Origin of the sequence: Paracoccus simplex (genome assembly GCF_042648325.1) — a bacterium.
Classification (GTDB): Bacteria; Pseudomonadota; Alphaproteobacteria; order Rhodobacterales; family Rhodobacteraceae; genus Paracoccus; species Paracoccus simplex.
In genome coordinates this window covers 44596-99178 of sequence record NZ_JBHRXE010000033.1, presented here as the reverse complement: position 1 = coordinate 99178, position 54583 = coordinate 44596, and the positions used below count along the sequence as shown (strand labels likewise).

Annotated in this window: 54 protein-coding genes (1 of these 54 cut by a window edge); 26 read left to right on the top strand and 28 right to left on the bottom strand. The window is 69.7% G+C overall.

The features are described 5' to 3' along the window. The 6 genes from ACFOMP_RS11985 to ACFOMP_RS11960 form a co-directional block, all read right to left on the bottom strand. Nucleotides 1-317: the 5' portion of an ABC transporter ATP-binding protein gene (locus ACFOMP_RS11985; RefSeq protein ID WP_379030815.1), read on the bottom strand. Its footprint begins 634 nt before the window's first position; the window shows 317 of its 951 coding nt (coding positions 1-317); it begins with the start codon at nt 315-317; its stop codon lies beyond the left edge, outside the window. Then, the gene (locus ACFOMP_RS11980; protein ID WP_379030812.1) at nt 314-1306 is read right to left on the bottom strand and encodes an ABC transporter ATP-binding protein; all 993 of its coding nucleotides are present in this window, start codon (nt 1304-1306) and stop codon (nt 314-316) included. Before ACFOMP_RS11980 ends, ACFOMP_RS11985 begins: the two co-directional genes overlap by 4 nt. Before the next feature lie 3 nt (nt 1307-1309). Beyond that, nucleotides 1310-2143: an ABC transporter permease gene (locus ACFOMP_RS11975; protein ID WP_289896921.1), complete on the bottom strand. Its 834-nt coding sequence runs from the start codon at nt 2141-2143 to the stop codon at nt 1310-1312. A gap of 48 nt (nt 2144-2191) precedes the next feature. After that, on the bottom strand, nt 2192-3163 hold the full coding sequence (locus ACFOMP_RS11970; RefSeq protein WP_379030809.1) for an ABC transporter permease: 972 nt from the start codon (nt 3161-3163) through the stop codon (nt 2192-2194). Nucleotides 3164-3181: 18 nt separating this feature from the next. Further along, the gene (locus ACFOMP_RS11965; RefSeq protein ID WP_379030806.1) at nt 3182-4774 is read right to left on the bottom strand and encodes an ABC transporter substrate-binding protein; all 1593 of its coding nucleotides are present in this window, start codon (nt 4772-4774) and stop codon (nt 3182-3184) included. A 107-nt stretch (nt 4775-4881) separates the two neighbouring features. After that, nucleotides 4882-5826 (bottom strand): LysR family transcriptional regulator, encoded by a 945-nt coding sequence (locus ACFOMP_RS11960; RefSeq protein ID WP_289896796.1) that lies wholly within the window; start codon nt 5824-5826, stop codon nt 4882-4884. Between the two features lie 105 nt (nt 5827-5931). Here ACFOMP_RS11960 and ACFOMP_RS11955 point away from each other — a divergent pair, with 105 nt between their 5' ends. Together ACFOMP_RS11955 and ACFOMP_RS11950 are read left to right on the top strand one after the other, a co-directional pair. Beyond that, the gene (locus ACFOMP_RS11955; protein ID WP_379030803.1) at nt 5932-7566 is read left to right on the top strand and encodes an amidohydrolase; all 1635 of its coding nucleotides are present in this window, start codon (nt 5932-5934) and stop codon (nt 7564-7566) included. Between the two features lie 2 nt (nt 7567-7568). After that, the gene (locus ACFOMP_RS11950) at nt 7569-8489 is read left to right on the top strand and encodes a CobW family GTP-binding protein (protein WP_379030800.1); all 921 of its coding nucleotides are present in this window, start codon (nt 7569-7571) and stop codon (nt 8487-8489) included. Between the two features lie 40 nt (nt 8490-8529). On the opposite strand, the gene ACFOMP_RS11945 is transcribed toward ACFOMP_RS11950, so the two are convergent. From ACFOMP_RS11945 to ACFOMP_RS11935, 3 genes are read right to left on the bottom strand one after another with little or no spacing between them, the layout of a single operon-like run. Beyond that, on the bottom strand, nt 8530-8925 hold the full coding sequence (locus ACFOMP_RS11945) for a (R)-mandelonitrile lyase (RefSeq protein WP_379030797.1): 396 nt from the start codon (nt 8923-8925) through the stop codon (nt 8530-8532). 12 nt (nt 8926-8937) lie between these two features. Continuing rightward, nucleotides 8938-9987 (bottom strand): NAD(P)-dependent alcohol dehydrogenase, encoded by a 1050-nt coding sequence (locus ACFOMP_RS11940; protein ID WP_379030794.1) that lies wholly within the window; start codon nt 9985-9987, stop codon nt 8938-8940. 44 nt (nt 9988-10031) lie between these two features. Continuing rightward, complete coding sequence (locus ACFOMP_RS11935; protein WP_379030907.1) at nt 10032-10229, bottom strand: cyclophilin-like fold protein; 198 nt, start codon at nt 10227-10229, stop codon at nt 10032-10034. Between the two features lie 501 nt (nt 10230-10730). On the opposite strand from ACFOMP_RS11935, the gene ACFOMP_RS11930 reads away from it, so the two are divergent. The 3 genes from ACFOMP_RS11930 to ku (ACFOMP_RS11920) all read left to right on the top strand — a co-directional run bounded on the left by ACFOMP_RS11930 (nt 10731) and on the right by ku (ACFOMP_RS11920) (nt 13185). Beyond that, a complete protein-coding gene (locus ACFOMP_RS11930; RefSeq protein ID WP_379030791.1) occupies nt 10731-10889 on the top strand; it encodes a hypothetical protein in 159 nt (52 codons plus the stop codon). Nucleotides 10890-11374: 485 nt separating this feature from the next. Beyond that, complete coding sequence (gene ku / locus ACFOMP_RS11925) at nt 11375-12205, top strand: non-homologous end joining protein Ku (RefSeq protein WP_379030788.1); 831 nt, start codon at nt 11375-11377, stop codon at nt 12203-12205. A 173-nt stretch (nt 12206-12378) separates the two neighbouring features. Continuing rightward, nucleotides 12379-13185: a non-homologous end joining protein Ku gene (gene ku, locus ACFOMP_RS11920; RefSeq protein ID WP_379030785.1), complete on the top strand. Its 807-nt coding sequence runs from the start codon at nt 12379-12381 to the stop codon at nt 13183-13185. Here the strand turns inward: ku (ACFOMP_RS11920) and ligD are convergent. Continuing rightward, nucleotides 13182-15734, bottom strand: a complete 2553-nt coding sequence (ligD, locus tag ACFOMP_RS11915) for a DNA ligase D (protein WP_379030782.1) — start codon at nt 15732-15734, stop codon at nt 13182-13184. The two genes, ku (ACFOMP_RS11920) and ligD, sit on opposite strands and share 4 nt — an antisense overlap. 466 nt (nt 15735-16200) lie before the next feature. Here ligD and ACFOMP_RS11910 point away from each other — a divergent pair, with 466 nt between their 5' ends. Next, on the top strand, nt 16201-18072 hold the full coding sequence (locus tag ACFOMP_RS11910; RefSeq protein WP_379030904.1) for a heavy metal translocating P-type ATPase: 1872 nt from the start codon (nt 16201-16203) through the stop codon (nt 18070-18072). Nucleotides 18073-18099: 27 nt separating this feature from the next. On the opposite strand, the gene ACFOMP_RS11905 is transcribed toward ACFOMP_RS11910, so the two are convergent. Further along, on the bottom strand, nt 18100-19422 hold the full coding sequence (locus ACFOMP_RS11905; protein ID WP_289896806.1) for an ATP-binding protein: 1323 nt from the start codon (nt 19420-19422) through the stop codon (nt 18100-18102). Further along, nucleotides 19419-20090 (bottom strand): response regulator, encoded by a 672-nt coding sequence (locus ACFOMP_RS11900; RefSeq protein ID WP_379030779.1) that lies wholly within the window; start codon nt 20088-20090, stop codon nt 19419-19421. The genes ACFOMP_RS11905 and ACFOMP_RS11900 overlap by 4 nt, the downstream gene beginning before the upstream one ends. A gap of 131 nt (nt 20091-20221) precedes the next feature. On the opposite strand from ACFOMP_RS11900, the gene ACFOMP_RS11895 reads away from it, so the two are divergent. Genes ACFOMP_RS11895 through ACFOMP_RS11880 form a run of 4 tightly spaced genes read left to right on the top strand, consistent with a single transcriptional unit; the run spans nt 20222 to nt 24223 of the window. Then, nucleotides 20222-20629 carry a PepSY domain-containing protein gene (locus ACFOMP_RS11895; protein ID WP_354670387.1) on the top strand — a complete coding sequence of 136 codons (408 nt, stop codon included), beginning with the start codon at nt 20222-20224 and terminating at the stop codon, nt 20627-20629. A 21-nt stretch (nt 20630-20650) separates the two neighbouring features. Next, nucleotides 20651-21118, top strand: coding sequence for a DUF2271 domain-containing protein (locus ACFOMP_RS11890; RefSeq protein WP_289896808.1), 468 nt, complete (start codon nt 20651-20653; stop codon nt 21116-21118). An 8-nt stretch (nt 21119-21126) separates the two neighbouring features. Next, the gene (locus ACFOMP_RS11885) at nt 21127-23292 is read left to right on the top strand and encodes a PepSY domain-containing protein (protein ID WP_379030775.1); all 2166 of its coding nucleotides are present in this window, start codon (nt 21127-21129) and stop codon (nt 23290-23292) included. Beyond that, nucleotides 23282-24223, top strand: coding sequence for an FAD:protein FMN transferase (locus ACFOMP_RS11880; protein ID WP_379030772.1), 942 nt, complete (start codon nt 23282-23284; stop codon nt 24221-24223). The genes ACFOMP_RS11885 and ACFOMP_RS11880 overlap by 11 nt, the downstream gene beginning before the upstream one ends. Nucleotides 24224-24313: 90 nt before the next feature. On the opposite strand, the gene ACFOMP_RS11875 is transcribed toward ACFOMP_RS11880, so the two are convergent. Then, complete coding sequence (locus tag ACFOMP_RS11875; protein ID WP_379030769.1) at nt 24314-25273, bottom strand: aldo/keto reductase; 960 nt, start codon at nt 25271-25273, stop codon at nt 24314-24316. Nucleotides 25274-25362: 89 nt separating this feature from the next. Continuing rightward, a complete protein-coding gene (locus ACFOMP_RS11870) occupies nt 25363-26280 on the bottom strand; it encodes a DMT family transporter (protein WP_289896812.1) in 918 nt (305 codons plus the stop codon). 233 nt (nt 26281-26513) lie between these two features. Here ACFOMP_RS11870 and ACFOMP_RS11865 point away from each other — a divergent pair, with 233 nt between their 5' ends. Continuing rightward, nucleotides 26514-26915, top strand: a complete 402-nt coding sequence (locus ACFOMP_RS11865; RefSeq protein ID WP_379030765.1) for a hypothetical protein — start codon at nt 26514-26516, stop codon at nt 26913-26915. A gap of 15 nt (nt 26916-26930) precedes the next feature. Here the strand turns inward: ACFOMP_RS11865 and ACFOMP_RS11860 are convergent, their stop codons facing one another. Continuing rightward, nucleotides 26931-27848, bottom strand: coding sequence for a LysR substrate-binding domain-containing protein (locus tag ACFOMP_RS11860; RefSeq protein ID WP_289896814.1), 918 nt, complete (start codon nt 27846-27848; stop codon nt 26931-26933). A 107-nt stretch (nt 27849-27955) separates the two neighbouring features. On the opposite strand from ACFOMP_RS11860, the gene ACFOMP_RS11855 reads away from it, so the two are divergent. The 11 genes from ACFOMP_RS11855 (at nt 27956) to ACFOMP_RS11805 (ending at nt 37030) form a co-directional block, all read left to right on the top strand. Then, a complete protein-coding gene (locus ACFOMP_RS11855) occupies nt 27956-28993 on the top strand; it encodes an ABC transporter substrate-binding protein (RefSeq protein WP_289896815.1) in 1038 nt (345 codons plus the stop codon). Nucleotides 28994-29066: 73 nt separating this feature from the next. Continuing rightward, a complete protein-coding gene (locus tag ACFOMP_RS11850; protein ID WP_379030762.1) occupies nt 29067-30128 on the top strand; it encodes an ABC transporter ATP-binding protein in 1062 nt (353 codons plus the stop codon). Next, nucleotides 30125-31027: an ABC transporter permease gene (locus ACFOMP_RS11845; protein ID WP_379030759.1), complete on the top strand. Its 903-nt coding sequence runs from the start codon at nt 30125-30127 to the stop codon at nt 31025-31027. The genes ACFOMP_RS11850 and ACFOMP_RS11845 overlap by 4 nt, the downstream gene beginning before the upstream one ends. Continuing rightward, nucleotides 31024-31824, top strand: coding sequence for an ABC transporter permease (locus ACFOMP_RS11840; RefSeq protein WP_379030756.1), 801 nt, complete (start codon nt 31024-31026; stop codon nt 31822-31824). Before ACFOMP_RS11845 ends, ACFOMP_RS11840 begins: the two co-directional genes overlap by 4 nt. Then, nucleotides 31821-32948, top strand: a complete 1128-nt coding sequence (locus ACFOMP_RS11835; RefSeq protein ID WP_379030753.1) for an NAD(P)/FAD-dependent oxidoreductase — start codon at nt 31821-31823, stop codon at nt 32946-32948. Before ACFOMP_RS11840 ends, ACFOMP_RS11835 begins: the two co-directional genes overlap by 4 nt. Further along, entirely contained in the window at nt 32932-33225 is a 294-nt protein-coding gene (locus ACFOMP_RS11830; protein WP_199258065.1) for a (2Fe-2S)-binding protein, read from the top strand. Before ACFOMP_RS11835 ends, ACFOMP_RS11830 begins: the two co-directional genes overlap by 17 nt. Further along, nucleotides 33222-34616: an FAD-dependent oxidoreductase gene (locus ACFOMP_RS11825; RefSeq protein ID WP_379030750.1), complete on the top strand. Its 1395-nt coding sequence runs from the start codon at nt 33222-33224 to the stop codon at nt 34614-34616. Before ACFOMP_RS11830 ends, ACFOMP_RS11825 begins: the two co-directional genes overlap by 4 nt. Then, the gene (locus ACFOMP_RS11820) at nt 34613-35743 is read left to right on the top strand and encodes an NAD(P)/FAD-dependent oxidoreductase (RefSeq protein ID WP_379030747.1); all 1131 of its coding nucleotides are present in this window, start codon (nt 34613-34615) and stop codon (nt 35741-35743) included. Before ACFOMP_RS11825 ends, ACFOMP_RS11820 begins: the two co-directional genes overlap by 4 nt. Before the next feature lie 29 nt (nt 35744-35772). Beyond that, on the top strand, nt 35773-36117 hold the full coding sequence (locus tag ACFOMP_RS11815) for a RidA family protein (protein WP_289896821.1): 345 nt from the start codon (nt 35773-35775) through the stop codon (nt 36115-36117). Nucleotides 36118-36270: 153 nt separating this feature from the next. Further along, complete coding sequence (locus tag ACFOMP_RS11810; RefSeq protein WP_019352820.1) at nt 36271-36681, top strand: hypothetical protein; 411 nt, start codon at nt 36271-36273, stop codon at nt 36679-36681. A 151-nt stretch (nt 36682-36832) separates the two neighbouring features. Further along, on the top strand, nt 36833-37030 hold the full coding sequence (locus tag ACFOMP_RS11805; RefSeq protein WP_289896822.1) for a hypothetical protein: 198 nt from the start codon (nt 36833-36835) through the stop codon (nt 37028-37030). A gap of 9 nt (nt 37031-37039) precedes the next feature. Here ACFOMP_RS11805 and ACFOMP_RS11800 read toward each other — a convergent pair whose 3' ends face one another. The 3 genes from ACFOMP_RS11800 to ACFOMP_RS11790 are packed head-to-tail and all read right to left on the bottom strand — an operon-like array spanning nt 37040 to nt 42079. Continuing rightward, complete coding sequence (locus ACFOMP_RS11800; RefSeq protein ID WP_379030743.1) at nt 37040-37723, bottom strand: Crp/Fnr family transcriptional regulator; 684 nt, start codon at nt 37721-37723, stop codon at nt 37040-37042. Then, nucleotides 37720-40713 carry an ATP-binding protein gene (locus ACFOMP_RS11795; RefSeq protein WP_379030741.1) on the bottom strand — a complete coding sequence of 998 codons (2994 nt, stop codon included), beginning with the start codon at nt 40711-40713 and terminating at the stop codon, nt 37720-37722. Before ACFOMP_RS11795 ends, ACFOMP_RS11800 begins: the two co-directional genes overlap by 4 nt. Next, on the bottom strand, nt 40703-42079 hold the full coding sequence (locus tag ACFOMP_RS11790) for a hypothetical protein (RefSeq protein ID WP_379030738.1): 1377 nt from the start codon (nt 42077-42079) through the stop codon (nt 40703-40705). The genes ACFOMP_RS11795 and ACFOMP_RS11790 overlap by 11 nt, the downstream gene beginning before the upstream one ends. Nucleotides 42080-42403: 324 nt before the next feature. Here ACFOMP_RS11790 and ACFOMP_RS11785 point away from each other — a divergent pair, with 324 nt between their 5' ends. Next, a complete protein-coding gene (locus ACFOMP_RS11785) occupies nt 42404-43348 on the top strand; it encodes a pirin family protein (RefSeq protein ID WP_379030735.1) in 945 nt (314 codons plus the stop codon). Nucleotides 43349-43456: 108 nt separating this feature from the next. On the opposite strand, the gene ACFOMP_RS11780 is transcribed toward ACFOMP_RS11785, so the two are convergent. Further along, a complete protein-coding gene (locus ACFOMP_RS11780) occupies nt 43457-44185 on the bottom strand; it encodes a GntR family transcriptional regulator (RefSeq protein ID WP_379030732.1) in 729 nt (242 codons plus the stop codon). 132 nt (nt 44186-44317) lie between these two features. On the opposite strand from ACFOMP_RS11780, the gene ACFOMP_RS11775 reads away from it, so the two are divergent. Genes ACFOMP_RS11775 through ACFOMP_RS11765 form a run of 3 tightly spaced genes read left to right on the top strand, consistent with a single transcriptional unit; the run spans nt 44318 to nt 47180 of the window. Beyond that, nucleotides 44318-45016 (top strand): aspartate/glutamate racemase family protein, encoded by a 699-nt coding sequence (locus ACFOMP_RS11775; protein ID WP_379030729.1) that lies wholly within the window; start codon nt 44318-44320, stop codon nt 45014-45016. Nucleotides 45017-45041: 25 nt separating this feature from the next. Further along, nucleotides 45042-46400 carry an NCS1 family transporter gene (locus ACFOMP_RS11770; RefSeq protein WP_289896829.1) on the top strand — a complete coding sequence of 453 codons (1359 nt, stop codon included), beginning with the start codon at nt 45042-45044 and terminating at the stop codon, nt 46398-46400. Nucleotides 46401-46403: 3 nt separating this feature from the next. Continuing rightward, a complete protein-coding gene (locus tag ACFOMP_RS11765; protein WP_379030726.1) occupies nt 46404-47180 on the top strand; it encodes an aspartate/glutamate racemase family protein in 777 nt (258 codons plus the stop codon). Between the two features lie 82 nt (nt 47181-47262). On the opposite strand, the gene ACFOMP_RS11760 is transcribed toward ACFOMP_RS11765, so the two are convergent. The 9 genes from ACFOMP_RS11760 to ACFOMP_RS11720 form a co-directional block, all read right to left on the bottom strand. Next, a complete protein-coding gene (locus ACFOMP_RS11760; RefSeq protein WP_289896831.1) occupies nt 47263-47667 on the bottom strand; it encodes a PIN domain-containing protein in 405 nt (134 codons plus the stop codon). Beyond that, nucleotides 47664-47903 (bottom strand): type II toxin-antitoxin system PrlF family antitoxin, encoded by a 240-nt coding sequence (locus ACFOMP_RS11755; RefSeq protein ID WP_289896832.1) that lies wholly within the window; start codon nt 47901-47903, stop codon nt 47664-47666. The genes ACFOMP_RS11760 and ACFOMP_RS11755 overlap by 4 nt, the downstream gene beginning before the upstream one ends. Before the next feature lie 72 nt (nt 47904-47975). Beyond that, nucleotides 47976-49478: a UxaA family hydrolase gene (locus ACFOMP_RS11750; protein ID WP_379030721.1), complete on the bottom strand. Its 1503-nt coding sequence runs from the start codon at nt 49476-49478 to the stop codon at nt 47976-47978. Between the two features lie 22 nt (nt 49479-49500). Further along, on the bottom strand, nt 49501-50898 hold the full coding sequence (locus tag ACFOMP_RS11745) for a mannitol dehydrogenase family protein (protein ID WP_449302611.1): 1398 nt from the start codon (nt 50896-50898) through the stop codon (nt 49501-49503). A 1-nt stretch (nt 50899) separates the two neighbouring features. Beyond that, nucleotides 50900-51625 carry a 2-dehydro-3-deoxy-D-gluconate 5-dehydrogenase KduD gene (gene kduD, locus ACFOMP_RS11740; RefSeq protein ID WP_379030718.1) on the bottom strand — a complete coding sequence of 242 codons (726 nt, stop codon included), beginning with the start codon at nt 51623-51625 and terminating at the stop codon, nt 50900-50902. After that, nucleotides 51622-52446: a 5-dehydro-4-deoxy-D-glucuronate isomerase gene (gene kduI, locus ACFOMP_RS11735; protein ID WP_289896836.1), complete on the bottom strand. Its 825-nt coding sequence runs from the start codon at nt 52444-52446 to the stop codon at nt 51622-51624. The genes kduD and kduI overlap by 4 nt, the downstream gene beginning before the upstream one ends. An 11-nt stretch (nt 52447-52457) precedes the next feature. Further along, nucleotides 52458-52739, bottom strand: coding sequence for a cupin domain-containing protein (locus ACFOMP_RS11730; RefSeq protein ID WP_379030714.1), 282 nt, complete (start codon nt 52737-52739; stop codon nt 52458-52460). Then, entirely contained in the window at nt 52739-54025 is a 1287-nt protein-coding gene (locus ACFOMP_RS11725) for a TRAP transporter large permease (RefSeq protein WP_379030711.1), read from the bottom strand. Before ACFOMP_RS11725 ends, ACFOMP_RS11730 begins: the two co-directional genes overlap by 1 nt. Nucleotides 54026-54043: 18 nt before the next feature. Further along, nucleotides 54044-54583 (bottom strand): TRAP transporter small permease (locus tag ACFOMP_RS11720; protein ID WP_379030708.1); only part of this gene is annotated, 540 nt, incomplete at its 5' end.

Sequence of the window (54583 nt, the reverse complement as noted above, 5' to 3'; positions counted from 1 at the left end):
CCCACCCGTTCACGCGGGTTCAGCGACGAGAACGGGTCCTGGAACACCATCTGGAAGCGCGGCCGGGCGCGGCGCAGCTCCTCGCCCTCGATGCGGCTGATGGGCGTGCCGTCCAGGTCGATCGTGCCGCCGGTGATCGGGGCAAGGCGCATCACCGCCAGCGCCGTGGTGGTCTTGCCCGAGCCGGATTCGCCGACGATGCCCAGCGTCTGGCCGCGCTGGATGCCGAAATCGACGCCATCGACCGCATGGACGGTGCCGCCGTTCGCGGTGGGGAAATGCACCTTGAGGTCGCGGACGGAAAGAAGCTGGGTCATGCCGGGACCTCGCGGGGTTCAAGCTGGATGCAGGCGGCCGAATGCGCGCCGGACAGGGCGATATGGCGGGGCTGGGCGGCGCGGCAGGTCTCGACGGCCAGCGGGCAGCGCGGCGCGAAGGCGCAACCGCGGCCCAAATCGGTCAGCGCCGGCACGATGCCGGGGATTTCCGGCAGATCGGCATCCGGGTCGGCATCGACGCGCGGGATGCTGGCCAGCAGGCCGCGGGTATAGGGATGGCCGGGATTGTCCAGCACCGCATCGGCCGGGCCGCGTTCGATGATGCGGCCGGCATACATGACCGCCACCTTGTCGGCCATTTCCGCCACCGCGCCCATGTCATGGGTGATCAGGATGATGGCGGTGCCGGTCTTTTGCCGCAACTCGTCCAGCAGGCCGAAGATCTGCGCCTGCACGGTCACGTCCAGCGCCGTCGTCGGCTCGTCCGCGATCAACAGCTTCGGCTCGCAGGACAGCGCCATGGCGATCATCACCCGCTGGCGCATCCCGCCGGAAAGCTGGTGCGGATAGGCGCGGGCGCGCAGTTCCGGCTCGGGGATGCCGACGGCGCGCAGCATGTCGACGGCGCGGGCGAAGGCGGCCTTCGGGCTGACCTTCTGGTGCAGGCGCACCGCCTCGGCGATCTGCTCGCCGCAGGTGAAGACCGGATTGAGCGAGGTCATCGGCTCTTGGAAGATCATGGCGATGTCGCCGCCGCGGATCCTGCGCAGCTCGGACTGGCGCAGCTTGGTCAGGTCGCGGCCCTGGAACAGGATGCTGCCGCCGACCACCTTGCCCGGGGGCGAGGGGATCAGGCCCAGCACCGACAGCGCGGTCATGCTTTTGCCGCAGCCGGATTCGCCGACGATGGCCAGAAGCTCGCCCGGGGCGACGCTGAAGGACACGTCGTCCAGCACATGGGCCACGCCGCGACGGGTGGCGAAATCGACCTTGAGATTGCGGATGTCCAGAACGGGTTCGGTCACCATGGCTCAGCGCTCCCTCATCCGGGGGTTGAAGGCGTCGTTCAGCCCGTCGCCGACCAGGCTGACGCCCAGCACGGTCAGGAAGATCATCGCCCCGGGCAGCGTCACCACCCACCAGGCGTCCAGCAGGTATTCCCGGCCCGAGCCGATCATCAGCCCCCAGGACATGACGTTCGGGTCCGACAGGCCCAGGAAGCTGAGCCCGGCCTCGAACAGGATCGCCATGCCGATGGTCAGCGTGGCCGAGACGATCAGCGGCGGCAGGGCGTTGGGCAGGATGACGCGCCAGATGATGTTGCCGTCGCCGGCGCCGATGGCGCGCATGGCGCTGACATATTCCAGCGTGCGGATGCGGCGGAACTCGGACCGGGTCAGGCGCGCGGTCTGCGGCCAGCTGACGATGCCGATGGCCAGCGCCACGTTGACCAGCGTCGGCTGGAACAGCGTCACCACGACCATGGCGAACAGCAGCGGCGGCAGCACCTGGAAGAATTCGGTGACGCGCATCAGCATGTCGTCGACGATGCCGCCGTAGAAGCCGGCATAGGCGCCGATCACCACCCCGATCAGCATGGTGATCAGCGCTGCGGCGAAGCCCACGGCCAGCGTGGCGCTGCCGCCCGCGATCAGCCCGGCCAGGATGTCGCGGCCCAGGTTGTCGGTGCCCAGCGGAATGGTCGCCTCCTCGCCGGGCGGCGTCAGCGGCGCCCAGACGATCTCGAACGGATCGACCGGGTAGAGATGGGGTCCGGCGAAGGTCATTGCCATGACCAGGATCAGCAGCGCCAGGCCCAGCATGGCCGAGGGGCTGCGGCGGAAGATGTCCCAGGCTTCGGCCATGGGACCGCGGGCGGCTGGAACCGTGGTTCTGGCGGGCGCGGTCATGTCTCAGCGTCCTCCGGCAAGGCGCGGGTCCAGCAGGCGCGACACGAAGTCGGTCAGCAGGTTCGCGATGATGACGATCAGGGTGGAGAAGAACAGGATGCCCAGCACGGTCGGATAGTCGCGCGCCAGGATCGACTGGAAGGCCAGCGTGCCAAGGCCCGGCCAGCTGAACACCGTCTCGACCAGCACCGCGCCCGAGATGATGGCGCCGAACTGCATGCCCGCGACGGTCACGACGGGCAGCAGCGCGTTGCGGAAGGCGTGGCGGCCGAAGACCTGCCGCTCGCTGACGCCCTTGGCGCGGGCGGTGCGGATGTAGTCGGCGCCCAGCACCTCGAGCATCGAGGCGCGGGTCAGCCGGCTGTATTGCGCCAGATAGACCAGCCCCAGCGTCAGCGCCGGCAGCACCAGATGGTGGGCGATGTCCAGCACCCGGCTCAGGAAGCCGCCCTGTTTCACCACGTCGATCATGCCGGCGATGGGGAACAGCGGGATGGTGGCGCCGAACAGGATCACCAGCATCAGCCCGGTCCAGAACACCGGCGCCGAATAGCCGACCAGCGACAGCACCGTGACCACCGCCGAGGCGATGCCCCGCGGATTGCGCGAGGCGAGCATCCCCAGCCGCGTGCCGACGACCAGCGCGAAACCCAGCGCGGTCGCCACCAAGAGCATGGTCGGTCCCAGCCGCGACAGGATCAGATCGACCACCGGGCGGTTGTAGAAATAGGACATGCCCAGGTCGCCCTGCAGCGCGCGGCCCAGATACAGCCCCAGCTGGGTCAGCAGCGGCTTGTCGAGGCCGTATTGCTGGCGGATCGCGGCCATGACCTCGGCGCTGGCGCCGCCCATCTCGCCGGCGATGACCTCGGCCGGGTCGCCGGGGGCAAGCTGGATCAGCAGGAAGTTCAGGACAAGGACAGCGAGGATCAGGGCAGCCGCATAAAGCAGCTGCCGCAGGATACGTCGAAACATCGGGATTGCCTCCGCCGGTTACTGCTTCAGCCAGACCTCATCCATCGGCCCCATCGTGCCCCAGATCGAGACGGGCGGGTTCTGCACGGCCTGCGAATAGACCGTGTGATAGGGCACTTCGTTGATGAAATGGATCGGGATGTCGGTGGTGATCTGCTTGAAGGCCTGGGCGTAAAGCTGCTGGCGCTTGGCCAAGTCCGGCTCGACCCCGGCGGCGTTCATCAGCTTGTCCACCTCTTCGTTGCAATATTGCTGGGTGTTGGACCAGATGATCCCCTGGCGGATGTTCGAGCACAGATAGGTCCGGTTCACCCCGATCACCGGGTCGCCCCAGTTGAAGACCTGGTCCATGGTCATGTCGAAGTCATAGGACGACACGCGCTGCGACCAGGTCGGGAAGTCGGGCGCGGAGCGCACGGTGACCGCGATCCCGACCTTGGCCAGCGCCGCCTTGACATATTCGGCGACGGCGCGCTGCTGTTCCTCGATGTCGGGCATGTAGTCGATGCGCAGTTCCAGCTTTTTCCCGCCCTCGCCATAGCCCGCCTCGGCCAGCAGCGCCTTGGACTTGTCAAGATCGAAGTCGTAGCGCTCGACATCCTCGGTATAGAAAGGGCTGCCCTGCACCACCGGCTCGATCGCGGGCTTGGACAGGCCCGAATGCAGCGCCTTGGTGACGAAATCGCGGTCGATGGCATAGGCGATGGCCTGGCGGACCCGCAGGTCCGACAGCGCCGGATGCTTGGTGTTGAAGGCCAGCCAGTTCAGCGGGCCGATGCCGGCATAGCCCTTGTCGGTCACGGTCAGGTTGCCGGATTTCTCCAGCCGCCGGATCAGGCGGGTGCCGTCGAGCAGCGGGAACATCTGCGCCTCGCCCGATTCCAGCGCCAGCACGCCCGAATTGGCGTCCTGGTACTGCCGGATCACGATGCGGTCCAGATAGGGCTTTCCTTCCAGGAAGAAGCCGTCATAGCGTTCCAGGATGATGTGCTGGCCCGGTTCGAAGGCGGTCACCTTGAACGGGCCCGAGCCGATGGGCAGGTTGTTCTTGGGGTTCGACTTGATGTCCTGGCCGTCGTCGAAGACGTGCTTGGGCAGGATCGGCGTCAACGAGGCGGACAGCACCAGCAGGATCGCCGGATGCGGCTGCGTCATGCGGATGACCACGGTCTGCGGATCGGGCGCCTCGAAGGCCTCGACCGGCGCGAGCATGCTGGAGAACGGGTGGTTGTCCTTGACCACGCCCAGCGACCAGATCACGTCCTCGGCGGTGATCGGCGAGCCGTCGTGGAAGGTCGCGCCCTGGCGCAGCTTCAGGGTCAGCACCTTGCTGTCGTCGCTGAACGCCCAGCTTTCGGCCAGGTAGGGCTGCGGGGTGAAATCCTCGCCATAGCGCAGCAGCGTGGCGAAGATCTGCGCCGCCGGCACGGCGGTCGCGACCCCCGACTGCACGGCCGAGTTCAGGTGGCGCGGCTTGTGCACGGACGCCAGCACCAGTGTCCCGCCCTTTTGCGCCTCTTGGGCGGAAAGCGCGGGAGCGGTGGCCAAGGCGGTCAGCGCGACTGCACCGGCCAGCAGGAAACGACGCGAGAAGGCGGGGGGAAGGGTCATCTGGTTCTCCGTGTTGGATGCGCGACAAATTCTGGGCGTTGACGCTGCGTCCTAGAGATCGGGCATGGGGGGGCTTTTCGGCAAATGCATTTTTGCGCCAGAATTCCTCAGAAATCCTGTGGAAGATAGGGCCGCACGAAGGCGCGGTCGAATTCGCCGCGCATCGCCTGCATCTCGCAGGTGGCGATGATCGCTTCGCAAACCGGGGTCAGCTTCACGTCGCGCCGGGTCAGCACCCCGGCGCGCGGCGCGTCGTGCTCGCCGGCCAGCGGCAGTCGCACCAGATCGCCGCGGGCATAGGTCTGCTTGCTCATCGGGCGGATGTTGAAGATGCCATAGCACATGCCGGCGGCGATCAGCGCCCGCATCATGTCGGTCGAGCGCGCCGAATAGACCACGTTCGGCTTGAGCCCGCGCGTCGCGAACAGGTCCATCAGGTAGCGCCGCGACAGTTCCAGATCCAGCACCACCAGCGGCTCGGGCGCCAGCTGTTCCAGCGTGACGAAGCGGCCGCTGGCCAGCGGATGCGTCGCCGGCAGCGCGGCATGGGGATGGCCGACGAAAAGCGGCAGGAAGCGATAGACCAGCTCATTGATCAGCCCGTAGCAGAACGCGAAATCGGCATCGCCCGTATCGACGGCGCGGACCACCTCCTCCCAGTTGCCCTCCATCACCTCGATCATCAGGTTCGGATAGCGCTCGCGCACCTCGCACAGGATCGTGGGCAGCAGGATCGGCGCCAGCGGCGTGAAGCAGGCGATGCGGGCGGTGCCGTCGATGCGCTGCTCAAGATCGGCGATCTTGCCGTCGAAGCGCGCCTGCGCCGCCAGCAGCAGCCGGATCTCGTCGATGATCTTGCGCCCGAAGCTGGTGGCCGCGATGCCGCGCGACGGGACGCGGGCAAAAAGCGGCTGGCCCAACTGCGCCTCGATATGGTCGATGGCCGCGGCGATGGACGAGGGCGAGACCGCCAACCCCTCGGCCGCGGCGGTGATCGACTGGTGGCGCTCGGCCGCCTCGATATAGCGCAGGTGCTTCAGGGTGTAATGCATCCGTCCCTCAGGAAAATAGCGGAAATCCCGCGCAACTATGCATTTCACGCAGGATGTTTGTCACGGCTAATCTGCCCGCGACGCCGCATCCGACGGAGAAATTGCATGATCCCGACCGTTTTTTCAGCACGCCGCATCATCACCATGGACCCGTCGCGGCCCGAGGCGACGCATGTGATGGTGTCCCATGACGGGCGCATCCTTGCCGTCGGCGGCCCCGAGGAGATGCAGGGCCGGGGCGATCTGCATCATGACGACCGTTTCGCGGACAAAGTGCTGATGCCCGGCTTCGTCGAGGGCCACGCCCATATGATGGAGGGTTCGGTCTGGCGCTTCACCTATCTGGGCCATTACGACCGCGTGGCCCCGGACGGCCGGCTGTGGCAGGGTGTCACCAGCACCCATGCGCTGGTCGAACGCCTGCGCGACCGCGCCGCGGAACTGGGCGACGGGCCTGTCGTCGGCTGGGGTTTCGATCCGCTGTTCGTGCCGGGCGACCGGCTGTCGCGGCTGGATCTCGACCGGGTCTCGACCACCCGGCCGGTGGTGGTGCTGCATTCCAACATGCACCTGCTGACCGCCAACAGCGTGGCGCTGGACCTGGCCGGCTATGACGAGCACACCGACGTCCCCGGCGTCATCCACACCGAGGACGGCGGGCTGCATGGCGAGCTGCACGAGATGGGCGCCATGTTCCCGGTCATGCGCCGGGTCGGCGCCAGCTTCCGCGCCATGGGCGGCGATCCCGAGGCGATCTGGAACTTCGCGCGCTCGGCCTGCCGGGCGGGGGTGACGACCTCGACCGACCTGCTGAACGAGCTGGGCGACGAGGTGCTGGCCGACCTGTTCGCCACCACGGCCGAGGCCGGCTATCCGCTGCGGCTGGTGCCGATGCTCTCGGCCATGGCGCTGCCGCCCGAGGCGGTGGGCGCGCGCGCCAAGGAGCTGCGGGCGCAGTCCACCGACCGGGTGCGGCTGGGCGGGGTGAAGATCGTCACCGACGGCTCGATCCAGGGCTTCACCGCGCAGCTAAGCGCGCCGGGCTATCATCGCGGCATCGACAACGGCATCTGGAACATCGCCCCCGAGGCGCTGAACCTGCTGGTGGACGACCTGAACCGGCAGGGCATCCAGATGCATATCCATGTCAACGGCGACGGCGCCAGCCTGGCCGCCATCGAGGCGCTGGAAGCGGCGCTTGCCGGGCATTTCCGCCCCGACCATCGCCATGTCCTGCAACATTGCCAGATGGCCGACCGCGCCCAGCTGCGCCGCATCGCCGCGCTGCAATGCTGCGTGAACCTGTTCGCCAATCACCTGTATTACTTCGGCGACAAGCATTACGAGGTCACCATCGGCCCCGAGCGCGCCTGCCGCATGAACCCCTGCGCCAGCGCGCTGGAGATGGGCATTCCGCTGGCCATCCATTCCGACGCGCCGATCACGCCGCTGGCGCCGCTGGTCACCGCCTGGTGCGCGGTCAACCGGCTGACCGACAGCGGCCGGCAGCTTGGCACGTCCGAGCGCATCCCGCTGGACGCGGCGCTTTACGCCATCACCCTGGGCGCGGCCCATACGCTGAAGCTCGACGCCGAGCTGGGCTCGGTCGAGGTCGGCAAGCGCGCGGATTTCGCCGTGCTCGAGGACGATCCGCACGCCCTTGGCCCCGAGCGGCTGCGCGAGGTCCGGGTCTGGGGCACCGTCTTCGGCGGCACCCCGGTCGCGGCCGGATCGTTCTGACCATGGCCGCGCCGCTGCCGGTCAACCTGCTTTGCGGCTATCTGGGCGCGGGCAAGACCACGCTGCTGAACCGGCTGCTGGACCGGCAGGGCGAGCGCATCTTGGTCATGGTCAACGATTTCGGCGACATCGCGGTCGATGCGGCGCTGATCGCCGGCCGCTCGGCCGACACGATCCAGCTCAGCAACGGCTGCATCTGCTGCTCGATGGGCGGCGGGCTGTTCGATGCCTTCGAGCGGGCGCTGAGCCTGCGCGACCGGGTGGACCGGCTGGTCATCGAGGCCAGCGGCGTCGCCGAGCCGCGGCGGCTGGCCAGCTTCGCCCTGGCCGAGCCCGAGCTGGACTGCCGGGCGGTGGTGGCGGTGGTCGATCCGCAAAGCCTGGCCGAGCGGCTGGCCGATCCCCGGATCGGCAGGGTGGCGGAAAGCCAGATCCGCGGCGCCGATGCGGTCTTCCTGTCGCGCGCCGATATCGCCGGCCGCCCGGCCTTGCGCCACGCCGCCAGGCTGGTGGCGCGGCTCAACCCGCTGGCCAGCCAGCATCTGGCGCCGGACGACGGCTTTCTTGCGGCACTGGCGGCGCGCCATGACCGCCGCAGCCTGGCCGCTTTTGCCGGCCTTGCCGCGGATCGCGACCATGGCCGCCTGTTCACCAGCCGCACCATCGCATGTGCCCCGCCGGCTCGCGGCCAGCTTGCCACGATCATCGACCGGCACCGCCGCGCCGTCCACCGGCTCAAGGGCTATGTGCTGCTGCCCGGCTCGGACGGCCCGCACCTGCTGCAACTGGCCGGGGGCGCGCTGACGCTGGAACCGGCCGATCTGCCCGAGGGCATGGTCATGAACCGGCTGGTCGCCATCGCGCTGGATGCCGAGGCGCTGGCGCAACTGGCCGCCGACCTGGAACAGCTCTCGGCCCTGTAGCGCCGCGGTTGCCGGACCGCGTCACCGGCCCAGACACCCGTCAGCCGGCGTAATCCGCATCCGAGACCTGTTCCATCCAGGTGACGGCCGATCCGTCGATGGTTTCCTGGATGGCGATATGGCTCATCGCGGTGTCGGGCGCGGCGCCGTGCCAGTGCTTTTCGCCGGCGGGGAACCAGACCACGTCGCCCTGGCGGATCTCCTCGACAGGGCCGCCCTGGCGCTGGACGCGGCCGCGGCCGAAGGTGACGATCAGGGTCTGGCCGGCGGGATGGGTGTGCCAGGCCGTGCGCGCGCCCGGCTCGAAGGTGACATGGGCGCCGACGGCGCGGCCGGGCGCCTCGGCCGCGAACAGCGGGTCGATGCGGACGCGGCCGGTGAACCAGTCGGCCGGCCCGGCGGTCGAGGGCGTCTGCCCTGCGCGGGTGATCTTCATCTGCGGCTTCCTTCAGTTGCCCATGGTGGCGATGTCCATGACGAAGCGGTATTTCACATCGCCCTTCAGCATCCGTTCATAGGCGGGTTCGATCTGATCGGCGCGGATCATCTCGATATCGGCCACGATGCCGTGCTTGGCGCAGAAATCCAGCATTTCCTGGGTCTCGGGGATGCCGCCGATCATCGAGCCGGCCAGGCTGCGGCGGCGCATGATCAGGTTGAACACGTTGGGCGAAGGATGCGGCGTCGCCGGCGCCCCGACCAGCGCCATGGTGCCGTCGCGCTTCAGCAGCGCCAGGAAGGCATCGAGGTCATGCGGCGCGGCCACGGTGTTCAGGATGAAGTCGAAACTTTTGCCATGCGCCGCCATCTCGTCGGGGTTGCGCGAGACCACCACCTCATCGGCGCCAAGCGCCAGGGCATCGGCGCGCTTGCTTTCCGAGGTGGTGAAGGCCACGACATGCGCGCCCATGGCATGGGCGAGCTTCACCCCCATATGCCCAAGGCCGCCGATGCCCACGACGCCGACCTTCTTGCCCGGCCCGGCGCCCCAATGGCGCAGCGGCGAATATGTGGTGATCCCGGCGCAGAGCAGCGGCGCCACGGCGGCAAGCTGATTCTCGGGATGGGTGATCTTCAGCACATAGCGCTCGTGCACCACGACCGCTTGGGAATAGCCGCCCAGCGTGTGGCCGGGCGCGTCGGCGGTCGGGCCGTTATAGGTGCCGACCATGCCGTCGCAGTAGTTTTCCAGCCCCTCGTCGCAATCGGCGCAACGCCGGCAGCTGTCCACGATGCAGCCGACGCCGACCAGATCGCCGGGCTTGTGGCTGCGGACATGTTCGCCGACGGCGGCGACGCGGCCGACGATCTCGTGCCCCGGCACGCAGGGATAATGCGTGCCGGCCCATTCGCTGCGCACCTGGTGCAGGTCGGAATGGCAGATGCCGCAATACAGGATCTCGATCCGCACGTCATGCGGGCCGGGCCTGCGGCGGGTGATCTCCATGCGCGACAACGGCTGATCGGCGGCGGGGGCGCCATAGGCGAGAACGGTCATGTCATGCTCCTTTGTCTGCATTCATTTGCTGGCGGGTCCGCGCGTCATGCAAGGCTTTCGACGCGCAGCAGCAGGGGCGCAGGCCCGCCATCCAGCCGGCCCAGCCCGCGCGGCCGGCGACAGGGGGCGTAATAGCACAGATCGCCCGGCGCCACATTCCCGAAGCGGATGCTGCCTGCCCCGGTCAGCTTGCGCGGCAGGTGGGCGATCTTCTGGTTGGTGGAACAATCCTTGCTGGTCAGGCCCAGCGGCAGGATTGTCCTTTGGCGTCGCGGTGAAGGCCTGATCGGCGCAGGTCGGGCGGATCGGCATCGCGGCTCCTGCGCGGGCGTTGGCGGGACGGGCGAGGGTGGCGGCTGCAGTCAGCAGGAAACGCCGGGACAGGCCGGCGGGTTCATCGGACATCCGCGGATTCTCCATCATGGCAAGCCTCGCCCAGCCCAGGCGGCAAGATGCCGAAGACCGCCGCCTGGGCGAGAGCGTGGAACAGGACATGATCGCCGTGCGCATCGGCCCCGACTGGCGGCTGGTGGCAGCGGGCTTGCCCGGTTTAGCCCCCTGCGCTTGCGCAGCGGTTCCCTCGGTCCCCCCGAAGGAGCGCCGGGAACGCCTCACGTCGATCGGATTGAGCGCATCCGGCGCCTCGGCCGGGTTTTGGCTGAAACCCGCCGATGTCGGATCCGGAGTCGGCCATTGGCTGCCGGCGTGCTACCCTTGCCCCGATCAGTCAGATGGGGGGAGAGATGGGACAAAAATTCGTACCCGAGCTTCACGATCCGAATTACCGGACGACTGAGGGACAGAAGGACGAGGCGCTGACGGAGGATGAAGCCAAGCGCCTGTTCGATGCGATGATCGCCAGGCTGGATGCCGAGCAGCGGGGCGTCCGGCGCCCTGACTGAGCGACGCCGCCGGAAGGCGCGGTGTTTCCCGCTGTTCTGCGGGGTGGTTCGGGCTGGCCTGCCGATCCGGCTGGTTCGCCCCCGCGCCGCCTATGCTGCCCGGCCAGGGACAATCGGGCAGGCTGTGCCATCAACCTGCCCGATCCAGTCGGGGCCACCACGAACCAATTACCACCACGAAACCGGCTACCCACCACCGACATCCGCAGTTTGCCCTTGCCGGAGCGTTGCGGGAAGCTGACCATTGGGACATGTCCCGCGGAGTTCCGGCCCCCGGATGCCGCTTCGCCGCCCTGCAGGCGGCCCGGAATTTCGGAAGCCCGGCCTGAAGGCGATCAAGGCGATCAGGGCGATCGGGGCGGAAGCCGGGCAGATCGGCACCGGCTGGAACGCCAAGCGGCCGGGCGCGGCGCCGGCCCCCGCGGAACCCCGGCCGAAGCGCGGCGTTGACGACCATCGCCGTTTTGCGTGAAGGAACCCGCGCCATGGCCCCAAGGGCGATCTGGAAAGGCCTGCTGACCATCGCGGAAGTCAGCTGCCCGGTGACGCTGCATGCCGCGGCCTCGACCTCGGAGCGGATTGCCTTTCACACCCTGAACCGCGCCACCGGCCATCGCGTGCGGCGGCAGTTCATCGACGCCGACACCGGCAAGCCCGTGGACAGGGACGACCAGGTCAAGGGCTACGAGCTGGCCGAGGGCGATTACGTGATGCTCGACCCCGAGGAGATCGCCGCCGCGGTGCCGGAAAGCGACAAGGCGCTGGCGGTCGCGCAGTTCATCGACTGCCAGGACATCGACGATGTCTATTTCGACCGCCCGTATTATCTGCGGCCGGCAAGCCCCACGGCCGAGGAAGCCTTCGCCCTGATCCGCGAAGGGATGCGCCGCAAGAAGGTGGCGGCCCTGGCCCGGGCGGTGCTGTTCCGGCGGGTGCGCACGGTGCTGATCCGCGCGCATGGCCCGGGCATGATCGCGACGACGCTGAATTTCGACTACGAGGTGCGCTCGGCGCGCGAGGCGTTCAGCGATATCCCCGCCACCAGGGTCAAGGGCGAGATGCTGGACCTGGCCAAGCATATCATCGCCACCAAGATGGGCACCTTTGACGTCACCGCCTTCGACGACCGCTACGAGGCGGCGCTGGCCGATCTGGTCAAGGCCAAGCTCGAAGGCCGCCGCATCGAGCCCGGGAAGCCGGCCCGGCGCGAGAATGTCGTGGATCTGATGCAGGCCTTGCGCCAAAGCGCCGGGCTGGGGGCGAAGAAGACCCCGGCCCGGAAGAAACCCGCGTCGCGGCAGCGCAAAAGCGGCTGACACCCGGCCCGGGCGACCCGCGCCCGATCCGGCCCGGGTGCTGGCGGGGAACATTGCCCGCGGCCAGCGGTTGGGTTGCATCGGGGTCCGGCAGGGAAGGAAACGAGCATGGCCGATGCAGGCGGCAGGCGATCCGGGGCAGGGCCTCTGCCCCCGGCCGGGGGGCGGAGCTGATGGCGCCGCGGCCATTCTGGAAGGGCTATCTGAAACTGTCGCTGGTCACTTGCCCGGTGTCGATGATGCCGGCCACCGGCGAGGGCGAGAAGGTCCGGTTCCACACCCTGAACGCGCAAACCGGCAACCGCGTTGTCAGCCGCTATGTCGATGCCGAAACCGGCAAGCCGGTGGCCGAGGAGGACGAGGCCAAGGGCTATCCCACCGGCGAGGCGGATCACGTCATCCTGGAGGAGGACGAGATCGATTCGGTGACGCTGGAAAGCACCCGCACCATCGACATCGACATGTTCGTGCCGGCGGATTCGATCGGCTGGACCTGGTATGACAAGCCGCATTACCTGACGCCCGACGACCCGATCGGCGAGGAAGCCTATTGCGTGATCCGCGACGCCATGCGTTCGACCGGCACCGTGGGCATCTCGCGGCTGGTGCTCTATCGCCGGGAACGGGCGGTGATGCTGGAACCGCGCGACCGGGGCATCGTGCTCTGGACCCTGCGCTATGGCGACGAGGTGCGGCCCGAGGCGGATTACTTCGACGATATCGGTCAGGAAAAGGTCGATGCCAAGCTGCTGAAACTGGTCACCCGGCTGATCGAGGAGCGCAGCGCCCCCTGGGATCCGGCCATGGTCGCCGATCCGGTGCAGGACAAGCTGCTGGAGATCATCGCCGCCAAGACCAGGGGCCGCAAACGGGCCGCGAAGCCCAGGGCCGAGAAGCCCGCCGCGCCCGGCAATGTCGTCAACATCATGGACGCGCTGAAAAACAGCATCGCCGCCGAAAGCAAGGGCCGGCGGCGCTAGCCGGCCTTGCCGCGCCGGGCGCCGGGCGCCTCCAGCGGGACGGCGGCGGCGCGAAAGCCGTCCCAGGGATCGGCCGCCAGCGTGGCAAGCCGGGCCGGCATGTTCCGGATGGTGAACCAGGCCGGGCCGATGCCACCCTCCAGTTCGTCCCAGCGCAGCGGCGCCGAGACGGCGGCGCCGGGCCGGGCGCGGGTGGAATAGGCGGCAACCGCGGTGGCGCCGCGCTGGTTGCGCAGATAGTCGATCAGGATCCGGCCCCGCCGCTTGGCCTTGCTGATGGTCGAGACATAGCGGTCGGGGTCGTCGGCCGCCATGGCATCGGCCATCGCCTTGGCGAAGGCCTTGACCGCCGGCCATTCCGCCCGCGGCTGCAGCGGCGCCACGACATGCAGCCCCTTGCCGCCCGAGGTCTTGACGAAGCCGGCCAGCCCGTGATCCTGCAGCCGCTGGCGCAGCTCGCGGGCGGCCGCCACCACCGCCGGCCATTCCACCGCCTCGCCCGGGTCGAGGTCCATGGTGATCAGGTCCGGCCGTTCCCAGTCTGCGATGGTCGAGCCCCAGGGGTGGATCTCCAGCGCCGCGGATTGCACCAGCCCCATCAGCCCGTCCAGATCCTCGATGGCGATCAGCGGCTCGCCCTTGGGATCCCTGGGATCCTGCACCTGGACGATATGCCGGCCAAGGCCCTTCCAGGCGTGTTTCTGGAAGAACCGCTCGCCGGCGATGCCGTTCGGGCAGCGCAGCAGCGCCAGCGGCCGGCCGGTGATCCAGGGCGCGATCTGGCGCCAGACCTCGGCATAGTAATCGGCGAGCCCCTCTTTGGTGACGCCGTCCTCGGGCCAGTAAAGCCGGTCGGGATGGGTCAGCCGCACCCGGCGGCGCTGCGGGGCAGGGGGCTTGGCGGCGGGTCTGGCGGTTTCGCGCACGATCTCGGTCGCCGGCTTGTCCTCGCGCAGGCCGCGGAACGCGGCGTGGCGCAGATGGCCGTCGGCCGTCCAGGCCCGGAACTCGACCTCGGCCACCAGCTCGGGGCGGACGAAGCGGGCCTGCCGCGCCTCCTCCGCCGTCAGGCGGGCGGCGAAGGGGCTTTCGGGGATGCGCAGCCGTTCCAGCCGGCGGAACAGATCCTCGGCCACGGCGCCGGAAAACCCGGTGCCGACCCGGCCGACATGCTGCAATGCGCCGTCCTCGTAAACGCCCATGATCAGCGAGCCGATGGCCTTGCGCGATACCGACGAGGGCACATAGCCGCCGATGACGAATTCCTGCCGGGCCGAGCATTTCGACTTGACCCAGGCCTTGCCGCGCCCGGTGCGATAGGGGCTGTCGGCCAGTTTCGAGACGATCCCCTCGAGGCTCAGCCGGCAGGCATGGCGCAGGACCAGGGCGCCGCTTTCCCGGAAATGATCGCTGAGGCGCAGGATGCCGTCGCCGCGGCCGAGAAGCTGCGCCAGCAGCGCCTTGCGCTCGACCAGCGGAACGGCGCGCAGGTCGTAGCCGTCCAGATACATCAGGTCGAAGGCGTAGAAGGCGAAGCGGTCGTCGCGGCCGGCGCTGAGATCGGCCTGAAGCGCCGAGAAATCCGAGGCGCCGGCAGCGGTTTCGACCACCATCTCGCCATCCAGGATGGCCGACCCGACCGGCAGGCCGCGCAGCGCCGCCGGCACCGCCTTGCCGAAGCGCGCGGTCCAGTCCAGCCCGCTGCGGGTCAGCAGCTTGACCCGGCCCGCCTCGAGCCGGGCCTGCAGACGGTAGCCGTCGAACTTGATCTCGTGCAGCCAGCGCGCGCCCGTCGGTGCGGCCGAAACCAGCGTGGCCAGCATCGGCTCGACAAAGCCCGGCATCGCCGCCTTGCGGGCGCCCTTGACCTGTGCCGGCTCGGGCGGGTCGGGGCTTGGGCGAGGATCGGGCGGCGATGCGGCCGGTTTCGTCGCCCGGCCCGCCGATCTGCGGATCCGGCCGGTCTTCGACGACCATCCCGGCGCCTCGCCCGCGACATCGGCAATCAGCCGGCCGGTCTTGACCGATTCCGGCCGCTCGGCGAGGATGTCGGGCGCGTCCTCGCCGCGGGCGAAATCGTCCTCGCCCTTGATGAGCAGCCAGTTCTCGCGCTTGTCGCGCGGTTTGCCGCGCATCCGGACCAGATGCCAGCGCCCGCCCAGCTTTTCGCCGTGCAGCGTGAATTCCAGGTGGCCCTTGGCATATGCCTGATGCGCATCGCCCTCGGGGGTCCAGGTGCCGCGGTCCCACAGGATGACGGTGCCGCCGCCATATTCGCCCTTGGGGATGGTGCCCTCGAAATCGCCATAGTCCAGCGGGTGGTCCTCGACATGCACGGCCAGGCGCTTTTCGCCGGGCACCAGGCTGGGGCCCCGGGCGACGGCCCAGCTTTTCAGCACCCCGTCCAGTTCCAGGCGGAAATCGTAATGCAACCGGGTCGCGGCATGTTTCTGGATGACGAAGGCATGGCCGCCTTTGCGCCGCCGCCCGCCGCGCGGCTCGGGCGTGGCCGAGAAATCGCGTTTCCTGCGATAGGCCTCTAGCGCCATGGCCGGGCCGCGGGATCATGGTGGTCGCCGGCAATACCGGCAGGGTGCCGTTCTCTGCTCTGGAGCCTTGCCAGCGGCAGTGTCATGTCCGGTCCTCTCCTGGTCTCCGGATGCATGGGTGAAACCGACCGTGCGGGGATTTGTTCCCCTTGGGCAGATGGCGTTCGCAAAGGCGACATAATCCGGATTATTGGTCCATTCCCCGGATGCGGGCGGGTTCTGGTCTGAACCGCGACACGCCATGCTCTCCAGGCGGTTGCCATTCGAGAGCCCCCGCATGCCGGAGGATTTTTCCGCCTCGGCCGCGGCGGCGGACGGCTGGCACCGGGCGGCGCTTTTCCGAAGCATGACCCCTGCCCCGCATTCAGGCTGTTGTCAGCAATCTGGCCTAAGGCTGCATGCAGCCGCGGCCGGTCTGCGGCACAGCCAGGATGGGGAATTGACCGCCACGTTTTCTTCCGACCGCATGATGGCGGTCTTGTCGGCCCTGACCATGGCCGGGCTCGGCCTTGCGGCGATCGCGGCATTCGTCCTTCCCGGCCCCTGGGGAGCCGCCGGGCTGGGCCTGGCCTTTCTGGCCGGCGGCCTGCCCGCCGCGATGCGGGCGCTGATGCTGCTGGGCCGCGAACATGCGCTTGACGTCGACCTGCTGATGGTGATCGCGGCCCTGGCCGCGGCGGCCGTGGGCGCGGCGCTGGAGGGGGCGGTCCTGCTGACGCTGTTCAGCCTGTCCACGACGCTGGAGCGCCGCGCCATGACCAAGGCCCGCCACGCGGTCGAAGCGCTGATGCTGCTCCGTCCCGACAGCGCCCTGCTGCAGGGCGCCGATGGCGCGGTGATCGAGGTCCGGGCCGCGGATCTTCGCCCCGGCGATGTCGTGGTCCTGCGCCCGGGCGCGCGGGTGCCGGCGGACGGCATCGTGCTGGACGGCGAGGGGGCGCTGGACGAGGCGACGATCACCGGGGAATCCATGCCGGTCCGCAAGGGCCCCGGCGGCAAGGTGTTCGAGGCGACGGTGAACCTGAATGCGGTGCTGCGCGTCACCGTGTCGCGCCCGGTGGCGGAAAGCACCGTCGCCCGCATGATCGCGCTGGTGACGCGGGCGCAGGCCGCCCGCGCCCCGTCCCAGCGCTTCAGCGCATGGTTCGGCCGCCGCTATACCGTGCTGGTGCTGGCGGGCGCCGTGCTGGCCTTTGCCGTCTTCCTGGGGCTGGGCCGGACTGCCGAGGACGCGCTGTACCGCGCCGCCACGCTGCTGGTCGCGGCCAGCCCCTGCGCCATCGTCATCTCGGTGCCGGCGGCGATCCTGTCGGCGCTGGCGGCGGCGGCGCGGGGCGGCGTGCTGTTCAAGGGCGGCAGCGCGCTTGAGAGCCTGGCCGAGGTCGAGACCTTCGCCTTCGACAAGACCGGCACCCTGACCACCGGCCGGGCCGAGGTCACCGGCCTTGCCTCGGTCATTCCCGAGGGCGCGCTTCTTGCCCTGCTTGCCGGGCTGGAGGACCAGTCCGAGCATCCGCTGGCCGAGGCGATCCGCCGCCGCGCCGCCGCCGAGGGCATCGCCGCCCGGCCCATGCGGGATGTCGTGAACGCGCCCAGCGAAGGCATCAGCGGCCGGGAAGCCGGCAGCGGCCGGCGGTTCTGGGCCGGCAATGCCCGGATGGCCGAGCGCATGGGCGCGCGCATCGCGGATGCGGGGGTGCGGACCCTGGCGAAGACCGCCGAGACCGTGGTCTATGCCGGAGAGGGCGACCGCCTGCTGGGCGCCGTCACCGTGGCGGACCGGCCGCGCGCCACATCGGCCCGGGCCCTGACCGCGCTGCGCGGCGCCGGGGTCGGGCGGCTGGTGATGATGACCGGCGACCGCCGCGCGGTGGGATTGCGCATCGGCGCCGAGCTGGGCTTCGCGCCGCAGGATATCCATGCCGACCTGCTGCCCGAGGACAAGGTGGCGCTGGTCGGAACCCTGGCCGCCGGCGGGCGCGTGGCCTTCGTCGGCGACGGGGTGAACGATGCCGCCGCCCTGGCGCGGTCGGATGTCGGCATCGCCATGGGCGTCGCCGGCAGCGAGGTGGCGCTGCAGGCCGCCGATGTCGCGCTGCTGTCCGAGGATCTGGCCCGCCTTGCCGCCGCGCATCGCCTGGCCCGCCGCACCCGGGGCGTGATCCGGCAGAACCTGGGTTTCGCGATGGCGGCCATGGCGGTCATGGTGCTGTCCGGGCTGTTCCTGTCGCTGCCGCTGCCGCTGGCGGTGCTGGGGCACGAGGGCGGGACATTGCTGGTGGTGCTGAACGGCCTGCGGCTGCTGGCCGATCCGATCCGGGGCGGCAAGGCGCCGTGACGGCGCCGCGAGGACTGGCCGGCGCGGCTATGCCGGCGGCCAGAACACCGCGCGAAACCCGTCGGCCCGGCCGGGGATGGGCGAGATCAGTTCCAGCCGCCCCTTGGCCGCCCGCGCGATGCTTTCGGCGATGGCGAGGCCAAGGCCCGAGCCGGGGCGGTCGCTGCCGGCCCGCGCGAACCGCCGCACCAGATCGGCCAGCCGGTCCGGCGGGATCGGCGCCGCCGCGTTCGAGACCGTGAACCGGCCCGACGGCAGCAGCTCGACCCCGACCGGGGTGCCGGCGGGGGAATGGGTCAGCGCGTTCTCGATCAGGTTCCTGGCCAGGATCGCGAAGGCGTCGGGGTCGAGCGGCGACGGCGCCCGCTCGGGCAGGACCACCTGCAGCCGCGGCCCGGCGCCTTCGCGCCGGAAATCGTCCAGGGTCAGCGCCAGAACCGGAACCAGGTCGCTGGGCGTGTCGCGCAGCACGCCGGCCCCCTCGGCCCGCGCCAGTTGCAGCAGCTTTTCGGCCAGCCGCGCCAGCCGCTTCAGCTCGGCCTCCAGCGCCGCGGCGCGCGGCTGTTCCGGCCGCTGCGCCAGTTCGCGCACCAGCCGCTGCGCCTGGGCCAGCGCGGCGGCGATGGGGGTGCGAAGCTCATGCGCGGCCGATGAGGTGAAGGCCCGCTCCGCCTCCAGCGCCCGGGCCATGCGCGCCATCAGCCGGTTGACGGCGTCGGCCAGCGGCAGGAACTCGGCCTGCAATCCGCCGGTCGGCGCGGCGGAAAGCTCGTGTTCGTTGCGGTGGCGGATGGCATCCGACAGCCGGGTCATCGGCCGCAGCCGCGCCCGGGTCAGCCACAGCACCCAAAGCACGCTGAGCGGCAGCAGCGCCGCCGCCGGCAGGGCCAGCGCCTGCAGGCTGGCCAGCAGCGTCTCGCGGCGATGCGCCAGGGGTTCCGCCACCGCGATCCGGTAGGCGCCCGAGACCGCGTCCAGGCCGAAAAGCCGATAGCCGTGCCGGTTCCAGAACCCGGTATGCGGCGGACCCGAGAACAGCCGGCGATGCGCCTCGTGGGAATAAAGCAGCACCCCGCCGTCGCGGTCATAGACGGCATAGGTCAGGTATTCGTCATGCGGCCCGATGGGCGAGATGCGGCGGGCGGACTGATCCTCGTCGGTGTTGGTCAGCTCCACCACCGCGATGGAGAGGATGCGCTCGGCCGCCTCCTGCAGGGCGCTGTCCGAGACCTCGTTGAGCTGGCGTTGCAGGACGCCGCCGGCCAGCAGCAGCGCCAGCACCCACAGCACCGCCACGCCAAGCGCGATGCCCAGCGACAGGTCGCGCCGCAGGCTTTGCGGGCGGCTCATGCGCCGCCTGCCGGATGGCCCAGGCGATAGCCCAGGCCGCGCAGGGTCTCGATGCAGTCCCGGCCCAGCTTCTTGCGCAGGCGGCTGACATAGACCTCGATGGTGTTGCTTTCGACCTCGCTGTCGAAATCATACAGGCGCTCCTCGAGCTGTCCCTTGGTCACGATCGAGCCGGGGCGCTGAAGCAGCGCCTCGAAGATCGCCCATTCGCGCTGCGACAGGTCGACCCGGCCGCCGGGGCCGTAGATCCCGCGCGAGGCCAGGTCGATCTCCAGCGGCCCCAGCCGGATCAGCGGGTTGGGATTGCCGGCATAGCGGCGCGCCACCGCGCCGATGCGGGCGGAAAGCTCGTCAAGGTCGAAGGGCTTGACCAGATAGTCGTCCGCCCCGGCGTTCAGCCCCTCGATCCGTTCGGTGATGCGGTCCCTGGCGGTCAGGATGATCACCGGCGTCACCATGCCGCGCGCGCGCAGGCCGCGCAGGAAATCCAGCCCGTTCCCGTCCGGCAGCATCAGGTCCAGCAGGATCAGGTCATAGGCCACGCTGTCCAGGCAGGCCCGGGCATCGGCGACCCGCGCCACCCGGTCGGCGCAATGCCCTTCGCCCAGGATCTGGTCATGCACGGCCCGACCCAGCCCCGGGTCGTCTTCCACCAGCAGAATGCGCATACCGGCCTCCATGAGTCCCGCCCATGATGCCGCAAACTGACAGGCGGCTGAACGCGGCTTGTCGTCGCGTTCAGCCCCCTGTCAGCCGGCGCGGGCAGAACGGAGGCGGTTCAAGGCAGAAGGGAACCGCCATGCGCAGAATGCTGATGCTGCTGATGCTGGGGACCGGCCTGGCCGCCGGGACCGCGGCGCTGGCCGATGACGATTGCGACCGCCCGATGCGGGACTGGCAACCGCGCGAGGCGGTGGCCCGGAAGGCCCGCGACATAGGCGTCACGGTGCGCCGCATCCGCACCGACGACGGCTGCTACAAGGTCTATGGCCGCGCCGCCGACGGCCGTGCCGTCGAGATCGAGATGGATCCGGTCACGCTGGAGATCCTCGAGACCGAATACCGCCACGACAAGGACCGCCGCCATCCCGACAGCGACGAGGACGACCGGCCGCGCGGCGAGGACGGCGGCGGGCCGGTCCCGGCCCCGCCCGCCGCTCAGCCGGCCAATCCGCTGATCGGGCCGGCGACCGGCCGCACCAACTGACAGACAACCCGGAGAACCCCGATGAACACCACCACGACCGCCCTGTGCCTGTCCCTGGCGATGCTGGCCGCGCCCGCGACGGCGCGCGAGGTGACGATCACCGCCGCGATGAAACCCTATGCCGGCGACGGCGCCTATCTGGCGCTTTACCTGACCGATGCGCAGGGGGCCTATCAGGGCACCCTGTGGGTGGCGGGGCCGAAGACGAAATACTGGAAGCATCTGTCCGACTGGTACCGCGCGACCGGCGGCGCCCCCGCCGGCATCGACGCGATCACCGGCGCCAGCGTCGGTGCGGGCCGGACCCTGACGGTCAGCGTGGACCTGGCCGAGGCGCTGCTTGATGCCGGCTACCAGATCCGCCTGGACAGCGCGGTCGAGGAGGTCGCCGACCGCCCGGCCGAGGTGGTGGCGCCGCTGACCACCGCCGGCAAGGGCCAGCCCGTGGCCGGCAAGGGCTTCGTCCGATCCCTGCAATATGATTTCTGAGCCCCGCGATGATGCGCAGATTGCATTCGGTGGCCGGGCTGGTCTTCGGGCTGGTCCTGGCCCTGCTGGCGGGCACGGGCGCCATCCTGTCGCTCGACCCGGCGCTTGAACGGCTGGACGCGCGGCCCGGCGGCGGCACGGTCGCGGCGCTGGCGGCCGCGGTCGCCGCGAACCATCCCGATGTCGAGCGGCTGGAGCGGCGCGCCAACGGCGTCTTCGTCGCCAGTTTCGCGACGCCCGAGGGTTACGAGACCGTCAGCGTCGATCCCGCCACCGGCGCGGACCTGAAACCGTGGGCGGCCTCGGCGACGCTGCGCTGGATCCGCGGCCTGCACCGGTCGCTGCTGCTGGGCGATGCCGGCCGCGCCGTGGCGGGGCTGGGCGCCGGCGCCATGGCGGTGCTCGGCCTCAGCGGTCTGGCGCTGCTGGCGGCGATGCTCGGCGGCTGGCGGCGGCTGGGCCGGCGGGTCTGCGCCGGCCCAGCCGGCCGCTGGCATGCCCTGCTGGGCGGCGCGGCGCTGGACGGGCTGACGGTTTCGGCCCTGACCGGCATCTGGATGTCGCTGGCCAGCTTCGGGCTGATCCAGGACGGCAGCGCCGCCGAGCCCGCCTTTCCCGAGGTGGCGGCGGGCGCGGCGCCGGCGCCGGTCGGGACGCTTGCGGCGCTGCGCCTGCTGCCGGTCGGGCAGCTGCGTCGCCTGACCTGGCCCGCCGCCGGTGATCCGGCCGATGTGTTCGGCCTGCAGACGGCCACCGGCGCCGGCTATGTGGACCAGGCCACCGGCGCGCTGCTGAACTGGCAGGACCACGCCGCGGCGGCGCGGCTGTGGGAATGGGCCTATGCGCTGCATACCGGGCAAGGCCTGTGGTGGCTGGGCCTGCTGCTGGGCGCCTCGGCGCTGGCGGTTCCGGTCCTGGCCGGCACCGGCGGCTGGATCTGGTGGAAACGGCGCGCGGCGCGCCCGCGCATCGCCGGGACGGCGGCCATGGCCCGGGCCGGCATCGTGATCCTTGTCGGTTCGCAGGACGGGACGACCTGGGGTTTCGCCGCGACGCTGGCGCGGGCGCTGCTGGCCCAGGGCCAGCCCGTGCATCTGGGCGCGATGAACCGGGCCGGGCCCATGCCGGCGGCGCGGGCGCTGATCCTGCTGACCTCGACCCATGGCGACGGTGATCCTCCGGCCTCGGCGGCGCGGTTCCTGGACCGGCTGGACAGCATGACGCCGGTTCCGGTCGCGGTCCTGGGCTTCGGCGACCGCAGCTTTCCCGCCTTCTGCGGCTTTGCCGAGACGGTCTCGGCGCGGCTCGCCCGCGCCGGCTGGCCCGCGTTGCTGCCGCTGGCGCGGATCGACCGCCAGTCCAGCCGGGATTTCGCCCGCTGGGGCGAGGATCTGGGCCGCGCGCTGGATCTGCCGCTGGCGCTGCGGCACCGCAGCGCCACGCCAAGGTCCGTGCCGCTGCAACTGGCGGCGCGGCAGGATTTCGGCGCCGATATCGGTGCTCCCTCGGCCGTGCTGCGCTTTGCGGCCCCGGACGGCGCGGCCTTGCCCCGCTTTCGGGCCGGCGACCTTCTGGGCGTGATGGCGCCGGGGGCCGAGGCGCCGCGCTTCTATTCGCTGGCCTCGGGCCGCCGGGACGGCTTTGCCGAGATCGCCGTGCGGCGGATGCCGGGCGGGCTCTGCTCGGGCTACCTGCACGGGTTGCAGCCCGGCGACCGGGTGCAGGCCTTTGTCCGCGCCAATCCGGGTTTTCGCGCGGCTGGCGGCTCGGTGCCGGTCATCCTGGTCGCGGCCGGCTGCGGCGTCGGCCCGATGGTCGGCATCCTGCGCCACCTGCGGCCGGGGCGCCGGTCGGTGCTGTATTTCGGCATCCGCGACCCCGGTTCGGATTTCCTCTACCGGCACGAGACCGACGCGATGCTGGCCGACGGCCGGCTGGGCCGGCGCGTCATGGCCTTTTCCCGCGGCGGCACGCCCAGGCATGTCCAGGACCGCCTGCGCGAGAATGCCGATGAGCTGGCGCGCCAGATCCAGGCCGGCGGCCAGGTGCTGATCTGCGGCAGCACCGCGATGGCGCGCGGCGTGGCCGCCGCCTTTGCCGAAATCCTGCGGCCGCTCGACCTGACGGTCGCCGGGCTGCGGGCAGAGGGGAGGTATCTGGAAGATGTCTACTGATACCGATCGGCTCGTCACCCTGCACGGGCCCACCATGGGCACGCGCTGGACGGCCCGCTTGGCGCAGGGGCGCATCCCGCCCGGGCTGGGCGCGGCGCTGCAGGACTGCGTCGATGCCGTGGACCGCGAGATGAGCACCTGGCGTCCGGACAGCACCCTGATGCGGCTGAACGCCGCCGCGCCCGGCGCATGGGTCCGGACCGGCCCGGACCTGATCGCCGTGCTGCAGGCCGCCGCCCGGATCACCGAGGCCTCCGGCGGCGCCTTCGACATCGGCGTGGGCGAGGCGGTCTTGGCCTGGGGCTTTGGCGCCGCGCAGGGCCGCACCGACGCGGCCGCGATCCGCGCCGCCCTGCGCCAGCCGTTGCGCGCCGAGGTGGAATGCTGTCCCGCCCGCAACCGGGTGCGGCGGCTGAATGCCCGGCAGCTCGACCTGTCGGGCATTGCCAAGGGTCATGCCGTGGACCGGATGGCGCGGCTGCTGCGCGGCCGCGGCATTCCCGATTTCACCGTCGGACTGGACGGCGAGATCCTGGCCGAGGGCCTGCGCCCGGACGGCCGGCCCTGGGCCATCGCGCTGGAAAGCCCCGATCCGGACCGCCGGGCCGCGCATGGGCTGATCGAGCTTTCGGGCCGGGCGCTGGCCACCAGCGGCGATTATCGGCACCGGGTCCGGCTGGGCCTGGACTGGCTGTCCCACACCATCGACCCGCGGCGCGGGGGCCCGGTCCGCAACCGGCTGGCCAGCGTCACGGTTCTGGCGGCGGATTGCGCCCAGGCCGATGCCTGGGCAACCGGGCTGATGGTGCTGGGCGAACATGCCGGCCCCGCCCTTGCCCGGGCCCGCGGGATCGAGGCGATCTTCCTGGTCCGCGACGCAGACAGCCTCAGAGAGGTGACGACGCTTCAGCCCGGCGATCTGACCGCCTGAGGGGCGAGCGCCGCGCCGCCGCGACAGCGAAAGCCATCCGAAACCGGGCGGGCGGCGGGACGATTCCGCGCGGGAAAGCCGCCGCCGCCTTCAGCAATAGCGCTCGACGAAGGCCATCTGGTGATCGCCATAGCGGTCGCCATGGGCGAAGCCCGGCGGCAGGATCCGGTCGATTTCCGCGAGATCGGCGGCGTCGATCTTGGGAAGCTGCCAGTCGCGCAGGTGATCCGCCGACCGCGTGCCCGGGATCGGAATGATGTGGTCGCCCTGCGCCAGAACCCATGCCAGCGCCGCGCCGGGCACCGTCCAGCCCCGCCGGGCGCAAAGATCCCGAAAGGGCGCGATGGCGGCAAGGTTTGCCGAGAAATTGGGCTCGACGAAGCGCGGATTGGTGTCGCGGAAGTCGATGCCGGCGCGGAAATCCCGTTTCAGCGGCGCGCGGCCGAACATCCCCCGGCCCAGGGGCGAAAAGGCGACGAAGGCGACGCCAAGCGCGCGGCAGGCCTGGATCAGCCCCAGCTGCGGCAGCCGCGTCCACAGCGAAAACTCGCTCTGGACCGCCGTGACCGGATGTTCGGCATGGGCGCGGCGCAGGGTCTGCGGCGCGACCTCGGACAGGCCATAGCCGCCGATCTTGCCCTCCTGCACCAGCTTCGCCATGGTTCCGGCCAGATCCTCGACCGGGATATCGGGCTGGCGGCGGTGGATGTAGTAAAGCTCCACATGCTCGCGGTTCAGCCGGCGCAGCGATTCCTCGAGGCATTGGCGGATATGGGGCTCATCGTTGCGCACCGCGCGCGGCGGGCCGTTGACGATGCCGCATTTCGTGGCCAGGTGCACGTCCCGGCGCCCCCAGCGGCCGATGATCTGTTCCGATACGCCCATGCCGTAGATGTTGGCGGTGTCGAAATGGCCGATGCCGGCCTCGGCCGCCGCATCGAGGCAGGCCAGCGAGGTCGCCGCATCGGTTGCCCCGAACATGCCGCCAAAGCTCATCGCGCCGAAGCCGATGGCGCCGACCTTGCGGTCGCCAAGCCGTCTTTGCTGCATTCCCGTTCTCCTGTGCCGCGCCGCGGCAGGGAAGCGCGGCCGGTCCCGGCCGTCAACCCACCCCCTGCCCGATGCGGCGGTTTCGGCGGTCAGGTCTTTCTGGCCGCGCTGCGCCACATGATGAACAGCCCCGACAGGACGATCATGGCCGAGCCAAGCAGCATCGACGGGGTCAGGCGCTCTCCGAACAGCAGGACGCCCAGGGCGACGCCGAAGATCAGCCGCACATAGCGGAAGGGCGTGACCGCCGACACCTCGCCCGTGCGCATCGCCTTCATCAGGCAGGCATAGGCGCAGACGCCGCACAGCACCGCGCCGGCCAGAAGCAGGCAGGCCCGACCGTCGGGACGGACGAAACCGGCGTCGGTCCAGACGGCGACCATCACCCCGGCCGCCGTCACCGCCAGAAAGCCGTAGAAACCCAGCACATGGGTGCCCAGGGCCGCCGGGGCCGCCCGGCTGGCAAGGTCGCGGCCGGCAAAGCCCAGCATCCCCGCCACCGCCAGCAGCGAAAGCATCGAGAAGCTGTCCGTGCCCGGCCGGATGATGACCAGCACGCCCGCCATGCCCAGCAGGATGGCGCTCCACCGCCGCCATCCGACCCGCTCGCCGAAGACGAGCGCGGCGGCGGCCACCACCACCACCGGCGTCGCCTGCAGGATGACGGTCGCCGCCGAAAGCGGGATCAGCGCCAGCGCAAGGACATAGAACAGCCGGCCGCTGATCTCGAACAGCACCCGCAGGCGCATGGGAAAGGACAGCACCTCGGGCGTGAACAGGCTTTCGCCCGCCCACCGGGCCAGGCAGGCGAAGACCAGCGCCCCGCCCAGCCCGAAGCTCAGCAGGATCTGGGCGATGGGCAGGGTGGCGGACACGCCCTTGATCATCGCGTCCTCGAGCGTGAACCCCGCCATCGCCGCGACCATCCATGACGCGCCCACCAGATTTGCGGCATGGCGGGCGCGGGGGAACGGGGCTTCTTGCGACGAGGCAGAAATGCGTGTCATGGCTGGGGCTTGTCCAACGGGATCGGGGAAAGTCTTTGCCCGGTTGCTATCAGCCCGCGCCCCCGGGCGCCACCCACCCCGGCCGGCCGGCCCGGCTTTGCCCGCAAGGCCGGACGGGCGGATGCGCGGATAACGCCCGGGCGGCGCGGCCCGCCTCGGCGCCGATCCGGCAAACCTGTCGCCGCCGCGCCGGAACCGGGATATGCTTGCGACACAAGACGGGGGATAGTCCGATGAACCGCATCACCCTTGCCATCACCTGCGCCGCCCTGTTCGGGCTTGCGTCCTGCGGCACCCCGGCCGAACGCTGCGAAACCCGCGTCTCGGCCGAGCAAAGGAACGTCGCGCGGCTTTTGCAGGAGGTCGAGATGAATATCGCCCGGGGCTATGCCTGGGAGGACACGGCGGCGAACGCCACCGGCTTCCGCTTCTGCGCCGGGGGCTTCCGGGGCGGTCATGGCCGCCTGGGCCTGGGCTATTCCAGTTGCTATGGCGGTCCCGACACAATGCGCAAAAGGGTGGCGATCGACCCTGCCGCCGAGATGCGCAAGCGCGACGCCCTGCAAAAGCGCCTTGCGGCGCTGTCCTCGCAAGGCGCGGCGCAATGCGCGGCGCGCTACGGCGCGGCGGGCTAGGCCGGGCGCCCGGCCCTAGGACGGCGGCTGGAACAGGTCGTCCACCTGCAGCAGGCCCTGCCGCACGGAATCGATCAGCGCCTGCGCAAGCTGCGAGGTCGGTTCCCATGACGAGGTATAAAGCCACATCATCATGCGCGGCGCCGGCTGGATCGGCACGAAGGCGATGCCGCCGCTGCCCCAGCTCATCCGGGCCATGGCGGGGACGATGGCAAAGCCGAACCCCTCGCTGACCAGCACGCAGGCGGTATCGGCCATCTGCACCTCGGCCCGCGATTCCACATGCACCCCGGCATGGCTCAGCGCCTCGACGATCACCCGGTGGGACTGGTCGTCGCGCCCCAGCACGATCATCGGCTCGCCCTCCAGCCGGGCCAGGTCGATGCTGGCCAGCCCCGCCAGCCGGTGGCTTGCCGGCAAGGCGCAGACCATCCTCATCTGGACGAAGGGCCGGCAATGGATGCCCGGCGCCTGCGAGGGCACCAGCGAGATGCCGAAATCCGCCGCCCGCGCCAGCATGGATTGCGAGATATCGGGCGAGTTCTGGGTCAGGATCGTCATCCGCACCTCGGGCCGGCGGGCCAGGAAGGGCGCCAGAAGCTGCGGCAGAACCCGCATCCCCAGGGCCGGAAAGGCCGCCACCGAGATCTCGCCGCGTTCGGTGTTGCGGATGGCGCGGGCCGCGTTCTCGATCCGCTCGACGCCGGTCATGAACTTCTCGGTTTCGGAAAACAGCCGCCGCGCCTCGGGCGTCGGCAGCAGGCGGCCCTGCCCGCGGTTGAACAGGTTGAAGCCGCAGGACGATTCGAACTGCTGGATCAGCTTGCTGACCGCCGGCTGGCTGACGAACAGCATCTCGGCCGCCTTGGTGACCGAGCCGCCCTTCATCACCGCATTGAAGGCCTCGATCTGCCGGATATTGGGGCGTGCCATGCAGACTCCATAACCAAACGGAATGACTCTCCAAACTAAACTCAATTGTCAGGCTTCTGAAAAGCGCCAATCCTTGAGCCAAGAAAAACACCAACAGGGATTGCCAGATGAAACGCTCCAGTTACGCCCTTGCCTCGACGCTGCTTTGCGCCCTGCCGCTTGCCGGCCCGGCGCTGGCCCAGCAGAAGACGCTGACCGTCGGCGGCTATGGCGGCTCTTTCGAGACGCTGATGAAAGAGCTGCTGATCCCCGAATTCGAAAAGACCCATGACGTGAAGATCGCCTTCGTGCCCGGCAACTCGACCGAGAACCTGGCGCGGCTGCAGGCCCAGAAGGGCGCGCAGGAGCTGGACGTGGTGCTGCTGGACGATGGCCCGATGTACCAGACCGACGCGCTGGGATTCTGCGCGCCGCTGGCCGATACGCCGATCAAGAAGGATGTCTACGAACTGGCCCGCATCGGTAAGAACGCCATCGGCCTTGGTTTCGTGGCAACGGGCTTCGCCTATAACAAGGCCTGGTTCGAGCGCGAGGGCTGGGAGCCGCCGAAAAGCTGGCAGGATCTCAAGGATCCGAAATACGACCAGATCCTGTCGATCCCGTCGATCTCCAACACCTATGGGTTGCACGCCCTGGTGATGCTGGCGCGCGGCGCGGGCGGCGGCGAAAAGGATATCGACCCCGGCTTCGCCGCCATGACCAAGGATGTGGCGCCGAACGTGCTGGTCTTCGAACCCTCGGCCGGCAAGATGTCGGAACTGTTCCAGTCCGAGGAGATCGCGCTGTCGGTCTGGGGCTCGGGCCGCACCAAGTCGCTGGCGGATACCGGCTTCCCGGCCGGCTTCGCCTATCCCGAGGACGGGGCGGTGGCCCTGCTGCTGGCCGCCTGCCCGGTGGTGGACAGCGACGTCCCCGACGAGGCGCAGGCCTTCATCGACTATCTGCTGGACCCCGAGGTGCAGGTGAAATTCGCCGATGCCATGGGCGCCGGCCCGGTCAACACCAAGTCGGTGCTGCCGGCGGAACTGGCCGAAAGCCTGCCCTATGGCGACAAGATCCAGTCGCTGGTGACGGTGGACTGGGACACGATCAACCAGAACCGCGACGACTGGACCCAGCGTTGGGCGCGCGAGGTCGAGCGCTGACCGCCTGAACCGTCGCGCGGGGCCGGCAGCGGCCTCGCCCGTTTCCCGCACCCCAACGGCACGGAGAAATCGCATGGCCTTTCTGGATCTGGTCAGCCTGACCAAGAACTACGGCACCTTCACCGCCGTCGATTCGCTCAGCTTCAGCGTCGAGCGCGGCAGTTTCGTGTCGCTGCTGGGCCCCTCGGGCTGCGGCAAGACCACCACCCTGCAGATGATCGCCGGCTTCGAGGACGTCAGCTCGGGGCGCATCCTGCTGAACGGCCGCGACCTGGCCGCGGTGCCGGCGCGGCAGCGCGGGCTGGGCATCGTCTTTCAGACCTATGCGCTGTTCATGCACATGACGGTGGCCGAGAATGTCGCCTTCGGGCTGGAAATGCGCAAGGTCGACCGGGCCGAGCGCAAGCGCCGCGTGGCCGAGGCGCTGGACCTGGTGCATCTGTCGCATCTGGCCGACCGCTATCCGCGCGCCATGTCCGGCGGCCAGCGCCAGCGCGTGGCGCTGGCCCGGGCGCTGGTGATCCAGCCGGAACTGCTGCTGCTGGACGAGCCGCTGTCGAACCTGGACGCCAAGCTGCGCGAGGAGATGCAGCTGGAACTGCGCCGCATCCAGCGCGAGGCCGGCGTCACCACGCTGCTGGTCACGCATGACCAGTCCGAGGCCATGGCGCTGAGCGATCAGGTCATCGTCATGGAACGCGGCCGGCTGCAACAGGCCGCCGCCCCCTTCGACGCCTACGAGGCGCCGCAGACCTCGTTCGTCTCGGGCTTCCTGGGCAAAAGCAACAGCCTGCGCGGGCGCCTGTCCGGCAAGGGCCCCGAGGGCTCGGCGCTGGATCTGGGCGGGCTGCGCCTGCAGGGCCCCGCGGCCGATCTGCCGCCGGGCGAGGTGGAACTGGCGCTGCGCCCGGAACGCATCGAACTGGTGGCCGAGGGCAAGGGGCTGGTCTCGGGCACGGTCTCGGAACAGGTGTTCCTGGGCGATCAATGGCTGCTGAAGGTGGAAACGCCGCTGGGACCGCTGCTGATCCTGCGCCGCAATACCGGCCGCCCCGAGGCGGCGCCGGGCGACACCGTGCACCTGTCCTGGCAGCGCGACCACCTGCGCATCCTGCCGGTCGAGGGCGCGGCATGACCATGGCATCCACCGAAACCCTGCGCGAGACCGCCCGCCCCGCGCTGCCGCCCGCGGCGCGCAAATGGCTGCTGTCGGCGCCGATGCTGCTGCTTTTCGCCTTGATGCTGCTGGTGCCCTTGCTGATGACGCTGGTGCTCAGCTTCAACAGCTTCGACTTCTACAAGGGCATCGGCAGCGATCTGAGCCTGGCGAACTATGCCGAGGTGCTGGGCGACGGCTATTTCTACGAGATCTTCGGCCGCACCTTCGGCATCGCGCTGGCCACGACGCTGATCTGCGCCGCCATCGGCGTGCCGCTGGCCTGGTTCCTGAACCGGATGACGCCGTTCTGGCGCTCGGTCATGGTGCTGGTGGTGCTGGGCCCGCTGCTGATCTCGGTCGTGGTGCGCACGCTGGGCTGGGCGATCATCCTGGGCAACAAGGGCGTGCTGAACGGCGCGCTGATGGATCTTGGCCTGATCGAGCGGCCGATCCGGCTGATGTACAGCTCGGGCGGAATCGTGCTGGCGCTGGTCCATGTCATGCTGCCCTATATGGTGCTGGCGGTCTGGGCGGCGCTGCAGCGCGCCGATGCCTCGGCCGAGGCGGCGGCGGAATCGCTGGGCGCACGGCCCTGGACCGTGTTTCGCCGCGTGGTGCTGCCGCAGGCGATGCCGGGGGTGCTGTCGGGGTCGCTGATCGTCTTCGCGCTTTCCGCCTCGGCCTTCGCCACGCCGGCGATCATCGGCGGCCGCCGGGTCAAGGTCGCCGCCACCGCCGTGCATGACGAGTTCATGAACACGCTGAACTGGCCCTTGGGCGCCGCCATCGCGATGATCCTGCTGGTGGCGATCATGGCGGTGATGCTGACCTGGACCCGGCTGGTCGAGGCCCGGGTCGGAAAGGAATACGCATGAGACGCAACGGCATTTTCGCCAAGGCCTTCTGCGCGCTGTTCGCGCTGTTCATGCTGGCCCCGATCATCGTGGTGATCGGCGTGTCCTTCACGCCGACGGGCTACCTGGAATTTCCGCCCAGCGGCCTGTCGCTGCGCTGGTTCCGGGCCATCCTGGACAATCCCGACTTCATCACGGCGGCCTGGATCAGCCTGAAGCTGGCGCTGATCGCGGCGACGCTGGCCACGGTGCTGGCGGTGCCGGCGGCGCTGGCCATCGGCCGCGGCAGCTTCCGTGGCCGCGAGGCGCTGCAGGCGCTGTTCATGTCGCCGCTGATGGTGCCGACGGTGGTGCTGGGCATCGCCTTCCTGCGCTTCCTGACGCTGGTGGGCATCAGCGGCACCTTCACCGGCATGATGCTGTGCCATGTGGTGATCGTCACCCCCTTCATCCTGCGGCTGGTGCTGGCCTCGGTGGTGGGGCTGGACGCCGCGACCGAGCGGGCGGCCGTCGCCATGGGCGCCTCCGACTGGACGGTGTTCCGCCGCATCACCCTGCCCAGCATCCTGCCGGGCATCGTCGGCGGCTGGGTGCTGGCCTTCATCACCAGCTTCGACGAGCTGACGGTGACGGTGTTCATCGCCAGCCCGTCGACCACGACGCTGCCGGTGCGGATGTTCTCGCATATCGCGCAGACCACGGACCCGCTGGTCGCCTCGGTCTCGACGGTGGCGATCCTGTTCACGGTGGCCCTGATGCTGGCGGTGGACCGGCTTTACGGGCTCGACAAACTCCTGATCGGAGAAGGCAAGACATGATTTCCAACGAACGCGCCGCCGACACGCTGGTGGTCGGTGGCGGATTGGTCGGCGCGGCGCTGGCCTACGGCCTCGCGCGCGAGGGCGAGCGGGTGACCGTCCTGGACGAGGGCGACGTGGCGCTGCGCGCCAGCCGGGGCAATTTCGGGCTGGTCTGGGTGCAGTCCAAGGGCGACGGCCTGCACGACTATGCGCGCTGGACCCGGCATTCCGCCGATCTCTGGCCGGAATTCGCCGGGATGCTGCAGCAGGACAGCGGCATCTCGCCCGATTACGAAAAGCCCGGCGGCGTGCATTTCATGCTGTCGGAATCCGAGCTGGAGGCCAAGCGCGCCCAGATCGCCCGCATGCACAACGTGAACGGCGCCGCGGGCTACGGGGCCGAGATCATCGACCGCCGGCAGCTTGACGCCATGCTGCCGGGGCTGGGGCCGGACGTGATCGGCGCCAGCTGGTCGCCGCATGACGGCCATGCCAGCCCGCTGCGGCTGCTGCGCGGGCTGCACGCCGCCATCGCCGCGCGGGGCGGCCGCTATGTCGCCGATGCGCGCGCCGATCAGGTCGGGCGCGACGGCCAGGGCTTCTTTGCCCGCACCGCCAAGGGGACATACCGCGCCGGCAAGATCGTGCTGGCCGCCGGGCATGGCAATACCGCGCTGGCGCCGGCGCTGGGGATGACCATCCCGCTGCGCGCCGAAAAGGGCCAGATCCTGGTGACCGAGCGCGCCGCGCCGCTGCTGCCGATGCCGACCCATGTGCTGCGCCAGACCGCCGAGGGCACGGTGATGTTGGGCGACAGCCACGAGGATACCGGCTATTCCACCGACAGCGTCAGTGCGGTGATCCGCGACATCGCCCGCCACGCCGTGCGCTGCTTTCCCGCCATCGCCCGGCTGCGGGTGGTGCGTAGCTGGGGCGCGGTGCGGGTGCTCAGCCTGGACGGCTTTCCGGTCTATCAGGAATCCCCGGGCTTTCCCGGCGCCTTTTCCATCAACTGCCATTCCGGCGTCACGCTGGCCGGCGCCCATGCGCTGGCCCTGGCGCCGATGATCGCGCGCGGCCGGCTGGACGCGCGGGTCGAACGCTTCACCGCAAGGAGATTTGGACATGCCACGGCGCATTGACCCCGAAGGGGCGACGCTCAGCTTCACCTTCGAAGGCCGCCGGATCGAGGCGCGGGCCGGCGACAGCGTCGCCGCGGCCCTGACCGCGGCCGGCATCCGCGACCTGCGCGACAGCGCGGTCTCGGGCCAGCCGCGCGGCATCTTCTGCATGATGGGTGCCTGCTTCGACTGCCTGGTGGAAATCGACGGCCAGCCGAACCGGCAGGCCTGCATGATCCCCGTGACCGAAGGCTTGACCGTGCGCCGCCAGCGCGGCGCGGCAGAGGTGCATCCATGACCGCGACCCCCTCCACCCCCTTCGCCGATCTTGTCGTCATCGGCGCCGGCCCCGCCGGCATGGCCGCCGCGACCGAGGCCGCCAAAGCCGGGCTTTCCGTCATCCTGCTGGACGAGGCCCCGGCCCCCGGCGGCCAGATCTATCGCGGCATCGAGACCGCCGGCCCGCGCCGCCTGCAGATCCTCGGCCCCGACTATGCCGAGGGTCGCAGCCTTGCCGACAGTTTCCGCGCCTCGGGTGCAAGCTACCTGCCCGGGGCGCTGGTCTGGAACATCGGCACCGACAGGGTGGTCGATTATTCGCATCGGGGCGTCTCGCACCAGCTGCGCGCCGGCGCCATCATCGCCGCCACCGGCGCGCTGGAACGGCCCATGCCGATCCCCGGCTGGACCCTGCCCGGCGTCACCACGGTCGGCGCGCTGCAGATCCTGCTGAAGGGCTCGGGCGTGGTGGCGGAAGACGCGGTGCTGGCCGGCTCGGGCCCGCTGTTGTGGCTCTTGGCGGCGCAGATGGTCGATGCCGGCTGCCCGCCGCGCGCGGTGGTCGAGAACCTGCCGCGCGGGCGGATGCGGGCGGCGCTGCCGCATCTGCTGCGGGCGCTGCCGGCGCGCTCTTACCTGGCCAAGGGGCTGGCGCTGATGCGCAAGGTCAAGGCGGCGGGCGTGCCGATCCACCGCCATGCCACCGGCCTTGCCGTCGAGGGCGCGGACGCCGCCCGGGCGCTGGTCTTTGCCGCCGGCGGCCGCGCGCAGCGGATCGAGACGACCAGCATCGCGCTGCATCAGGGCGTGGTGCCGAACCAGCAGATCACCCGGCTGATGCGCGCCGATCACCGCTGGGACGCCAGCCAGCACTGTTTCCGCCCGGTGCTGGACGCCAGCGGCCAGACCTCGGTCCCCGGGCTTTACGTCGCGGGCGACGGGGCGGGCATCGGCGGCGCCAAGGCCGCCGCCCTGCAGGGCCGGCTGGTGGCGCTGTCCATCGCCGGCGGCGATCCCGCCCGCATGGCGCGGCTGCGGGCGGCGCTGGCGCGCGCCGCCGCGGTCCGGCCGTTCCTGGAAACGCTCTACGCCCCCGCCCCCGAGGTGCTTGCCCCCGCCGACGACACCGTCATCTGCCGCTGCGAGGAGGTGACGGCCGGCACGATCCGCGCCACCGTCGATCTGGGCGCCCCCGGCCCCAACCAGGTGAAATCCATGCTGCGCGCCGGCATGGGCCCCTGCCAGGGCCGGGTCTGCGGCCTGGCCGTGGCCGGTATCATCGCCGCGCGCAAGGGCGAGGATCCGCAGGTCACCGATTATTACCGCATCCGGCCGCCGCTGAAGCCGATCCCGCTGGCCGAACTGGCGCGCTTCGAGCCCGGCCCCGCCAGCGGGATGGCGGCGGAATGAGCAGCGCGGCGCCGCATTCCGGCCGCTCGGCCGAGCTGCTGGTGATCGGCGGCGGCATCCATGGCTGCTCGGCGGCGCTGCATGCGGCGCGGCGCGGCATGTCGGTGATCGTGCTGGAAAAGGACAGCATCGGCCGCCATGCCTCGGGGGTGAACGCCGGCGGGGTGCGGCGGCTGGGCCGGCATTACGCCGAGGTGCCGATCTCGCAGCATTCCATGCAGATCTGGTATGGCATCGCCGATCTGCTGGACGACGATTGCGGTTTCCAGATCGCGCCGCAGATCAAGGTGGCGGAAACCGAGGCCGAGCTGGCCCGCCTTGCCGCCCGCGCCGCCGACCTGCGCGCCATGGGCTTTGACCATGAAGTCATGCTGGACCGCGCCGCGCTGCGCCGCCTGCTGCCCGCCGTCGCCGATCACGCCCTGGGCGGGCTGGCGGCGCTGCGCGACGGCTTCGCCCAGCCCTACAAGACCACCTTCGCCTTTCAGCGCAAGGCGGCCGCGTCGGGCGTGCGCTTCCACGAGGGCTGCCCCGCCACCGCCATCCGCCGCGACGCCGACTGGATCGTGACGACGCCCCAGGGCGATTTCCGCGCCCCGCACCTGCTGAACGCCGCCGGCGCCTGGGGCGGGCGGCTGGCGGGGATGCTGGGCGAGCCGGCGCCGGTCGAGGCCATCGCGCCGATGATGCTGGTCACCAACCGGCTGCCGCATTTCTGCGACGCGGTGGTGGGGGCGACCGGGCGGCCCCTGTCCTTCAAGCAGATGCCGAACGGCACCGTGGTCATCGGCGGCGGCAGGCGCGGCCGCGCCGATGCCGCCTCGAACCTGTCCGAGATCCTGTTTCCCGAACTGCGCCTGACCGCGCAGGTCGCCGCCGAACTGTTCCCGATCATGCGCGACGCCCAGATCGTCCGCAGCTGGTCCGGGGTCGAGGCGCGCATGCCCGACGACATCCCGGTCATCGGCGCCTCGGCCCGCCACGAGGGGCTGTTCCACGCCTTCGGCTTTTCCGCGCACGGCTTCCAGATGGGCCCGGGCGTGGGCGAGATCATGGCCGGGCTGATCGCCACCGGCGGCACCAATGCGCCCCTGGCGCCCTTCTCGATCGCGCGCTTCGCCGCGTGATCACAACCTTCCCAACGAAAGGAAACCCGATGATCCAGCGCCATTTCCCGACCCGGATCAACCACCGCATCGTCGAGGCCGGCGGCATCCTGCATTTCGGCGGGCTGATCGCCGACGACCTGACCCAAGATATGAAGGGCCAGACCGCGCAGATCTGCGCCAAGATCGACAAGCTGCTGGCCGAGATCGGCTCGGACAAGGAAAAGCTGGTCACGGCGATGCTCTACATCACCGATTTCGACCAGAAGGAGGGCATGAACGAGGCCTGGCTGGAATGGCTGCCCGCCCAGCATCTGCCGACCCGCGCCACCATCGGCGTCGCCGAACTGGGCAAGGACGTGCTGATCGAGATCGTCGTCTCGGCCGTGCGCTGACCCCCGCGGCTGGCCGGGCACGACCCGGCCAGCCCGCCGCGCGCGCGGCAGTCACAAAAAACCGCCCCTGTGCGCCAGGACACATCGCCGCGCCGGCGGCCGCGCTAGTCTGTTCCTTGCCAAGATGGCCATCGCTTTCGGCAAGGAGCTACCATGACGGATATTCTGGATCGCGACAATCACCTGGTCCTGTCCCGCACCACGGATCTGGGCAAGGCCTATGAGGTCGGATACCCCAAGCAACAGGGCTATTCCGCCGCCTCGCTCGCCGATGAGCTGGCCCATGGCCCGACCACCCCGCCGGGCTATCAGGCCCTGTTCTGGGAGCCGGGCGGCGCCGGCTATACCTCGCCCGGCGCCGAGAATATCGGCATCGTCAACGGCTATGTCAGCCATGACCGGGGCGTGATCTATTCCTATCGGATCAATTTCTACAACAGCAAGGGCTGGCATTTCAAATTCATCGACGAAAGCGGCGATGTCTATTCCATCACCACGATCCGGAATGGCTGGCATTACATCGACTACAATTCCGACAAACCGATCATCTGCGGCGTTTCATGACCAAGCACTTTTCAGGGTGTTGACGAGTGACGTTTTGACAAGTTCCGGGGGGCGGACCCGCGCCGCCCCCCGCCCACCGGAAAACCTGGTCGCCTCGGATTCCGAACAGCGAAGCCGGGGAGATGCGTCCATCATGACAGGAGAGGAAATCATGTCGCATCTTCAAAGCCCCGATATGGTTGCATTCACCATCGGCAGGGTCGCGCTTTCCCTTGTGCAGGACCACGAAACCATCAGCGGCGACGCCATCGAGGTCGCCTTGCACCGGATCGCCAAGGGCCACATCACCGACCGCATCTCGAAAGAGATGGCGCAGGGCGCGCTGGCGGTGATCGCGGCCGCAGCATGACTGCGGGCGCTAAAGATCCTGATCCAGCAGGCCATCGGGGTCGGCGATGATGATCTCGCCGCGCCCGGCGCGCAGGATGCCGTCCTGCCGCATCGCCGACAGCGCCCGGCTGACCGCCTCGCGGTTGGCGCCGATCTGCGCGGCGATCTCGGCATGGGTGGGGAAATCCCGCAGCACCGCGCCGGGGCGCAGGCAGTCGGCCTGGACCGCGCGGCGCAGGACGAAGGCCTTGACGCGATCCGGCACCGACAGGGATGTCAGCTGGCACATCCGCTCGGTCAGGTCGCGCACCCGATGCGTCAGCCCGGCCAGAACCCGGTCGCGGAACAGGCCGCTGTCCCGGATCAGCTCGCGGAAGACGGCGGCCGGCATGATCGCCAGCTCTGCCGCCGTGCGCGCATAGACGCAGAGCGAGCGCGGCACCCCGTCCAGCGCGGTCAGCTCGCCGAAATAATTCCCCTCGGACATCGACGTGAAGATGATCTCGCGCCCGTCCCGGGTCCAATAGACGGCCAGCAGCTGGCCGCGGGTCAGGAAATGCACGTCGGCCTGTTCCTCGTCGCGGTCGATGACGATGGCGCCGCTGGCGAAATGCTGCCAGCGCAACGACCGGGCCGCGCGCTGGCGAACGGCGTCCTCCAGCCCCGAAAGCAGCGGAAACTGCCCGATATCCCGCGCCGGATCCGGGGTCATTCCGGCATCCAGCCGATGCGCTCGCCCGCCCGTTCGGCATGGGCCAGCCACAGATGCGCCCGCATCGCGCGGGCCTGGCCCCATGCCTGCGCCAGGCCGGCGCGCGCCGCCTGTGGCTGGCCCTGCGCGGCCAGAAGCTGCGCCTCGGCGATCAGGGCCGGGGCCAGGAACTGCGCCTCTCCGGTCTGGGCCAGGCGGGCCTTCAGCCCCGGCAGATAGGCCTGGGCGCGGGCCGGCTCGCCGGCCTTGACCAGTTCCTCGATCACCATGGCCTCGAACAGCGACTGCCAGGCGATGAAATTCGTCCGCCGCCAGCCCTCGAGCCCGTCGATCATCGCCGCGATGCCCTCGGTGCGGGTCGCCGGCTGCCGGGTCAGCGCCCAGCCCTGCGCGAAGCCGGACATGGCCAGGAATTCCGGGAAATGATGGGTGCGGGCCAGGGCTTCGGCCTGTTTCGCATGGGCGATGGTGGTTTCGGGATCGCCGCGGAACATCTCGGTCAGGAACATCGCCAGCAGGGAAAAGCCGCGGGCATGGGCGATGCCCAGGGCCCGGCCCAGTTCGAGCGCGCGGCTGGCGAAATCCTCGGCCGCCTCGAACTCCGCCGCGACCGAGGCGGTCAGCCCGGAATAGAACAGGCTGAACACCCCGAAATCCTTGAGGTATTTGGAAAAGAGCGGCGCGTGCCTCTCGGGGCGGTAAAGCGCGATGGTGCGGGCCAGATGATGGCCCGCCCGCCCCAGGTCGCCCTTGTGCCAGGCCACCAGACCGGCCAGCGTGTGCCCGGCCAGCTGCGCGCCCTCGCCTTCGTTGGGCAGGGCCAGCACCGTCCGGGCGGTGGTTTGCGCCGCGTCCAGCCGGCAGCAGGCCCAGTCGTGCAGGCCGGAATTGTAGTAAAGATGCGCGCGATCCTGGTTCAGGCCCAGCTCGCGCATCAGGTCCATGCTGCGCCGCTGGGCATCGCCGAAGGCGGCATTGCCCGGCCCGCCCAGGATCATCTGCAACGGCCCCTCGAGACTGTAGAGCGCCAGCTCCTGCTGGCGGCGCTCGTGGTTGTCGGTCAGGTGGGGCAGCAGGGCGAAGGCGCGGCCCAGATGGTCGCGCGCCTCTTGCAGGGCGCCGACGCGGACCGAGGCCAGCGTGGCATTGACCAGATAGCGCAGCGCCCGCGCGGGCTGGCCGCCATTCTCGAAATGCAGGGCCAGGAAATGCGCCGGCACCTCGGGCCAGCGCGTCTCGATCACCGCGGCCAGATCGGCATGCAGCCGCCGGCGCAGATCGGTGCCGAGATTGCCGTAGATCGCCTCGCGCACCAGGTCATGCGCGAAGGCCATGCCCAGGATGCCGGCGCGTTCCGCGGCCAGCTTTTCCGCCACCAGCCGGTCGACATGGCGGCGGATGCCGTCGCCGCTTTCGCCCAGAAGCGCGGCGATGATCGTCGGCTCGAAATGCGGGCCCATGACGGCGGCGGCCTGGGCGAAGCGGCGGGTGCGCTCGGGCAGCCGGCCCAGGCTTTCCTCGATCACGTCGAGCAGGTCCAGCGGCAGGTCGGGCGCGCCGAAATCGGCCTTCTCCTTGCGCAGCGCGTAATCGGCGAAGGCGGTGAGGTAAAGCGGCACGCCGCGCGCCTTGTCCTGCACCCATCGGACCATGTCGAGGTCGTCGGCGCGCGCGCTCAGCAGGTTGCGGATCAGGTCCTGGGACTGGGCGCGCGACAGCGGCTGCAGGCGCAGCGCCAGATCGGCCGCCAGCACCGGCTGGTCCTCGGGGCCCGCGGTGCGCTGGCTGAACAGCATCAGGACCGGCCGGTCCCGCAGCACCGCCTGGAAGCCGGCCAGGAATTCGACCGAGCTGGGGTCGAGCCAATGCGCATCCTCGACCACCACGATCAGCGCCGGCGAGACGCCCTGCAGATCAAGGATGCGGCTGGTCAACTGGTCGCAAAGCCAGCGCCGCAGCAGCACCGGATCGGCGCTGAGCTGGCGGTCGGCGTCGGAATGCGCGTCAAGCAGCACCAGCAGGTCGTCGATGGCCGTGCCCTGCAGGCCCCAGACCGCGCTGAACATCTGCCGCAGCTTCGCCTCGCGCCGGTGCTCGTCATCGTCCAGCACCACGCCGGCGACCCACAGCAGATGCGCCTTGATCGGGTGGAAGTCGCCGCCCCTTTCGTCGCGGCGGCCGTTCAGCACCAGCCGCTGACAGGCCTGTGCCAGCGGCGAATGGGCGAATTCCTCAAGCAGCCGGGTCTTGCCGAAGCCGGCCTCGCCCATGACGGCGACGGTCTGGCCCCGGCCCGCCATCGCTTCGGCCAGGGCCGATTCCAACGCCGCGCTTTCGGCCACGCGGCCGACCAGACCCGGGCGGGCGGGGTTTGCGGCGCGTTCGCCGCGCAACTCGCCCGCCTCCCAGCAGCTGACCGCCTCGGCAAAGCCCTTGAGCGGCTGGTCCGGCAGGGCGCGGAACGCGAACAGCCCTTGCGCGCCGCGCCGGCTTTCGGCGCAGACCAGCACGCTGCCCGGCGGCGCGACCGCCTGCAGCCGGGCCGCAAGATTGATGCAATTGCCGACCGCGCGCACCCCGGCGGCGCTGGCCCCGTCGCTGAACAGCGCCAGCCCCGAGGCGATGCCGATGCGGACATTGGCGGGAAAGGCCGATCCGGGCCGCTGGATCGCCCCGGCGATGCGCAGCCCGGCCGCGATCGCCGCCGCCGCGCGCGCCATCTCCTCGTGGCCGCGATGGAACAGGCACATCACGCCGTCACCCAGATATTGCACCACCTCGCCGCCAAACAGCCGGACATGCGCCGTGACCAGGTTGTGAAACGCCCGCAGCGCGGCGTTGTAGCGTTCCGGCCCCAGCGTGCCGATCAGCTCGGCCGAGCCGACAAGATCGACGAACATGGCCGAGACCGGGCGGTATTCCGACCAGTCGGCAGCTTCGTCACCCGCGGCGAAAGGCGCCGCGCCGGCCTGCTCCATGCTAATGGACATCGACGGTCTCTTGCTCCAGCCGCGCGTTTCCGGCGACCTCGTTATAGGCCGAAACCGCGAACATCAGCGCCATGTCGTAATCCAGCGCCACGATCCCGGCGCTTCTGGTCATCGGCTCGGATCCGGGCCGGTTCTGGAACCAGCGCATCCAGTCGGGCGAGCCGGGCTCGTACAGCAGGAAGGGCAGGTCGTCGCGGGGAAAGCTGCGATTGGGCGAGGGGTAGAGATTGGCCGCCCGCGGGAACTCGGCCGTGCCGTGGCAGCTCTGGCAGGACGAGGCGTTGACATGCTGGTCGTTCACATAGCGTTCGCCGCTGGGCAGGATGACGTTGTGCCGGCTCGAGACATCCATCGGCCCGGAAAGGCGCCCGCCCCAGCCGAAGGTCTCGCGGGTAAAGGCGGGGGCCGCCGGGTTGATCCAGCTTTGCCGGATCGCGGCCCGGCCGAAGCGGTCGGCCCTGGGTCCGGTGACCTCCGGGTCGTTGCCCCATTGCAGGCCCAGCGGCACGAAGCGTTCCCATGCCGAAAGGCCGGGCGCGTCCTTGTCATAGACGAAGACCGCGAACACCCAGCCGCTGCCCGGCGCGGCGGCGCTGTCCTTGACGCGGACGGCCATCTGCAGCGGGCGCACCGGCAGGACATGCGGGCGCAGGTTCGGCCCGCCCGCCAGCTGGTCCTCGGTCGTGGGGCGGAAGACATGCCAGACCGAGGTGTTTTCCAGGACGGGCCAGTCCTCGGGCGTGTTGGTCACCGCCTCGACCTTGGTCACGACCGAGCCTTCGGGGAAGCTGACCGCCTTCAGGTTCGGGGCATAGAGATTGGCCCAGACCCGCCCCAGCATCGCGGCGGCCGGCGCATTGTAATAGATCACCGCATGGTTCTGCACCGGGCCTTGCGGCGCCTGGCCCTCGGGGAAGGTCACGGCCGGCATGATCTGTCCGGAATAGGTGTTCATCAGCGCCTCGCGCCCCGAGGTCGGGTCCGTCACCCCGCCCGCGACCGTTCCTTCGCCGCTCCAGACCATGTCGTACCAGCCGGCCTTGACCGGATCCCAGTCGTCGGGACTGTCCACCAGCGTCCCCAGCGTCAGGCCCAGATAGGCCTTGAGACGGCGGGCATATTCGGGCGCGGTCTCCTGCGACAGCGGGCCGGCGGTCTCGCGGAAGGGCCAGCCCTTCTGCTCGGGCTGCTCGGGATAGTCCAGGTTCGCCAGCAGGAAGCGCCCCCGCCAGTTGTCCGACGGGTAAAGCCCGTTGTTCGACGCCAGCGGATCCTGCGCCCATGCGGCCCCCGACAGGACGATCCATGCCGCCGCGGCGACGAGGACAGGATAGTCTGCAAGCCTGCAGGAGAATGACTGGCGCATCAGAACGACTCCCGAGCAACGGCGGCGGGCGGTGAAACGCCCCGGATCGCCAGGCGCGCCCGGCCCTGGGACCGGTGGGTCCGTTCGGGATGACTGGCCCATGCGATTTGTTATTCTAGTAACTTACGCCGGCCGCGCCTGTAAACCTAGCCCATAGGGTTGTCGTCCGGCGATCGCGGCCGCGATGCGGTGCGCGCGGCCGCCGTGACCCCGCCGCCCCGGCACGAGGCGGCATGGCGCCCGCCCCCGACAGCCCCGATGCCGCCTTGCGCAAGACCTGATACGCTGAACCCTCGCATCCCGGACCCACGAAAGGAGCCCGACATGAGCTGGAACCCCACGCAGAACCCGGATTGCCCCGATCGCCAGGGCCTGGAATCCATCGAGACGCTGATCATTCCCCGCGCCCGCGACCTGGGCGGCTTCGAGGTGCGCCGCGCGCTTCCCGCGCCGCGCCGGCAAATGGTCGGCCCCTTCATCTTCTTCGACCAGATGGGCCCGGCCGAATTCCTGACCGGCGGCGGCATCGACGTGCGCCCGCATCCGCATATCGGGCTGGCGACGGTGACCTATCTGTACCAGGGCGCGTTCCAGCACCGCGACAGCACCGGCGCCGACCAGATGGTCCATCCCGGCGAGGTCAACTGGATGATCGCCGGCAAGGGCGTCACCCATTCCGAGCGCACCAGCGAGGCGATGCGCAAGCAGCCCGGCTCGCTTTTCGGCATCCAGACCTGGGTCGCGCTGCCCGAGCAGGCGGAAGACCGCGATGCCTCGTTCGAACATCACGGCAAGGAGGCGCTGCCCTTCCTGGAGGACGGGGGCAAGCAGGTGCGGCTGATCCTGGGCGCGGCCTGGGGCGCGCGCGCGCCGGTCAAGACCTTCACCGAGACCTTCTATGCCGATGTGGTCCTTGCGCCCGGCGCCAGCCTGCCGCTGCCCGACGACCACGAGGACCGCGGCGTCTATGTGGTCGAGGGCGGCATCCTGGTCGCCGGCGACAGCTTTCCGGCCGGCCGGATGATGGTGTTCCGCCCCGGCGACCGCATCAGCCTGAAGGCCGGCGAGGCCGGCGCCCGGCTGATGGTGCTGGGCGGCGAGACGATGAACGGGCCACGCTACATTTCCTGGAATTTCGTCGCCTCGTCGCAGGAACGGATCGACGCCGCCAAGCAGGCATGGGCGCAGGGCGACTGGCAGCATGGCCGCTTCCAACTGCCGCCGGGCGACGACGGCGAGTTCATCCCCTTGCCCGACCAGCTGAGATGAGGGTTCCGGCGGCAGGCGGCATGGGGACAGGGATGCGGTCCCGCCGCCGGCACGGCAGGATCGCCCCGATCCGGATGCCCCCGCCGGCCGGCCGCCGGGGCCGACGGCTCAGGTCGCGGGGCCGTTGCGGTGCCCGGTCTCGTGCCCTGCACCGCCCGTCGCGGAAACCCCGATCAACTGATCCTTCAGGCTGACCGAGGAGACCGGCGGCAGGTCGAAATTCAGCCCCGCCTCCAGATGCCGCAGGTGTTCGTCGGTCAGGCGCAGCAGCAACGCCTCGTCCCGCGCCATCAGGGCGTCGGCGATCCCGACATGGTCGTCGCAATTCGCGCAGGAATGCCCGGCGCTGGGATACATGCCCAGGATCAGGGTGCTGCGCATGGTCAGTTCGGCCAGGAATCGTTCCAGCACCCGATTGCCGGAAAGCCGCGCCAGATACATGTGGAACTGCTGCGACAGGCGCAGCTCGGTCGGCTTGTCCCGGCGGGCCCGCGCCTCGGCCTCGGCGGTGATATTGGCGCGCAGATAGGCGCCATCCTCGTCGCTGACCCGGGCCACGGCCTGCCGGGCGATGGTGCGCTCGATGGCGCGGCGGGCCTGGAAGACCTCGCGCGCCTCTTGCGCCGAAGGGGTGACGACGAAGGCGCCGCGATTGGGGCGCAGCTCGACCACCTGCTTGGCGGCCAGCGAGGCCAGCGCGCGGCGGACATTGGCGCGGTTGCAGTTGAACAGCTCGCTCAGCGCCTGTTCGCCCAGCTTCGCCCCGGCGGGCAGGCGCTGTTCGGAAATCGCGTTCAGGACCGCGTCGACGATCTGGCTTTCGGGCTGGGCGTCCATCGGTTCTGGTCTTCTTTCTGATCGACCTTCGGAAATTACCGGCAAATCCCGGGCCAGGCAACCACCCCACAGAATCGTTGACTTGATGACAATCATTGTTAACAATCTTTGTTAACATGAATGGAGGTAGTGGTGGAAATCCTGGTCGTCAACCCGAACTCGACCCAGACAATGACCGACAAGATCGTCGAGGCCGCGCGCGCGGCGGCCGGTCCCGGCACGGTGATCCAGGGCGCCACCGCCGCCGGATCGCCCGCCAGCATCGAGGGCCATTACGATGAGGCGATGTCGCTGCCCGGCCTGCTGGCCCGGGTCCGCGAGGCCGAGGCGCAGGGCATCGACGGCATCGTCGTCGCCTGTTTCGACGACCCGGGCATCGCCGCCTGCCGCGAACTGGCCAGCGGCCCGGTGCTGGGCATCTGCGAGGCGGCGGTGAAGGCGGCCAGCATGCTGGCGACCTCGTTCTCGGTCGTCACCACGCTGCCGCGCTCGGTCCCGGTGATCGAGCATCTGATCCACGGCTACGGCCTGTCGCATCAATGCCGCCGCGTGCGCTCGGCGGCGATCCCGGTTCTGGCGCTGGAGGAGCCCGGCTCGAACGCGCGCATCAAGGTCCGCGACGAGATCCTGTGCGCCATCCGCGAGGACCGCTGCGAGGCCGTGGTTCTGGGCTGCGCCGGCATGGCCGATCTGACCGCCTGGCTCAGCGAGGAAACCGGCATTCCGGTGATCGACGGCGTCAGCGTCGCGACCCGCATGATCGAGGCGCTGGTGGGCGCAGGGCTGAAGACCAGCAAGATCAACGCCTACGCTTTCCCCAACCAGAAATAGGGAAACGGAGACAAGGGAGGAGAACATGACAATGACAACCCAGGAGGCGGCGCCCGACAGCGCCGTGATCGAGCACAAGGCCGTGGGCGAGGAAAGCCTGGCCCCGCAGCAGGCCCGGATCATGGACCCTTGGTCCTATCTGTTCGCCTGGCTGGGCGGCTGCGTCTCGATCGGCACCTTCACCATCGGCTCGGGGCTGGTGGGAACGCTGAACCTGCTGCAGACCTTCGTGGCCATCGCCATCGGCTGCACGGTGATCGGCATCGCGCTGATGATCAACGGCCAGGCCGGGCACAAATACGGCATTCCCTTCATGGTGCAGGCGCGCTCCGCCTTCGGCTTCACCGGCACCCGGATCCCGGCGCTGGTGCGTTCGGTCCCGGCCATCGTCTGGTTCGGCTTCCAAAGCTGGATCGGCGCCGGAGCGCTGAACCTCGTTTCCGACACGCTGTTCGGCTATTCCAACATCTGGGTGTTCTTCATCGGCTTCCAGGCCCTGCAGATCGGCCTGTCGGTGCTGGGCTTCCACGGCATCAAATGGCTGGAGAACATCGGCTCGGTCTTCATCATCGGCTCGCTGATCTACATGTTCTTCAGCGTCATCAACAAATACGGCGACGAGATCAGCGCCAACCTGATCAATGTCGAGGGCACCTGGGGCGCGCCCTTCTGGGGCGGCACCATGCTGTTTTTGGGCATCTATTCGACGATGATGCTGAACGTCTCGGACTATTCGCGCGAATTGCGCAAGGATGTCGGGCCGGTGCGGCAGATCGCGATCTATGCCAACTCGATCCTGCCGGCGACGCTGTTCATGGGCCTGATCGGGCTGATGGTCTCGGGCGCGACGGGCGAGGTCGATCCGATCAAGGTGTTTTCCAGCGCCGTCGACAACAAGCTGCTGCTGGTGGTGACGCTGCTGTTCATCGCCTTCGCGCAGGTCACCACGAACATCCTCAACAACGTCGTGCCGCCGGCCTATGCGCTGATGGACGTGTTCAAGATCAACTTCAAGACCTCGGCGGTGATCGTCGGCCTGCTGGCCTTCGGCACCTTCCCCTGGGAACTGGTCAAGGACGAATCGGCGGCCGGGCTGAACCTGTTCATCCGCACCTATTCCGCCTTCCTGGGCCCGATCTTCGCCATCCTGGTGGTGGATTACTTCATCCTGCGCAAGCAAGAGCTGAACCTGGACAAGCTTTATGATCCCGAAGGGCCCTACAAGGGCGTGAACATGGCCGCCGTCATCGCCATGGCCGTCGGCGTGGTCTTCGCGCTGATCTTCTCGGGCATCTCGTGGTATGCCAGCCTGCTGCCCGCCGGGATCCTCTATTACCTGCTGATGCAGCGCCTGCCCTCGGCGCAGCGCTTCCGGGAGAACTGAGCCATGACCATCACCATCACCGCCCGCGCCCGGCACTGGGCCATGGCCGCCGGTTGCAGCCTGGGGCTGCTGTCGGGCCCGGCCGCCGCCCAGGATACGGCCCAGAGCCCCGGCCGGATCATCGTGCTGATCAACCCGAACTCGAACGAGGCGGCGACGCAATCCATGGCCGGGCTGGCCCAGGCCGCGATCGGGGATGCCGCCAAGGTCGAGGGGCGCAGCAATGCCGGCGCCCCGGCGCTGCTGACCACGCCCGAGGACATGGCCAATGCGGTCCCCGGCGTGGTCGCCATCGGCACCGAGGCGGCCGCCGACCCGCGCGTCGCGGCGCTGATCGTCTCGGCCTTCAGCGATCCCGGCCTGCCGGAGCTGCGCGCCGCGGTGGAAATCCCGGTCTTCGGCATCGGCGAGGAGGTGTTTCACGAGGCCGCGCGCGACGGCCGGCCCTTTGGCATCGTGACGGTGACGCCGGACGAGAAACTGGTCGAATCCTTCCGCCAGAAGGCGGCCGCGCTTGGCTACGAGGCGCAATATCGCGGCGTCCGCGTGACGCCGGGCGATCCGACCGAACTGGTGCAGGATCCCGCCCGGCTGGACGCCGCGCTGGCCGAGGCGGTCGGGCAATCGACCGGCAAGGACGGCGCCGAGGCGGTGATCATGGGCGGCGGCCCGCTTTCGGCCTCGGCCGTCCGGTTGCAGCCGCAATTCGACCAGCCGCTGGTGGTCGCGGTCACCGCCGCCGCCCGCGCCGCCGCGAAGCAGGTCGCAAGGGCCGACTGACCCGGACAGGCCCGCCCCGCATCGGGACCGATGCGGGGCGGCGCCGTGCCGGCTTTTGCCGCGCAGGGATGCCGGCGCCGGATCAGCCTTCCGGCGGCGGCGCGACCATGCCGGCCTGCGCCACGGCCTTGCGGTCGAAACTGAAGGTGGCGCTGCACCCGGCATCCCGGGCCGCAAGCACGATCATGTGGTCCGAAAAGCCCGCGCCGCCCTGCCGATAGCGCTCGACCGCAAGCCCGACCCGGTCCGCGGCCTCGACGACGATCTCGGGCGCGGCCAGCAGCCCGTCCAGCGCCGCGGCAATGTCCTGCCGCGGCAGGTCATAGGCCCGTTCCAGAACCCAGACGATCTCGACCAGCACCTCGCGGCACAGATAGCCGGGGCTGTCCGCCGTCAGGCGGGCGAACAGGGCGCTGGCCTGCGGGAACTGCGCCGGGTCGTCCTGCGTCAGGAAGCGCAGGACGACATTGGTATCCAGCGCGATCACCGGTCTTGCGCGCCAGCGGCGATGGCTTGCTCCATCTCCTCCAGCGACACCGGGCGCTGGCCCTCGCGGCGCAGCATCCCGGCCAGCTGGGCGACCGGGCGGGTCCGCATCAGCCGCACCTGCCCATCGTCCAGGATCACATAGCGCAACCGGTCCCCCGGCCCCAGCGCCAGCGCCTGCCGGACGGATTTCGGCAAGGTGGTCTGGCCCTTGATGGTGACCGTCGATTCGGACATCTCGCTCCCAATGCGTTTTTGCGTTTCGCATTACCATATGGGCATTCGCATGGGTTTGGCAAGCGGCGCCGGCTAAAGCACCGCGCCGATGCGCCAGGGCACGAATTCCGCGTCGCCATAGCCGAAGATCTCGGATTTGCTGCGCGCGCCCGAGGCGGTGTCGAGGATCTGCCCATAGATCTCCTCGCCCATCTCCTGCAGCGAGACCGCGCCTTCGGCGACCTTGCCGCAGTCGATGTCCATGTCGCCGCGCATCGCCCGCCACAGCGCCGTGTTCGAGGCGAGCTTCAGCGACGGCACCGGATGGGCGCCGAAGCAGGAGCCGCGCCCGGTGGTGAAGGCGATGACATTGGCGCCCGCCGCCACCTGCCCGGTGGCCGCGACCGGGTCATAGCCGGGGCTGTCCATGTAGACCAGGCCGGGGCCGCGGATCGGCTCGGCATAGCCATGCACGGCCGACAGCGGCGCCAGCCCGGCCTTGGCCACCGCGCCCAGCGATTTCTCCAGGATGGTGGTGATGCCGCCGCGCTTGTTGCCGGGGCTGGGATTGTTGTCCAGGCTGGCGCCGTTGGCGCGGATGTAGTCTTCCCACCAGCGGATCATCGTCCGCAGCCGCTGGCCGTCCGCGGCGCTGGCGCGGGCGATCAGCAGATGCTCGGCGCCGTAGATCTCGGGCGTTTCCGACAGGATCGAGGTGCCGCCCGCCGCGACCAGCAGGTCCGAGGCGACGCCAAGCGCCGGATTGGCGGTGATGCCGGAAAACCCGTCCGAGCCGCCGCATTGCATCCCCAGCGTCAGCCCGGAAACCGGCAGGGTCCGGCGGCGGTCGGCATCGGCGCGGGCGGCGATGGGGGCAAGTCGCTCCAGCGCGCGGCGCACCGCCTCGGCCGAGCCGCCCACCTCCTGGATGTTGAAGCTGGCATGCCGCTGGCGCGTCTCGTCGTCGCGCCGGTAGAGGGTCAGCTGGTTGACCTCGCATCCCAGGCCGACCAGCAGCACGCCGCCGAAATTCGGATGGTCGCGATAGCCTTTGAGCACGCGCACCAGCAGGGCGAAGCCCTCGCCCGCCGTGGCGATGCCGCAGCCCTGGTCGTGGACGATGGGCACGAAGCCGTCCAGGTTGGGGAATTGCGGCAGAAGCCGGGCATTCGCCGCGCGCGCGATGGCGTTGCAGACGGTGGACGAGCAGTTGACCGAGGCGATGATGCCGATGAAGTTGCGCGTCCCGACCCGGCCGTCGCGGCGCGAAAACCCCTGGAAGCTGCGCCTGTCGGGGGGCGCGGGCAGCCGTCCGGCCTGGCCGGCGGCGGCCCCCCGGCCCGGCACGCCCATCCCGGCGTTCTGGACATGCACATGCCGGCCGGGCGCGATGGCGGCGGTGGCCTCGCCCATGACCTGGCCGTATTTGATGATCGGATCGCCCGGCGCGTGCGGGCGCAGCGCGAACTTGTGCCCGGCGGGAACCGGTTCGGCAAGCCGGACGCCCAGTTGGGTTTCGCCCGGCTCCAGCGCCCGCAGGGCGATGCCGACACCGTCGCCGGGGGAAAGCAGCAGGGCGGCGGGACGGTCGGCCATGGCAGGGTCAGGCATCAAACGGTCAGGCATGGACAAGGCCCGCGGCCGCGGCCCGCGCCCCCCGCCGGATCAGCACCGCCAGCGCCTTGGTCAGCGCGGCGGCAAAGCCGGCATCGTCGCGCAGGGCGGGCGGAAACACCTCGGCCAGGGCCAGGAAGCCGCGCACTGTCGCGGCCGGATCGCCGGTCCACAGCGCCGCCAGGCGCGGGGCAAGCGGGTCGCGGACCTCGATCGGCAACCCCTGCTCGTCCCGGCCCGAGACGTAGCGCATCCAGGCCGCGACGGCCAGGGTCAGGCCCGGCACCGCCCGTCCGGCCGCACGGGATTCGGCGATGGTGCCCAGGATGCGCTGCGGCAGCTTCTGGCTGCCGTCCATGGCGATCTGCCAGGTCCGGTGCCGGATCGCCGGATTGGCATAGCGGGCGGCCAGGGCATCGGCATAGGCCGCCAGATCCTGGCCCGGGGGCGGGGTCAGCGCCGGGATGATCTCGTCGCGCCACAGCCGGCACGCGAAACCGGCAAGGACCGGATCGGCCATGCTGTCCGCGATCGTCTGGTGCCCCGCCAGATAGCCCAGATAGGCCAGGCTGGAATGGGTGCCGTTCAGCATCCGCAGCTTCATGTGCTCATGGGGCGTCACGTCGGCGACCAGCTGCGCGCCCGCCGTCTCGAAGGCCGGGCGGGGGCCGCGGAACCGGTCCTCGATCACCCATTGCCGGAAGGGTTCGTGCATCACCGGCGCCGCGTCGCGATAGCCGGCGGCGGCCTCCAGCCGGTCCAGGTCGGCGGGCGTGGTCGCGGGCACGATGCGATCCACCATGGTCGAGGGGAAGGCCGCTTCGGCGGCGATCCAGCCCGCCAGCGCGGGGTCGATCAGCCCGGCCAGGTCCAGCACCACGCCGCGCAGGACGCGGCCGTTTTCCGGCAGGTTGTCGCAGCTGAGCACCGTGAAGGGCGGCAGTCCCGCCGCCCGGCGCAGGGCCAGGGCGCGGACCAGGAAGCCCGGCGCGGATTGCGGCAGCGGGTTCGCCAGGTCATGCAGGATGCGGGGATGGTCGCGGTTCAGCCGGCCGGTGGCGGGTTCGTGGCAATAGCCCTTTTCCGTCACCGTCAGGCTGACGATATGCGTGCCCGGCGCGGCCATCGCGTCCAGCACCGCCTGCGGATCCTCGGGCGCGACCAGCACGTCGCGCAGCACCGTCACCACCTGCGGCCTTTCCCCCTCGGGCGCCAGTTCCAGCGCGGTATAGGCCCAGCCCTGCGGGCGCAGCCGGTCGCGGGTGTCCGGCGATTGCAGCGAAACGCCGATGACGCCCCAGCCGCCCGCCTCGGCCACATAGATCGCGCCATGGGCGCGAAAGAACGCCCCCAGACCCAGATGGACGATGCCCGCCGGCGCCGCGGTCGGGGCGCGATACAGCCTATCGGGCAAGCCAGCCTCCATCGACATTCAGCACCGCGCCGTTGACATAGTCCGAGGCCGGCGCGGCCAGGAACACCGCGGTCTGGCCGATATCCTCGGGCCGGCCCCAGCGCCCGGCCGGAATGCGCCCGAGGATCGCGGCCGAGCGGTCGGGATCGTCGCGCAGCGCCCGGGTGTTGTCGGTCTCGATATAGCCCGGGGCGATGGCGTTGACGTTCAGCCCCCGCGCCGCCCATTCGTTCGCCATCAGCCTGGTCAGACCGGCCACGCCATGCTTGCTGGCGGTATAGGACGGCACCCGGATGCCGCCCTGAAAGGACAGCAGCGAGGCGATGTTGACGATTTTGCCCCGCCCGCGCGGCAGGGCGGCGCGGGCGAAGGCCTGGCAGGTGAAGAACAGCGCCTTCAGGTTCACGTCGATCACCGCGTCCCAGTCGGCCTCGGTGAAATCCACCGCATCGGCGCGGCGGATGATGCCGGCATTGTTCACCAGGATGTCGATGCGCCCGGATGCAAAGACATCGCGCGCCGCCATCGGGTCGCTGAAATCCAGCCGCATCTGCCGCCCGCCCCCCATCAGCGCCAGCGTCTCGTCGCAGTCGCGGCGGCCGGCGGCGATGACCTCGGCCCCGGCCCGGGCCATGGCGACGGCGATGGCCTGCCCGATGCCGGTATTGGCGCCCGTCACCAGCGCCACCTGGTCTTGCAGCGAAAACGGGTTCACCGCAGCGCCTCCGGCTGGACGAAATCCATGTCGGTATAATCGACGTTGTCGCCGGCCATCGCCCAGATGAAGCCATAGCCGCCGATGCCGGCGCCGGAATGGATCGACCAGGGCGGCGAGATCACCGCCTGTTCATTGGCGACGAAGATGTGCCGCGTCTCCTGCGGCTCGCCCATCAGGTGCAGCACCCGGGCCTGCGGTGCCATGCCGTGATAAAGATAGGCCTCCATCCGCCGGTCGTGGACATGGGCGGGCATGGTGTTCCAGACCGAGCCGTCCTCGAGCGTGGTATAGCCCAGCACCAGCTGGCAGCTTTCCATCACCAGCGGGTGGATGAACTGCCGGATGGTGCGCTTGTTCGAGGTCTCGACCGCCCCGGTGGTCATCTGTTTCGCGTCGGCCACCGGGACAAGGCGGCTGGGCAGGGCGCGATGCGCCGGGCAGGAGGCGATGTAGAACCGCCCCGCTCCGCCGAAGGTCACCGGACCCGAGCCCATGCCCAGATAGAGCACGTCGCCCTGCCCCATCCGCCAGGTTTCGCCCGCGGCCGCGACATGGCCCGGCCCGCCGATATTGACGATGCCCATCTCGCGCCGGTCCAGGAAGGTCGCGGTCCGGGTCTCGGCCACCTGGTCCAGCACCAGCTCGGCGCCGCCGGGCACCGCGCCGCCGACCACGAAGCGGTCGTAATGCGTATAGACCAGCCGGATCCGGCCGTCCCGAAACAGGCCTTCCGCCAAGAAATGCCGGCGCAGGGTTTCGGTATCCATGGTCTTCGCATGGTCCGGGTGGACCGCCTGGCGGGTTTCGACATGGGTCACGATATGTCCTTTCACAGAAAATCGTCGCGGCGCGGGGTGAAGCTGTCGATCAGCTCGCCGGCTTCCAGGCAGGTGCAGCCATGCACCGCGCCCGAGGGGATGACGAAGGCGTCGCCCGGCCCGACCTCGAACGCGCGGCCGTCCAGGGTGAAGCGATAGCGCCCCGACCGGACATAGGTCGATTGCACATGCGGGTGGCGGTGCGGCGTGCCCCCGTCGCCCGCCGCGAAGGCGAAGCGGACGACCATCAGCTCGGGCGCATGGGCCAGCACGGTGCGGACCGGATCGCCCATCACTGCCCCCGGAACAGCGCCGGCAGCCACAGCGACAGCGCCGGCACATAGGTCACCAGCAACAGCACCGCCAGCCCCGCGGCGTAGAAGGGCCAGACGCTGCGCATCGCCTCCCAGATCGAGATGCGGGCCACGGCGGCGGCGACGAACTGCACCGGCCCCAGCGGCGGCGTGTTCAGCCCGATGCCCAGGTTCAGGATCATGATGACGCCGAAATGCACCGGATCGACGCCGAAGGCGCTGACCACCGGCAGGAAGATCGGCGTGGTGATGATGATCAGCGGGCTCATGTCCATGAAGGTGCCCAGCACCAGCAGCACGATGTTGATCATCAGCAGGATCACGAAGGGATTGTCCGAGACCGACTGCATCCAGTCGAGCGAGATCTGCGCCACATGCAGATAGGCCATCAGCCAGCCGAAGGCCCCCGCCATGCCGATGATCAGCAGCACCATGGCCGTGGTGCGCACCGCCTGCTGCGTGGCATGGACGAAATCGCGCCAGGACATGCTGCGATAGACCAGCATCGTCACCAGCAGCGCGTAAAGCACCGCGATGCACGAACTTTCGGTGGCGGTGAAGATGCCCGACCGCACGCCGCCGAAGATGATGGCGATCAGCAGCATCCCCGGCAGCGATTCCAGCAGGAAGCGGAACACCCGGGCAAAGCCGGGAAAGGGCTCGGTCGGATAGCCGCGGCGCACGGCGACGATCCAGGCGGTGAAGGACAGCGCCAGCGCCAGCAGCAGGCCCGGAACGATCCCGGCCGTGAACAGGTCGGCGATCGAGATCCGCCCGCCGCCCGAGATCGAATAGATGATCATGTTGTGGCTGGGCGGCAGCATCAGCGCGATCAGCGCCGCCATCGAGGTCACGTTGACCGCGTAATCCGCGCCATAGCCGCGGTCCTTCATCTGCGGGATCATGATGCCGCCGACCGCCGCCGCCTCGGCCACGGCCGAACCCGAGATGCCGCCGAACAGCGTCGAGGCGGCGATGTTCACCTGTCCCAGCCCGCCGCGGACATGGCCGATCAGCGACCCGGCAAAGCGCACGATCCGCGCGGCGATCCCGCCGCGGACCATCAGGTCGCCGGCGAAGATGAAGAACGGAATCGCCATCAGCGTGAAGACCGAGATCCCCGCCGACAGGCGCTGGAACACCACCAGCGGCGGCAGGCCCAGCCAGACCACCGTCGCCAGGCTCGAAATGCCCAGGCAGAAGGCGATGGGTGTGCCGATCAGCATGAGCAGGGTGAAGACACCGAAAAGAATCATGTATTCCATGATGTTGCCCCGCCCCCGTCACGCTTCGGTCATCAGGATGTCTTCGGCGTCCGGCTGGGCCTCGGCCATGCGGCCGGTCAGCCGCTTCAGCAGATGCTCCAGCACGAACAGCGTCATCAGCAGGCCGCCGGCGAACAGCGGCATGTAGCCGAAACCGCCCGGCAGCCCGATCACCGGCAGCGTGGTGCCCCAGGTCTTGGCCATCAATTGCCAGCCATAGACCGCCATGCCGATGCCGAAGCACAGCACCGACAGGTCGGACAGGCCCTTCAGCCAGGTTCCGGCGCGGTCGGGCAGGAAGAACAGCAGCACGTCGAAGCCCATGTGAAAACTTTCATGCACCCCGACCGCCGAGCCCAGAAAGATGAACCAGCTCATCAGCAGGATGGCCACCGGCTCGACCCAAAGCAGGCTGTCGTTCATCACGTAGCGCATGAAGACCTGGGCGAAGACGATCAGCGTCATCAGGACCAGCCCCGTCCCCGCCAGCCACAGGCTGGCCCGGCTGAGAAAGCCGTTCAGGCGCGACAATGCAGCGATGCCGGCTTGCATGGCACC

Excerpts from the sequence above, each read along its gene's own strand:
- ACFOMP_RS11980 (WP_379030812.1), bottom strand. The coding sequence starts at position 1,306 with ATGGTGACCGAACCCGTTCTGGACATCCGCAATCTCAAGGTCGATTTC.
- ACFOMP_RS11975 (WP_289896921.1), bottom strand. The coding sequence starts at position 2,143 with ATGGCCGAAGCCTGGGACATCTTCCGCCGCAGCCCCTCGGCCATGCTG.
- ACFOMP_RS11970 (WP_379030809.1), bottom strand. The coding sequence starts at position 3,163 with ATGTTTCGACGTATCCTGCGGCAGCTGCTTTATGCGGCTGCCCTGATC.
- ACFOMP_RS11965 (WP_379030806.1), bottom strand. The coding sequence starts at position 4,774 with ATGACCCTTCCCCCCGCCTTCTCGCGTCGTTTCCTGCTGGCCGGTGCA.
- ACFOMP_RS11960 (WP_289896796.1), bottom strand. The coding sequence starts at position 5,826 with ATGCATTACACCCTGAAGCACCTGCGCTATATCGAGGCGGCCGAGCGC.
- ACFOMP_RS11955 (WP_379030803.1), top strand. The coding sequence starts at position 5,932 with ATGATCCCGACCGTTTTTTCAGCACGCCGCATCATCACCATGGACCCG.
- ACFOMP_RS11950 (WP_379030800.1), top strand. The coding sequence starts at position 7,569 with ATGGCCGCGCCGCTGCCGGTCAACCTGCTTTGCGGCTATCTGGGCGCG.
- ACFOMP_RS11945 (WP_379030797.1), bottom strand. The coding sequence starts at position 8,925 with ATGAAGATCACCCGCGCAGGGCAGACGCCCTCGACCGCCGGGCCGGCC.
- ACFOMP_RS11940 (WP_379030794.1), bottom strand. The coding sequence starts at position 9,987 with ATGACCGTTCTCGCCTATGGCGCCCCCGCCGCCGATCAGCCGTTGTCG.
- ACFOMP_RS11930 (WP_379030791.1), top strand. The coding sequence starts at position 10,731 with ATGGGACAAAAATTCGTACCCGAGCTTCACGATCCGAATTACCGGACG.
- ku (WP_379030788.1), top strand. The coding sequence starts at position 11,375 with ATGGCCCCAAGGGCGATCTGGAAAGGCCTGCTGACCATCGCGGAAGTC.
- ku (WP_379030785.1), top strand. The coding sequence starts at position 12,379 with ATGGCGCCGCGGCCATTCTGGAAGGGCTATCTGAAACTGTCGCTGGTC.
- ligD (WP_379030782.1), bottom strand. The coding sequence starts at position 15,734 with ATGGCGCTAGAGGCCTATCGCAGGAAACGCGATTTCTCGGCCACGCCC.
- ACFOMP_RS11910 (WP_379030904.1), top strand. The coding sequence starts at position 16,201 with ATGATGGCGGTCTTGTCGGCCCTGACCATGGCCGGGCTCGGCCTTGCG.
- ACFOMP_RS11905 (WP_289896806.1), bottom strand. The coding sequence starts at position 19,422 with ATGAGCCGCCCGCAAAGCCTGCGGCGCGACCTGTCGCTGGGCATCGCG.
- ACFOMP_RS11900 (WP_379030779.1), bottom strand. The coding sequence starts at position 20,090 with ATGCGCATTCTGCTGGTGGAAGACGACCCGGGGCTGGGTCGGGCCGTG.
- ACFOMP_RS11895 (WP_354670387.1), top strand. The coding sequence starts at position 20,222 with ATGCGCAGAATGCTGATGCTGCTGATGCTGGGGACCGGCCTGGCCGCC.
- ACFOMP_RS11890 (WP_289896808.1), top strand. The coding sequence starts at position 20,651 with ATGAACACCACCACGACCGCCCTGTGCCTGTCCCTGGCGATGCTGGCC.
- ACFOMP_RS11885 (WP_379030775.1), top strand. The coding sequence starts at position 21,127 with ATGATGCGCAGATTGCATTCGGTGGCCGGGCTGGTCTTCGGGCTGGTC.
- ACFOMP_RS11880 (WP_379030772.1), top strand. The coding sequence starts at position 23,282 with ATGTCTACTGATACCGATCGGCTCGTCACCCTGCACGGGCCCACCATG.
- ACFOMP_RS11875 (WP_379030769.1), bottom strand. The coding sequence starts at position 25,273 with ATGCAGCAAAGACGGCTTGGCGACCGCAAGGTCGGCGCCATCGGCTTC.
- ACFOMP_RS11870 (WP_289896812.1), bottom strand. The coding sequence starts at position 26,280 with ATGACACGCATTTCTGCCTCGTCGCAAGAAGCCCCGTTCCCCCGCGCC.
- ACFOMP_RS11865 (WP_379030765.1), top strand. The coding sequence starts at position 26,514 with ATGAACCGCATCACCCTTGCCATCACCTGCGCCGCCCTGTTCGGGCTT.
- ACFOMP_RS11860 (WP_289896814.1), bottom strand. The coding sequence starts at position 27,848 with ATGGCACGCCCCAATATCCGGCAGATCGAGGCCTTCAATGCGGTGATG.
- ACFOMP_RS11855 (WP_289896815.1), top strand. The coding sequence starts at position 27,956 with ATGAAACGCTCCAGTTACGCCCTTGCCTCGACGCTGCTTTGCGCCCTG.
- ACFOMP_RS11850 (WP_379030762.1), top strand. The coding sequence starts at position 29,067 with ATGGCCTTTCTGGATCTGGTCAGCCTGACCAAGAACTACGGCACCTTC.
- ACFOMP_RS11845 (WP_379030759.1), top strand. The coding sequence starts at position 30,125 with ATGACCATGGCATCCACCGAAACCCTGCGCGAGACCGCCCGCCCCGCG.
- ACFOMP_RS11840 (WP_379030756.1), top strand. The coding sequence starts at position 31,024 with ATGAGACGCAACGGCATTTTCGCCAAGGCCTTCTGCGCGCTGTTCGCG.
- ACFOMP_RS11835 (WP_379030753.1), top strand. The coding sequence starts at position 31,821 with ATGATTTCCAACGAACGCGCCGCCGACACGCTGGTGGTCGGTGGCGGA.
- ACFOMP_RS11830 (WP_199258065.1), top strand. The coding sequence starts at position 32,932 with ATGCCACGGCGCATTGACCCCGAAGGGGCGACGCTCAGCTTCACCTTC.
- ACFOMP_RS11825 (WP_379030750.1), top strand. The coding sequence starts at position 33,222 with ATGACCGCGACCCCCTCCACCCCCTTCGCCGATCTTGTCGTCATCGGC.
- ACFOMP_RS11820 (WP_379030747.1), top strand. The coding sequence starts at position 34,613 with ATGAGCAGCGCGGCGCCGCATTCCGGCCGCTCGGCCGAGCTGCTGGTG.
- ACFOMP_RS11815 (WP_289896821.1), top strand. The coding sequence starts at position 35,773 with ATGATCCAGCGCCATTTCCCGACCCGGATCAACCACCGCATCGTCGAG.
- ACFOMP_RS11810 (WP_019352820.1), top strand. The coding sequence starts at position 36,271 with ATGACGGATATTCTGGATCGCGACAATCACCTGGTCCTGTCCCGCACC.
- ACFOMP_RS11805 (WP_289896822.1), top strand. The coding sequence starts at position 36,833 with ATGTCGCATCTTCAAAGCCCCGATATGGTTGCATTCACCATCGGCAGG.
- ACFOMP_RS11800 (WP_379030743.1), bottom strand. The coding sequence starts at position 37,723 with ATGACCCCGGATCCGGCGCGGGATATCGGGCAGTTTCCGCTGCTTTCG.
- ACFOMP_RS11795 (WP_379030741.1), bottom strand. The coding sequence starts at position 40,713 with ATGTCCATTAGCATGGAGCAGGCCGGCGCGGCGCCTTTCGCCGCGGGT.
- ACFOMP_RS11790 (WP_379030738.1), bottom strand. The coding sequence starts at position 42,079 with ATGCGCCAGTCATTCTCCTGCAGGCTTGCAGACTATCCTGTCCTCGTC.
- ACFOMP_RS11785 (WP_379030735.1), top strand. The coding sequence starts at position 42,404 with ATGAGCTGGAACCCCACGCAGAACCCGGATTGCCCCGATCGCCAGGGC.
- ACFOMP_RS11780 (WP_379030732.1), bottom strand. The coding sequence starts at position 44,185 with ATGGACGCCCAGCCCGAAAGCCAGATCGTCGACGCGGTCCTGAACGCG.
- ACFOMP_RS11770 (WP_289896829.1), top strand. The coding sequence starts at position 45,042 with ATGACAATGACAACCCAGGAGGCGGCGCCCGACAGCGCCGTGATCGAG.
- ACFOMP_RS11765 (WP_379030726.1), top strand. The coding sequence starts at position 46,404 with ATGACCATCACCATCACCGCCCGCGCCCGGCACTGGGCCATGGCCGCC.
- ACFOMP_RS11755 (WP_289896832.1), bottom strand. The coding sequence starts at position 47,903 with ATGTCCGAATCGACGGTCACCATCAAGGGCCAGACCACCTTGCCGAAA.
- ACFOMP_RS11750 (WP_379030721.1), bottom strand. The coding sequence starts at position 49,478 with ATGGCCGACCGTCCCGCCGCCCTGCTGCTTTCCCCCGGCGACGGTGTC.
- ACFOMP_RS11730 (WP_379030714.1), bottom strand. The coding sequence starts at position 52,739 with ATGGGCGATCCGGTCCGCACCGTGCTGGCCCATGCGCCCGAGCTGATG.
- ACFOMP_RS11725 (WP_379030711.1), bottom strand. The coding sequence starts at position 54,025 with ATGGAATACATGATTCTTTTCGGTGTCTTCACCCTGCTCATGCTGATC.